This is a genomic window from Komagataeibacter oboediens (genome assembly GCF_018491655.1).
GTDB lineage: Bacteria > Pseudomonadota > Alphaproteobacteria > Acetobacterales > Acetobacteraceae > Komagataeibacter > Komagataeibacter oboediens.
Genome location: NZ_JABLUU010000001.1, coordinates 171,723 through 227,861, shown reverse-complemented (window position 1 = coordinate 227,861; position 56,139 = coordinate 171,723). Strand labels below are relative to the sequence as shown.

The following is a 56,139-nucleotide window of genomic DNA, read 5'->3' as shown; positions in this document are numbered from 1 at the left end:
GGACTTTTCACGGACTTCGATCACGTCACCGTCACGCACCAGATAGGACGGGATGTTGACCTTGCGGCCGTTGACCGTGATGTGGCCGTGGCTGATGAACTGACGCGCCGCGAACGGGGTGATCGCGAACTTCAGGCGGTACACGACCGCGTCCAGCCGGCGTTCCAGCAGGTCGATCAGGTTTTCGGAGGTATCGCCCTTGCGGCGGACGGCCTCGTCATAATACTTGCGGAACTGCTTTTCACCGATGTTGCCGTAGTAGCCCTTCAGCTTCTGCTTGGCCATCAGCTGCACGGAGAAGTCGGACGGCTTCTGCTTGCGGCGCTGACCATGCTGGCCGGGACCATATTCGCGCTTGTTGACCGGGGACTTTGCACGGCCCCACAGGTTCACGCCAAGGCGGCGATTGATTTTGTACTTGCTCTCAAGGCGCTTGCTCATCTGCGCGCTCTCTCTTCATTCGTCTGCATGGCACACGGCGGAAACCGCATGACCATGTTGTTGCACCGGTAGGTCCTGTTCCGCATGAACAGGACGGGCGCGCCACGTATTACCGGCACCGGGGAGCAATCACCCATGGGCACCAGCCGTATCGTCCACGTTCCCGGCAGTCGGGCGCGTATAGAAGTACCGTGCCCGTCCTGTCAATCATCATGCATGCCGCCTCACGGCAAAAGCCTGTATCGCACAGTGCTGCCGGCCTGTTATGAAACGGACACCGGAAGAAGACATGACGGAAACAAGGGGGTTTTGCGCATGGATACGCCATTTACACAGCGCTGGGGGCTGTTTGTCGGCCTCGGCGCCATATCGTTCGGGCTGGGCATCGTGGCATGGGTGGATGCGCTGGCGGTGTCGCTGGCCAGTACCATCCTGCTTGGCGTGCTGCTGTTCGTCGCGGGCGCGGTACAGCTTGTGCATGCCTTTGTCGTGCGCGACTGGAGCGGGCGTTTCATGTCCATTCTGGGCGGCGCGCTGTATATCCTTGCGGGCACGATGATGATGGAGGAACCGACAACGGGTTCGATGGTCATCACCATCTTCATTTCCGCCTGCCTGGTCGTATCGGGCATCGGGCGCATCATCATGGCGTTCCAGCAGCGTGGTCTGCAGGGATGGTGGCTGATCTTGCTTGGTGGGCTGATCAGCCTGCTGGTGGGGGTGTGCCTGTATGCAACGCTGCCGTGGTCGGGGCTGTGGCTGATCGGCACGTTCGTCGCCGTTGAACTGATTGCCGCGGGCATCGGCTGGATCCAGTTCGGCCTCGCCCTGCGGCAGGCCGCCTACATCCCGCCTGCAAACTGAGTGGCAAGGTTGCGGTCAATGGGATTGTTGGCCGTAACCCCCAGCAGGTTGCGCAGGTCGGTGGCGTTCATCCGTGCCTCGAAACCGGGGCCGCCGGGCTGGAACAGCTTTGCCGTCGACAGCGGTCCGACGGTGACGGGGTCGAATCCCGCGTCGTGGATCAGCCAGCCCGCCACATACAGTGCCTGCACCACATCGCCCGCCATGGGCAGCGCCAGACGGGGGGGCGTGCGGAAGGTTTCGGCCTCCAGCGTGGTCATGTCCTCGGAATTGAAGGCCCGCACGACCGAGGCCTGCGGGAACATTGCCTGCGTGGTTACGCCCGCCCCCTTGGCCAGTGCCAGCCGCCCGATCTTTCCATCCCGCCAGCCATAGGGGTTGGAGGGGTCGATCAGCGGCTTTGTCCCCACGATCGACCCGATGCTGTGCCGAAGCTGGGGCAGCGCGCCATAGGGGACCGCCAGCACAACGGCATCGCCAAACCTTGCTGCTTCCTGTGGTGTGCCTTCGCGGGCAAGGGGGTAGAGTTCCGATGCCAGTTTCTTCGCGGCACTTTTATGAATGTCGGAGAACATGACCTGGTGTCCCGCCCGGCACCATAAATGCCCCAGCGTGCTGCCGACATGGCCCGATCCGATCATGCCGATACGCAGGGGCCGTCGTGCATGGGCCACCCCGGGCAGGCTGGCAGGAACCAGCGCGCCCAATGCGGCGAACAGGCTCTGTCGGCGGGTCAGTTTCAGGGCGGTCATGCATTTCTCCTGTTCTGGCGGCATGTGGTAGTATGGCACGGGATGGCGTATCCATGGTTGGTTCTTTGCCGACCTGTCCGATATATGACACAGACTTGGCTGAAGCAGGAGTTGCAGCGTCAATGACCGATACCCCCGATCAGGACCGGAACGTGGTCGCGCAGTCCGCTGTCCCCGCTGGCGTGGAACATCCGGTGGAAGCCCTGCACGAGGCCGTGCAGCAAGACGAGGCGGCGCTTGCCGCAACCACCGTCCCCGATCCCGGCCCGGTGCCCGAGGCCCAGACACAGGTCGTACCCACCGACCATGATGCCGTGGCCACCAGCCAGGCAGCCGCCACGGCCGCCATGGCGCCCGAATTCATGCCCTACAGGGAACTGTTCCAGCTTATGGGCGCGATCGTGTTCGTGCTGGTCGTGCTGACGGTAGGGTGGAATGCCATGCATGCATCGGGTATCTGGCCGGAATGATCGCCTGATCCCGTCAGGGCGGCGACAGCCGGACCGAGACGGGACAGTGATCGGACAGGCGCATGGTGTCGTCGCGTCCGTTTTCGCGGTACAGCATGACCCGCAGGCTGTCCGGCTGCAGCCAGTCACGCGCGGGGCCGCCCGCCATGATATGGTCGATGAAATAACTGCCCTGCGCACAGGGGCTGGCGTGTCCTGCGGTTGCCAGCGTAAGCGGACCGTTTTCCGTCAGCGACCGCCAAGCAGGATCGTCGGGTGCGAGCAGGCGGTTGAAATCACCCATCACGACAAAGGCTTCCCCTTCATCCTGCCGTTCCATGATCCAGTCCTGCACGATCGCGATCTGCCGCAGCAATGTCCGGCAGACGGGCCTGTTCCGGGTCGTGGCTGACGAATCGCGGCATCCCGCCTTCAGATGCACCACCAGAATGCGCAGGCTGTCCGCGCCACTGCCAACCGTCAGGTCAAGCCCGGCCCGCAGGTGACGGGGCGCGGTGGAGGGATAGACATCCAGCGCCGTGACATCTGGATGCCGGATAACCGGCAGGTCCGCACGGACCGCAAGGGCGACTTTCTGCACGACCGTGTCGTCGGATAGGAGGATGCGGTAGCGTGGGGTGGGGAACAGCCTTGCGGCAAGCTGCGCGCTGTCGATTTCTTCCAGCGCCGCGATGTCGGGGGCAAGACGGTGGGCATAATATGCCAGCCGGTCCAGTTCTGCCGTGGTGCGCGGTGTGACATCCTCCGGCAGGTCGGGATCGCCCTGTGGACGGGTGGTCAGCCAGTCAAGGTTCCATGTGGACAGCTTGAGACTGCCACCAGCCTGTGCCCCGACGGGCAGGACCATGAGCGCAAGGGCCACGGTCAGGCGGAAGCCCGCCCGCCGTATCCCCTGCGCAGACCATGGGGCCGGGTTATGGCGTGGTGGTGTCGTCTGCCTTCTGTGCCTGCAGCTTGGCAATGGCTTCGTCCACATGAATGAACGTGCGCGACGTTTCATCCAGCACGACAACTTCCCCACTGGCGATGTCATAGAACCATCCCTGCAACGTCAAGGTGCCGCGGGCAACCCCTGCCGCGACGGCGGGATGGGTGCGCAGGTGGGCAATCTGCAACTGCACGTTCTGTTCGGACAGGCTGCGCACGGTGGCAGGCCCGGCGTCGGACGCTTCCAGCACGGCGCGTGCGGCTTCGGCATTGCGCAGCCAGCTTGCCACGGTGGGCATCCGGGCCAGTTTCGTGGGGTCGGGATCCAGCAGCGCCTTCATCGCCCCACAGTTGGAATGGCCGCATACGATGATATGCGACACCTTCAGCGCGCTGACCGCATATTCAATGGCGGAGGACACGCCGCCCAGCATTTCCCCATAGGCGGGTACGATATTGCCGATATTGCGCAGCACGAACAGGTCGCCCGGCTGGGTCTGCGTGATCATGCTGGGATTTACCCGGCTGTCGGCGCAGGCGATGAACAGCGTATCGGGGGACTGGCTTTCCGCCAGGCTGGCGAACAGTTCGCGGTTTTGCGGAAAGACTTCAGTATTGAAGCGCTCCACGCCATGCAGCAGATCGATAAGGGTATCCCGGGCAGTATGGGTATCGGCCATTGTAAAATCCTGTCACCTGAATGTCCGGATAAAGGGAAATGCGCCCACCGCACGGGCATTGCTGCGCAGTCCGGTAGCTGGGGTAGTATCCCATGCTATCTGTATCATGGAAACACCTGCATGTCACAATTGTTTCTTCATGCGGGGCAGAGGAAATACTATGTAACCACAATATAATTAAGAAACATTCACTTTTTGTATTGAATTGGTGATGGGTGAAGGCACGGGCGTACAGCACAACGGCGCACAGGGTGCGCCGTTGCATATCCGTTCCGTCCTGTGAGGGCGATGGGTCAGGCCGCGCTGCCAGCCTGCATGGCGGTGCGCACGGCATCGAGGGCCGCGTCCGCCCTGCTGGTATCCGGGCCACCGGCCTGCGCCATGTCGCGGCGGCCACCACCGCCCTTGCCACCCATGGCGGCGCTGGCGGCGCGTACCAGGGTTACGGCATCCACCTTTTCCGCAAGGTCGGGTGTTGCGGCGACCACAATGCTGCCCTTGCCATCCGCCGTGGAAATCAGGGCGATCACGCCCGACCCGATTTCCTTGCGCAGGGAATCGGCCAGTGGCTTGAGTTCCTTGGGCGGCAGTTCGCCCACGTTGCGGGCGTCAAGCCTGATGCCATTGACCTCTACAATGGATGCTGCCGACTGGTTGCCCGATGCCAGCTTGCGCTGCAGGTCGGAAATCTGGCGTTCCATCGCCTTACGTTCCTCCAGCAGCACGGCAAGGCGCTCGGGCGCTTCTGCGGGCGGCACGCGCATCATGGCGGCCATCTGGTTCAGGCGCTCTTCAGTGGCGACGGTGGCGTTCTGCGCGGCAAGCCCGGTCACGGCCTCGATACGCCGCACGCCCGACGATACGCCACTTTCGGATGTGATGCGGAACAGGCCGATGTCACCGGTGCGACGCACATGGGTGCCACCACACAGTTCGATCGACCAGCCCGCGCGCCCGTCCTCGGGGCCGCCCATGGAGACCACGCGGACCTCGTCACCATATTTTTCGCCAAACAGGGCCATGGCACCCTGTTCTATGGCTTCTTCCGGCGTCATGTGGCGCGTGGCGACTTCCGTGTTTTCACGGATGCGGGCATTCACCTCGGCCTCGATATCGGCCAGTTCCTCCGGCGTGATCGGGCGCGGCTGGCTGACGTCAAAGCGCAGGCGGTCGGGTGCGTTCAGGCTGCCCTTCTGCGTGACATGATCGCCCAGCCTGCGGCGCAGGGCTTCATGCAGCAGGTGCGTGGCGGAGTGGTGGGCGCGGATGGCGCTGCGGCGGTCGTGATCGACCTGTGCCGTCACCGCCATGCCTGGCTTGACCGTGCCTTCAATGACCGTGCCGTAATGCACCAGCAGGTCGCCCAGCTTTTTCTGCGTATCGGTAATGGCGATATGCAGGCCGGGGGCGGTAATGGTGCCGGTATCGCCCACCTGTCCGCCGCTTTCGCCATAGAACGGCGTCTGGTTCAGCAGCAGGGCGATTTTGGTACCGGGGACGGCGCTGTCCACCTGTGCATTGTCCACGACCACGGTCTGGACTTCGGCATCCGATGTTTCGGTGGTGTAGCCAAGGAATTCGGTGGCGCCAAACGTATCACGCGCCTCGAACCATACGGTTTCGGTTGCGCTGTCACCCGATCCGCTCCATGCCGCGCGGGCGCGCTTGCGCTGCACGTCCATGGCTTCGTTGAAGCCTGCCACGTCCACACTATGGCTGGTGCCACGCAGGGCGTCCTGCGTCAGGTCCAGCGGGAAGCCGAAGGTATCATATAGCTTGAATGCAACAGCGCCCGGCAGGGGCGCGCCATCGCCAAGGTGTTCCGTCTCGTCCGCCAGCAGCGACAGCCCACGGTCCAGCATCGCCTTGAAGCGTTCTTCCTCACCCTTCATCGTGCCTTCGATCAGGGCACGGGCGTGGATCAGTTCGGGATAGGCTTCGCCCATCTGCCGGATCAGCGCGGGAACAAGCTTGTAGAAGGTCGGTTCCGTCGTGCCCATCAGGTGCAGGTGGCGCATGGCCCGGCGCATGATGCGGCGCAGGACATAACCGCGCCCGTCCTTGGACGGCAGTACGCCGTCGGCGATCAGGAACGATGTGGAGCGCAGATGGTCGGCCACAACGCGGTGGCTGGCATTGAATGGACCGTCCGGGTCCTGACCCGTGACTTCGGCCGAGGCCAGGATCAGGGCGCGGAAGGTGTCCGTATCATAATTGTCACGCTTGCCCTGCAGGATGGCGGCAAAACGTTCCAGTCCCAGTCCGGTGTCGATGGACGGACGTGGCAGCGGTGAGCGCGTGCCGGGCGGATTTTCGAAATACTGCATGAACACGAGGTTCCAGATTTCGGTAAACCGGTCGCCATCCTCATCGGGGGAGCCGGGCGGGCCGCCCGCCACTTCTGGGCCGTGATCGTAGAAGATCTCGGAACACGGGCCACAGGGGCCGGTATCGCCCATGCGCCAGAAATTGTCGGAGGTGGGGATGCGGATGATCCGGTCATCCGGCAGTCCGGCGATCTTGCGCCACAGGGTGGCCGCTTCCTCATCATCGGCATAGACGGTGGTCAGCAGCTTTTCCTTGGGCAGGCCAAAGGTGCCGGTCACCAGATTCCACGCCAGTTCAATGGCTTCCGCCTTGAAATAATCCCCGAACGAGAAATTGCCCATCATCTCGAAAAAAGTGTGGTGGCGGGCGGTATAGCCAACGTTGTCCAGATCGTTGTGCTTGCCCCCTGCGCGCACGACCTTCTGCGCCGTGGTGGCGCGGGAATACGGACGCGTTTCCTGTCCGGTGAACACGTTCTTGAACTGCACCATACCAGCATTGGTAAACAGCAGCGTCGGATCGTTGTGCGGCACCAGGGACGAGGACGGCACGATCTGATGCCCGTTCCCCGCAAAATAGTCGAGGAAGGTGGCGCGAATGTCGTTTGTTGTGAACATGGCGGGAAACGGACGATCCTGTATTGAAGGTATGGATGTAAAACCGGTTTCATTCACCTAGCGCACGTAGCGCCGGACCGGAAGTATGAACATGCGTGTTGTGTCCACATGGCGTGGGCGTGATGCGCGGGATACGGCGGCAGGCAGTGTCGGGCACCAAACCGCGGACCGGTTGTGCCGGAATTGCATACCGCTCTGGCGGCCATGTCGGGCACTCGTGCAGCGAACGCGGGACGGTTGGCCCGCAGGACCTGGTTGACGATGCCCCGGCCAGTCAGGCACCAGGTGCGACACGGTCATGTGGCGGCCTGTACGTTTCCAGAATATTTTTTTGGTAAAGCTTCTTTAAAATGTCTTCAGGAATCGCCCTTGTTTTAGAAATAAGGCGATGCCTGATAATTTTATTATTTTTGATTAATTGAGTATTTATTTGATATGTCGGGGAAAGAATGCCAAATGGTTCTGACGCGTATTTTTATTACTTTCCCGCGTCCGTTTTATACATGACCATCCCAGAATGGTAGCATACGGATATATTGACACCATGCCTCGACCGTCCTGTCGGAGCAGGTCGATGTGCCAGTCCAGTGGATGCCACGTCAGGCAGTCCGGACGGATGATGGATCATTTTGTAAGGAAAAAGTCGGTCGATTGCGCAGGGCATGTAAGGCATCCCCTGGCAGGGAAGTCACCCGGCGGAGAGAGGCAGAATTGCCTTATCCGACCTTGCTGCGGGAGTTCGCAACTGCCGTATGGCTGGAAATCGTGTTCTTGACGACGGCGCGTTCAGGCTGGAAGGGAACAATTTCCGCCGTCGGGCGATTGGTCGTGGCAGACCTTGCGGATTCGGAATGGAATACGAGTTTGCGGCTGATATGAAAATTTGCCATCATTCCCGCAACAGCACCCGCCGCCAGCGCCAGGACCGGATAGGTCTTGAACACGGGGGAGACGTGAAACAGCGTGAACACGCATCCACGGTTAAGGAAGAATCCCAGCGAGTTGCCTGCAAGAAAGCGCATCCACTGGACAACAAAATGATGCTGATTGCCCACGTGGCGGAAGGTCCACAGGCGATTGATCAGCCAGTTGATCGATGCCGCAATGAAATATGCGGCTATGGTTGCAATCGTCAGACCCACAAATGGACGCAGGCTGTAAACCGTCCCCGTATCCCAACACAGCCCGAGCAGTCCAACAATTCCAAACTTCAGGAATTGTGTGATTTTCTGGGAAGAAAGATTGGGCAAGACATTATCCTTATGCCAACAGGCAAGGCGACGGGCACATGTGCAGGCCATCGTGTGGCGGGCAAACTGCATATGGCGAATATGTCATACAGTATAATGCGGGGCGGATGAAAGGGGAAAGGAGGCAGATCAAAGCCTCCTTTCTTTTCTTTACATTAATGCAGGATGATCTCGACGCGACGGTTCTGCGGCTCACGCGTGTCGGGGCCGGTCGGCACCAGCGGGTGGGCTTCACCGTAACCATGGACGTCGATGGCGTTGGCGGGCACACCATCACGGATCAGTTCAGCCTTCACGCTGTCAGCACGACGCATGGACAGGCCAAGGTTGTACTTCTCACCGCGCGGACCGGGGTGGGCCGAGGTGTTGTCGGTGTAGCCGTTGACTTCGATGCGGGTCGTCTGGACGTGGGTGGAGGCCTGGGCAGCTTCTGCCACGATCTCACGCGAGCGGCCGGTAAGGGCTGCGCCGTCCCAGTCGAAGAACACCAGATAGGTGCGGGCTGCGGTCGGTGCGGGCGGCACGACGGCAGGGGCCGGCGGCGGCGGCGGCGGCGCGCTGTTGAACGCGTAGCGGACACCGACGATGAACTGGTGGTTGAAGCGGTGATCGAAGCTGGCATGTCCCGAATCATACGGGCCGCTGGCGGTGTAATTGCCCATCGTGAAGGACGAGGGCTGGCCGATCATGCGGTATTCGGTGGTCATCTGCAGGCCAGGAATGCCGGGAATGTCATAGGCCGCACCAACAATGCCCTGATAGGCGAAGCCGCCCTTCGTGCCGCTCATGCTGCGACCGGGGGAGTTGCCCACCGTGACATCATGCGCGTTCTGCCACAGGTAGCCCGCACCAACACCGACGAACGGCGTGACAGGCACGTCAATGTTGAACAGGCGCTTCAGGTCGATGTCATACAGGACGTTGACAAAGCCGCCATAGGACCGGTCGCTGCCCTTGTCACCGCGGGTCTTGCTGTAGATCTCGGACCAGTTGTAGTCGCCTTCGACTTCCGCTCGCAGGCCGTTGCCGAAGCCCCAGCCAACCGCGCCAAAACCGGTCCAGCCGTGGCGGTGGCCCAGCTTTTCACGTCCCGGGCCGTCTTCCGTATCAGCGAAGTGACCGTGCTGGGTCTGTGTCAGGTTATAGCCGCCCCCGATATCAACATACGGGCCGGTAATGGTGGTGGCCTTGGCGGCCAGCGGTGTCGCGGCCAGCAGGCTAGTTGCCAGCAGGGCAGAGCGGAGACGCATATGTTCGTCCTTCCTCACATTATTACTTCTTTATAGGGCACATCATGTGCGGGATGCGTAAGCAATCAATCCATCCCCCTTAAACACAGTGTGTTGCCTGTGGTTGCGTCCAATTTATGGCCACACAGCAGCATAAAGGTAACACCGGTGCTGCACCGAACGGGACAGAAACTTTTTCTATTTATTAACAAGTAAGTATGTGGGGAGCGTCCCACTGGAAACAATACTCTAATAAAAGATTTAGAGTATTTTGTGGCAGAAGGAACACGGGGCGTCGCGACTTGGTCCTGACCTTAAAACCCGGGCAACAAAAAAAGGGAGCACAAAGTGCTCCCTTTCTTCTGAGACCGGTTGGTCGGGATCAGTGCAGGATGATCTCGACGCGACGGTTCTGCGGCTCACGCGTGTCGGGGCCGGTCGGCACCAGCGGGTGGGCTTCACCGTAACCATGGACGTCGATGGCGTTGGCGGGCACGCCGTCACGGATCAGTTCAGCCTTCACGCTGTCCGCACGACGCATGGACAGGCCAAGGTTGTACTTCTCACCGCGCGGACCCGGGTGGGCCGAGGTGTTGTCGGTGTAGCCGTTGACTTCGATGCGGGTCGTCTGGACGTGGGTGGAAGCCTGGGCAGCTTCTGCCACGATCTCACGCGAGCGGCCGGTAAGGGCTGCGCCGTCCCAGTCGAAGAATACCAGGTAGGTGCGGGCTGCGGTCGGTGCGGGCGGCACGACGGCAGGTGCCGGCGGCGGCGGCGGCGGCGCGTTGTTGAACGCGTAGCGGACACCGACGATGAACTGGTGGTTGAAGCGGTGATCGTAACGCATTGCACTACGCTCGCCGCCGCTGGCGAGACCACCGGTCACGTTGCCCATGCCGAAGTCTTCAACCTGACCAACCATGCGGTATTCGGTGGTCATCTGCAGGCCCGGAACGCCCGGGATGTCGTAGGCTGCACCGACGATACCCTGATAGGCGAAGCTGCCGTTCGTGCCCTTGCGGTTGACCGACATGCCATCCATGGTGCTTGCGCTGCTGACGTTCTGCCACAGGTAACCGGCACCAACACCGACGAACGGCGTGACAGGCACGTCAATGTTGAACAGACGCTTCAGGTCGATGTCATACAGCACGTTGACGAAACCGCCATAGGAGCGGTCATGGCCCTTGGTGCTGGTGGCGCTGCTGTAGCTGCTGATCGCGGACCAGTTGTAGGCACCTTCGACTTCGGCGCGCAGGCCGTTACCGAAGCCCCAGCCAACGTTGGCGAAGCCGGTCCAGCCATGGCTGTGGTGAACGTGATCGCCAAAGTCGTTATTGCCGTTCTGGCCGTTTTTGATGTCAGCACTATGCTCGTGCTGGGTCTGGGTCAGGTCATAACCACCGCCGATGCCAACATACGGGCCGGTGATGGTGGTTGCCTTGGCGGCGAAAGGTGCCGCTGCCAGCAGGCTGGTAGCCAGTAACGCTGCGCGTAGACGCATGTTTCAGTCCTTAACTCTGTTGTTGCAGGGCAAAGCCCCATCTTGTGGTTCGGGCAATGGATTTGCCCCGAGACAGGGCAGCCTGAGATTACCCGCAAGCTATGATGCGGGGATTAGCCTGTCTGGACCGACTTGAGAATGGGCAAAATGCCGCATGCCCATGAGGTGTGGCGAAAAACACACATATCTTTCAGGGCTGTTTGGCAAGTTCCGTGAAAAGTCCCGATTTTATAAGGTTTTTTTGGAAGTCCGATATTAGACCCATTTATTTTGCATAGGACAGTACCGGAAACCGAAGGGCTGGTTTTTACGCCTGACGCGTCCCAAAACGATTCGATATGGAAAGAGGGAGCCGTGTGCTCCCCCTCGTGAATGTCCGTATTTATCAATTTATTACAGAACACGCCGTCAGTGCAGGATGATCTCGACACGGCGGTTCTGGGGTTCGCGTGTGTCAGGCCCGGTGGGCACCAGCGGGTGGGCTTCGCCATAGCCGTGAATGTCGATGCCGCTGGCCGGGACACCATCACGGATCAGTTCGGCCTTCACGCTGTCCGCGCGGCGCATGGACAGGCCCATGTTGTAATGTTCGCCACGGGGGCCGGGATGGGCGGCGGAATTGTCGGTGTAGCCATTGACCTCGATACGGGTTGTCTGGACGTGGGTGGACGCCTGGGCTGCCTGCGCCACGATCTCACGCGAGCGACCGGTCAGGGCGGCACCGTCCCAGTCAAAGAACACCAGATAGGTGCGCGCCGCAGTCGGCGCTGGCGGCACGACGGTGGGTGCGGGCGGCGGCGGCGGCGGGGCATGGTTGAACGCGTACCGTACGCCGACAATGAACTGGTGGTTGAACCGGTGGTCATAGCGCAGGTTGTTATGGTCGGACGCGGGGTCGTTCACGCGCTGGTTGATATTGCCCATCGCGAAGGATTCCACCTGCCCGATCATGCGGTATTCGGTGGTCATCTGCAGGCCCTGCACGCCGGGAATGTCATAGGCTGCGCCAACAATGCCCTGATAGGCGAAGCTGCCATTCGTGCCGTCCTGGCTGACGGTTGCCGTGCCGCCGGGCCTGATGCCACCGGGAACGACGGTGCTGGCGTTCACGTTCTGCCACAGGTAACCGGCACCGACACCGACAAACGGCGTGACGGGCACATCGATGCCGAACAGGCGCTTGAGGTCGATGTCATACAGCACGTTGACGAATCCGCCATATGACCGGTCGCTGCCGTTGGTCCGGCCGCTGACGTGGCTGCCGGTGCCGTAGGCCGCGCTGTACCCGGTCAGCGCCGACCAGTTATAGACCCCTTCGATTTCCGCACGCAGGCCGTTGCCGAATCCCCAGCCGAAGTTGGCGAACCCGGTCCAGCCATCGCCATGCTGCATGCGTTCGCGCGAATGGGCGTCGTACAGGTTCCGTGCATTCACCGCCGGATCATTTCTGATCTTCCCGCTCTCGCTCTCATACGTGTCACGGTCAAAGCCATGGGCATGCTGGGTCTGGGTCAGGTCATAGCCGCCGCCAATGCCGACATACGGCCCTGTTATCGTTGTGGCCATGGCGGTGCCCAAGGGTGCCGCGCCAAGTGTAGTCGCCAGTAATGCCGCGCGAAGACGCATATTCCCGTCCTTAAGATACTTGATCAGACGCCTTCTTTTTTGTGGAGATGGGGGCATGTTCCACACTGGCCTGATGCATGTTGATACAATTGGCCCATGGGCCGTTGTCGCAATGCCAGCGGAAGGGTGCGGAAGCGGGAATGCCGGGCAACCTGCCCGCACCCGATCCATGGCTGGATCGTTGTGCGGGGCAAAGGTTGAGATAAGATTAAATGCCCCTTTGCCGCCGGATGGCAGGGCAGGGACGTTGTAAAAATATCACACGGACGTGTTGGGGTCAGGGCGTGCAGCCATCCGCGCGCAGCATCTCCAGCACGACGTCGTCGGGCACGTCACGGCAGGTAAAGGCCCGGCCAATGCCGCGGACCAGTACGAAAGACAGGCGGCCATCGCGCATCTTCTTGTCGCGCTGCATGTTGCGAACCAGCTGGGCGGCAGAGAAATTCCGACCCGTATCGCTGATCCGTGCGGGCATGGACAGGCGTTCGAGGTGACGGGTCACGCGCTCAAGGTCTTCCGCCGGGCAGTAACCCAGCCGGACCGACAGCATGAACGCCAGCCGCAGCCCGATGGACACGGCCTCCCCATGCAGCAGGCTGCCATTATAGCCCATTTCCGCCTCCAGCGCGTGGCCGAAGGTATGGCCGAGGTTGAGCAGCGCACGGCCATCGGCCTTGCGTTCCTCGCGCTCATCGGCAACCACCACGCGCGCCTTGAACGCGCAGGCCATGCGGATGGCTTCGGCCTGCATGGCCGGATCGCCCGCCAGCACCGCTGCCCCGTGGCGTTCGCACCAGTCGAACAGCGCGGCATCGCCCAGCAGCCCCGACTTGACGATTTCGGCATAGCCCGCGCGCAGTTCGCGCACCGGCAGGGTGGCCAGGGTCGATGTATCGGCCAGCACCGCGATGGGCTGGTGGAACGCCCCCAGCAGGTTCTTGCCAAACGGTGTGTTGATGCCGGTCTTGCCCCCCACGGACGAATCCACCTGCGACAGCAGCGTTGTCGGGATCTGCACGAAGGGCAGGCCACGCAGCGTGGTGGCGGCACAGAATCCGGCCAGGTCCCCTACCACGCCACCGCCCAGCGCCACGACCGTGGTGCCGCGTTCGACATGCGCTTCCAGCAGGGCGTTGGTCACGCGTTCGTACATGCCGATGGTCTTTGACCCTTCCCCGGGGGGAATGGTGATGACCTCCGCACGGATTCCGGTTTCCTCCAGCCCTTCCAGCAGCCGGGGCAGGTGCAGGGGGGAAACCGTTTCGTCCGTCAGGATCATCACGCGTTTCTGCGGCAGGACGGGGGCCAGCAGCGCGCCGGCGCGACGGATCACGTCGGGACCGATCACGACATCATAGCTGGCGCGGTCCAGCCGCACGGGTACCCGCAGCGGCTGCCGGTTATGCTTCAGGGCCTGAATGACATGGTCGGCGCTGTGTTCCACGTTATCGTCTCCACAATCCACGATGATATCGGCCTCGGCATAGACCGGATGGCGCAGGCGCATAAGGTCCGCCAGCACCGCATGCGGCGGGGCGGCATTCAGCAGGGGGCGGTGCGTGCGGTCCGCCACGCGCTGCACCAGCACCGGCAGCGGGCAGCGCAGCCAGATGGAAACGGCATGCTCGCGCACGCTCGCCCGCGTGCGGGAGTCCATGAATGCGCCCCCGCCCGTCGCCAGCACCACGGGTGGCCCGGACAGCAGGCGGCGGATGACCAGCCGTTCCCCCCGGCGGAATTCGGGTTCGCCGTATTTGTGGAACAGGTCAGCGATGGTGCAGCCGGCGGCGCGTTCGATTTCCTCATCCGAATCGACAAACGGCACCCCCAGCCGCGCGGCGAGGATGCGGCCGATCGTTGTTTTCCCCGCGCCCATAAGCCCGACCAGCACGATGGTGCGCCCGCTGCCCGCCTGTCGTGGCCTGGCGGGGCCGACGGCATTGAGGTCAAGCGGGATGGCGCGCGATGGCGTGGCCGGACCGGGCCGGTCGGGGGGAATCTGGCGTGACATGGCGCGCAACCTAACATACAGCAGGACGGAACCGGTAGAGTCCGCACGAACGCCCGGCCATGCGCGCAAAAGCGTGTATCCGGTCCGGATTGTGGATGGCCGGGGTGTGCAGGATATGGGAAGCGGTTGGATGATCCGTATTGTTATTGCCGTGATGGGCGTTCTGGTCGTGTGTGGGGTAGGGGGATTCTTCTCGCTGGGTGCCTTTCCGCCTGCGTTGGTGCAGCAGGATGTGCACAAGGATATCGCCTTTGCCGCCCCCGTGGCGCCGGCCCCCGCGCCGCTGGGCATGCCTGCGGCCCTGCCCGTGGCACCGCTGGCCCCGGTCGCAGCCCCAACCGCTGCGCAGTAAGCGGCAGGCCCCATGGTCGGGAACGCGGTTGACGCCTTTCTGGAGATGCAGGCGGCCGAGCGCGGGGCGGCGCTGAATACCATCCAGGCCTACGCCCGTGACCTGGAGGACATGACCGGAGCGCTGCATGCGCGCGGTGTCTCCGCGCTGGATGCGGGGGAGGCGGACCTGCGCGACTACCTGTCCGGTCTGGCGCGGCAGGGGCTGGCCCCCCGAACGCAGGCCCGCAGGCTGTCCTGCATCAAGCAGTATTTCCTGTTCCTAGCCCGTGAGGAACTGCGGCCCGACAACCCCGCGGCCCTGCTGGACGCCCCGCGTCTGGACATGACCCTGCCGCGTTTCCTGTCGGAAGCGGAGGTCACGGCGCTTCTGGCGGCGTGTGAGGCTGAAAATGATGCGACACCCGCCCGCAGGCGCAGGCTGCTTGTGGCGCGGGCCGCGCTGGAAATGCTGTATGCATCGGGGCTGCGCATATCCGAACTGCTGTCGCTGCCGCGCCGCGCGCTGGATGCGGCGCCGGGCATGATGCTGGTGCGTGGCAAGGGCGGGCGCGAACGCATGGTGCCCATGTCCGCCCGCGCTCGCGCCGCCGCCCGTGCGTTGATGGACATGGATTCCGCGCGGAAAAGTCCCTACCTGTTTCCCGGTCGCGGCCCCGCCCGGCCCATGACGCGGCAGGGCTTTGACCGGATCCTGCATGATGTGGCGCTGCGGGCGGGGCTGGACCCGCAGCGGCTGTCGCCCCATGTGCTGCGGCATTCCTTCGCCACGCACCTGCTGGCCCATGGGGCGGACCTGCGGGCGCTGCAGGTGCTGCTGGGCCATGCCGACATCGCCACCACCCAGATCTATACCCATGTGATGCTTGACCGCCTGCGCGACGCGGTGGCGCAGCATCATCCGCTGTCCGGCGCGGACGGGCGTGGATAAAAATGCATGGCAGGGCGGATTCCCTGCGTGAAAATGTTTGGCTGGCGTGCAGGCTGTGCTATCGGCAGCGCATGCGCCAGTTTCTAGATTTCGAAAAGTCGGTCGCCGAACTTGAGAACAAGATCGACGAGCTTCGCAGGATGTCCGGTCCGGACGGGATCAACATCGCCGAAGAGATCACCCGGTTGAGTGAAAAAGCCGACCGGCAGTTGCGTGCGGCCTATGCCAAGCTGACGCCGTGGCAGAAGGTGCAGGTGGCCCGCCATGCCCAGCGCCCGCATACGATTGATTACATCAATGCGCTGATAACCGAATTCGCCCCGCTGGCCGGTGACCGGCTGTTTGGCGATGACAAGGCCATCATTGGCGGTATCGGCCGGTTCAAGGGCACGCCGGTAGTGGTGATCGGAACCGAACGCGGGGCCGAGATCGAAACGCGGCTCAAGCATAATTTCGGCATGGCCCGGCCCGAAGGCTATCGCAAGGCGCAGCGGCTGATGAAGCTGGCCGGGCGATTCGGCCTGCCGGTCCTGACCTTCATCGACACGTCCGGCGCATGGCCGGGGATCGATGCGGAAGCGCGCGGGCAGGCGGAAGCCATCGCGCGCTCCATTGAAACCTGCCTGAACGTGCCGGTGCCGGTGATTGCCACCGTCATTGGCGAAGGTGGGTCAGGCGGTGCCGTGGCGCTGGGTGCGGGCGACCGGGTGATGATGCTGGAACATGCCATCTATTCCGTGATCTCGCCCGAGGCCTGTGCTTCCATCCTGTGGCGTGATCCCAAGCAGGCCTCCACGGCGGCGGATGCACTCAAGCTGACGGCGCAGGATCTGCTGCAGTTGCGTCTGATTGACCGCATCATTCCCGAACCGCTGGGTGGCGCGCAGCGCGAACCTGCCGCCGCGATTCGCGCGGTGGGCGACGCCATTGCGGCGGAACTGCCGGGCCTGCAGGCCAAGGACCCTGTTCTGCTCAAGGCGCAGCGGCGTGAAAAATTCCTCGCCATGGGGCGTGAAGCCGTCGCCTGACCTGCGCCGTTATGATGCTGTGAGCCGCGCTGGTAAAAGTTTTCGGGTGTCGCCTTTTTCAAAAAAGGCGACACCCAAACTTTTTATGGTCTCCTGAAACGCCTGCCGGGCAGGCGTTTCAGGCGGCCCTTCAGCCTTTTACCGGTTCCCCCGCCTGTGGTGTGAAGCCCAGGCGTTCGATCAGGTCGCGCACGGCGTCGGACGCGGCCTTCACGCCCTCCACATCCGTTCCCTTGCATAACAGGCACACGCCCCGGCAGCTTTCATCAAGGCGGTAGGGGTAGGACCCGATATCAACGTCGGGATGGCGCTGCTGTATTGTTTCCAGCCCTGCGGCCAGCGTGCCTTCATACAGGCCATTGGCATGCCATGCCCGGGATGTGACCGGGGTGCCATGGGGCAGGGTGGGCAGGACTTCCTCGAACATCGCGCGCATGATGCGTGGCACGCCCGCCATGACATGCACGTTGCCCATGGTGAAGCCGGGTGCGACCGAAACGGAATTGCGGATGGGCACGGCCCCCTGCGGCATCGTGGCCATGCGCTGGCGCGCGGGATTGAATTCGTTCGGGGGGAAGTGCGCTTCCAGCAGGCGGAAGGTTTCGGGGTGGTGGACCCATGGCACGCCAAACGATTCCGCGACGCAGGCTGAGGTGATGTCGTCATGCGTCGGCCCGATGCCGCCCGTGGTAAAGACATTGTCATACGCCGCGCGGGCTTCGGTCACGTTGCGTACGATCACGGCGCGGATGTCCGGAATGATCCGGACCTCGCTTAACGTAATGCCGGTTTCAGACAGGCGGCGGGCGATATACTGCACGTTTACGTCCTGTGTGCGGCCGGACAGGATTTCATTACCTATGACCAGCAGGCAGGCGGTGGGGTTCATGATGCATGTTTCCACTAGGTTGCGGGCGGGAGCATTTCCCCCCACCCTATAACGACAGCAAGCCTACCGGAAGGAGAAGCTATGAACACCGCAGCAATGCCGCAACCGCACTGTGTCTGGGACATCCGGGCGGAACTGGGCGAAGGACCCGTATGGTCCGTGCGGGAACAGGCGCTCTATTTCGTCGATATCGTAGGTCTGGCCATCCACCGTTTCCATCCCGCCAGTGGTGCGCGCGCGTCATGGCCCGCGCCGCAGCGCCCCGGTTTCGTGGCGCCGGTCAGTGACGGCACGCTCATGTGCGGGCTGAAGGACGGGCTGTACAGTCTGGACCCGGCAACCGGCGTGTTTTGCAGGGACGTTGCGGTAGAACCCGACCTGCCTGGCAACCGGATCAATGACGGAAGTGTCGATTCGAAGGGGCGGCTGTGGTTCGGCACCATGGACGATGGTGAAAGCACGCCCAGCGGTGCGCTGTATTCCGTCACCCGCGAGGGGACGGGCCTGAATGTCCTGCGCCATGATGAGGGATATATCGTCACCAATGGTCCCGGCGTTTCCCCCGACGGGCGGCGGCTGTACCACAATCATTCCCCTGCCGGGATCATTTACGTGTTCGATCTGGCCGAAGATGGCAGCCTGTCGAACCGGCAGGTGTTCGCGCGGATCAGTGATGGCTACCCCGACGGCGTGGTGGTCGATAGCGAGGGTAATCTCTGGGTTGGCGTATGGAACGGGGGACGGATCGTGCGTTTCCGGCCCGATGGTACGCCCCTGCCGTCCATTCCCGTGCCGGGGGCGCTGAACGTGACCAAGGTGGCCTTTGGCGGGCCGGATCTGCGCACGGCGTATATTACGACGGCGCGGAAGAATACACCGCCCGACCGTCTGGCGCAGATGCCGCAGGCGGGCAGCCTGTTCAGTTTTCAGGTGGACGTGCCGGGACAGCAGCCTGTTCCGTTCCCCGCTGCCGAACTGGCGGCCCTGCGGGATATTCCGCTGGGTTAAAGCAGGTCCTGCAGCAGCGGGATCAGGGGACGGTCGGCATCGGGCATGGGGTAATCGCGCAGCCTGTCGGCCGCCACCCATTCCAGTGTCTGTCCTTCCCGGGGGGTGGGGGTGTTTTTCCACCGGTGACAGACATAGACGGGCATGAGCAGGTGAAAATGTCCGTAATCGTGGGAAACGAACGTAAACGGCGCAAGGCAGGAACGGGCGACATCCAGTCCCAGTTCCTCATCCAGTTCGCGGATCAGGGCCTGTTCGGGCGTTTCTCCCGTTTCGACCTTGCCGCCGGGGAATTCCCACAGCCCCGCCATCGACTTGCCTTCGGGCCGCCGGGCCAGCAGCACGCGGGCATCCGAATCCACCAGTGCCACGGCCGCGACCAGCACGACCTTGCGGGTGCTGTCCGCCACCTGGGCCATTTCCTCGGCCATTGCTTCCCCCGACAGGTCGGCGTGGCGCGCCTCGAACAGGCGGACAGGGTATTCCCCCCCGCGTGAGACGAATTCCTGCGACCCCGTTCCATTTTCCCGGAAACCGATCCGGCGCAGCACGGCGATGGAGGCATGGTTGTCATGTGCCGCGGATGCGGTGAGGCGTTCAACCGGCAGGTTGGCCAGTGCCCAGCGCGCCAGACGGCCCGCCGTGGTGGTGGCGACCTTGCGGTTCCAGTGCGCACGCCCCACCCAGTACCCCAGCGAGCAGGACCGGTCGGTGGCATTGATGCGCAGCCCGATGCACCCGATCAGCGAATCCGGCGCATCGGATGAAGGGCACGTAATGGCGAAATGATAGGCTTCCCCGCGCCGCGACTGTTCAATGGTCGCGGCGATCCATTCCTCGGTCAGCGCGAGCGAGTAGGGGAATGGAACGCGGCTGAGCATCCGCACCACGCTCCAGTCATTTATCAGCCTGTGCATGGTGCCCGCATCAGATGTGCGGACTTCACGCAGGCGGTATTCACCGGCCTCCAGTAAGGTGCCGGAACCATGTATTCCCTGCACGCTCATGCGCTTGAGGCGCCCCTTGCGACGGGTGCGGGCGCGTCCTGTCCGGCTGGCAGTCCGCATTCCACCAGCAGTTCGCGCAGGTTGCATATGACCGGGAAGATTTCCTGGTTGCGGTCGCCCCCCTGTTCGTACCAGGCGTTCTGCTCCAGTTCCACGATCTCGCGGTCTTCACGGAAAATCCGTTCGGTAAACGCGGTCAGGAACGGCCATGCCAGATCCAGCAGCCCCGGAACGCCCGGCCGCTTGATCGACAGCAGCCCGAACACCCGGTTGGTCAGTTCCGCTTCGTCCTGCGGCACATATGCAATCCACAGGTCCATGACCGGGGCGCTGTCGCCCGTCTGGATATGAAGCGTCTGGTAAGGATAGACCGTGCGGATGGTCATGACGTCGCGATGAGCGAACTTTTCGCTGTTATCACGCTTCTGGCCAAAGATCAGCGCCTCGCCAATCGGCTGCTTGCCGCTGGTGCGGGCAAAGCTGTAGCGGGCTTCCACCAGCCCGGGGCCACGTTCCTGCCCCAGGAAACGGGGCTTCATCTGCCCCATCTGCTTCATGTGCATGAACTGATGGTTCATGTCCATCAGGTTCTCGTGCATGAAGCTGTAGTGGCAGTGCACAAGCTGGCCGAAGCGGCGGGTCTTGTAGGCAGGGTTGGCCACTTCCGCCAGACGGGGGAAGGGTGTTGTCTCTGCCTTGGCCGGGTCTCCGGGGAAAACGAAGATCAGGCCGTCAACCTCCCGCACGGGGTAGGTACGCACGCCGTTGGGCAGCTTGCCCTTGCCAAGATAGGGTACGTCAATGCAGCGGCCCGACCGGCCATAGGCCCAGCCGTGGTAGCAGCACTGGACTGACTCACCCTTGACGGTGCCCTTGCTCAGCGGGACCTGACGGTGGGCGCAGCGGTCTTCCAGCGCAAACACGCTGCCGCCTTCCTTGGGGCGCACCAGGGCAATGGGCTGCCCGGCATAGCGGGTACCTATGGTCTTGCCCGGCTTCAGTTCCCGTGACCACGCGACGGGGTACCAGAAATCGGGGTTGGCACGAATGCGGCGCAGATCCCGCCCGGTAACCGGGGCGGAGGACTGCATGCTGTCGGGCGATAACGACTGATCCATTGTCTCTCTTGACTGTTAACAGGGCATGGCAGCCGGATGTGCCACGGGACAGGATGCCGGTCACATGCCGGGGATAGGGCATGTGCAACCGTATCGCGCCGCCATGGCGATATTAAGGATGTTTTTTACCCCCAGGGCAAATGGTTCAGCGCCATAATGTTTTGTAATATATTGCTGGACCATTTCCCCGGCTGCCTCCTTGTTCCATCTGCTGCCGCCATGGGCGCGGGCAATGGCATCAGCATGACAGGCAGGGCGGGGGTCAATCCATGTTATGGATCATGTTCACGCAGAAAGTTCCGCGCTGAGGTCTTCAATGAACTGGAACGCGACACGCCCTGACCGGCCGCCGCGCGATAGCGACCACGCATTGGCGCGCCGGGTCAGGTCCGCATCCGTGATCGGCAGGCTGCGTTCCTTCGCATAGGCGCGCACCATGTCCATGAACGTGTCCTGCGCGCAGTTGTGGAATCCGATCCACAGGCCGAAGCGGTCGGACAGCGAGACCTTTTCCTCCGTCGCTTCGGACGTGTTGATGGCGGTCGAACTTTCGTTCTCGATCATCTCGCGCGGCATCAGGTGGCGGCGGTTGGACGTGGCGTAGAACAGCACGTTCTGCGGCCGTCCGGCGATGCCGCCGTCCAGCACCGATTTCAGGGCCTTGTAATCCGCATCCTCGCGCTCGAACGACAGGTCGTCGCAGAAGACGATGAAGCGGCGCGGGCTTTCACGCAGCAGCGCCAGCAGGTCGGGCAGCGTGGACAGGTCCTCGCGCTGGATTTCAACCAGCACCAGCCGCCCCTTGCCCGGGGGGGCGGGTTTACCATCCACCAGATTCGCCTGCGCGTGGGCGGCCTTGACCAGCGATGACTTGCCCATGCCGCGCGCGCCCCACAGCATGGCGTTGTTGGCGGGCAGGCCACGGGCGAAATGCAGCGTATTGTCCAGCAGCATCTTGCGCTGCAGGTTGATGCCCTGCAGCAGGTCCATGTCCACGTGGGCGACGTGGGATACGGCGGTCAGGCGGCCAAGACCGGGATGCCAGATGAAGGCGTCCGCCTGCTCCAGCCCGGCAAGCGAGGGCGCGGGCGGGGACAGCCGTTCAAGGGCCGCGGCAATGCGTTCGAGAAGGGGAAGGGCGGTACTGTCCATCGTCGTTCCTGATTCCAGCATGACTGAGTGCGGTGGCGCATGCCACCAGGCGATCCGGAGCGCGTTGGCCGGGTAGGGCAGGCGAACGCCTTGACGGGAAACAGGCGAAAACTATGGTCCGCATGTCAAACCCGCAACCCGTTCAATCCTTCATTATGCCGGAAAGATCGTAATGCCTTCTATTATCAATGATTTTTTAACAACGCCCGCGCATGCCCAGTCGGCTGGCGGTGGGCTGCTCAGTGGTGACGGCATCATGGCCGTGCTGCCGTACGTGGCCATGTTCGCCATTTTCTATTTCCTGCTGATTCGCCCGCAGCAGGTCAAGCAGAAGCAGCTACGCAACCAGATTGCCGCCCTGCGCCGTGGCGACCGGGTGCTGACGGCGGGTGGCATCATCGGCGTGGTGCAGAAGGTGCAGGCGGAATCGAACGAGGTCGAGGTCGAAATCGCGCCGGGCGTGCGGGTGACCGTGATACGCGACACCCTGGGTTCGGTCATTACCAGCGCGTCCACGCCCGCCAATGATTCCACGCCTGACAAGCCGGCGAAGTAAGTCCTGCCCCCTAATCCCCGCGCGACCGTGGATGAGGGGTGAACTTCACCCGTGTTCTGCCGTTGCATCCTGTAACATCAGGAGCAGGCAGGATGCACAGGCAGCGCGACGATGCAGAGACAGGTCCCACCATCCGGCATGGGCCGGTCCTGCGCGGACGCGCGGGGTTGATTGGTGGCCTGGCGGCATTGTCCGGCATCCTGTTCGGGCTTGATACGGGGGTCATGTCCGGTGCGCTGGACCTGATCACGCAGGAATTCGTCCTGTCGGATTTCCAGCGCGAATCCATGGTTGGCGTCATGCTGCTGGGGGCGGCAATGGGCGTGCTGGGGGCGGCGTGGCTGTCGCATCGCTGCGGGCGCAAGCGCACGCTGGTGCTGACAGCGGCCCTGTTCGTGGTGGGGCCGCTGTTATGCGCCGAAGCCACGTCGTACCGCTCACTCATGCTGGCGCGGCTGCTGCTGGGGCTGGCGACCGGGGCGACCACGTTCGCCACGCCACTTTATATTGCCGAAATTGCTGATTCCGGGCGTCGGGGCGCGATGATACTGGGCTACCAGCTCATGATTTCATGCGGGCTGCTGGCGGCATTCGTATCCGACGGGCTGTTTTCCTATTTTGGCGGATGGCGGTGGATGCTGGGCGTGGTGGGTTTTCCTGGCCTTGTGTTCATGATGGGGGTGCTGTTCCTGCCGCCCAGCCCGCGCTGGCTGCTGGCGCAGGGGCGTGAGCGCGACGCGCGCCGCGTGCTGATCGAACTACGTGGCCTGCCCCGGCTGGTCATGGCCGAACGCAATGCCATCATGGCCCGTCTGGCCGCCCGCCGCGACGGGATCGGCAGTTTCATGAAGGACCCAAACTGCCGCCGGGCCATGTGGCTGGCGGTGGGGCTGCAGGTGGCGCAGCAGTTTTCCGGCATCAATGCAGTGCTGTACTACGCACCCTACATCATCGGGCTGGCGGGGTATGGCCATTACGTGCAGGTCTGGGGACCGGTGGGAATCGGGATCATCAACCTGCTGTCCACCTGTATCGCCACGACCTGCGTTGACCGGATCGGGCGCAGGCCCATGCTGATCGGCGGGTTTGCCGTCATGGCGCTGGCCATGGGCGCGCAGGCGGCCATGGTGGCGGGGGGCATGCCGCCCATGCCGGGTATGCGGCTGCTTATGGGGGTGTTCATGCTGGTGTTCGTCGCGGCGTTCGCGTTCGCGGCGGGACCGCTGACCTGGCTGCTCTGTGCCGAGATCCTGCCGCTGCGCGGGCGTGAGTTCGGTATGGCATGCTCCACCTGTGCCAACTGGGTGGCCAACATGCTGGTCAGCGCCACGTTCCTGACCGGTCTGGAAATACTGGGGGCGGACCGGGTGCTGTGGGGATATGCCGGGCTGAATGCGGTGTTCATGGTTATGGTGCTGCTGCGTGTGCCTGAAACGCGCGGCATGACGCTGGAACAGATCGAGGTGGAACTGATGCGCGGCACCCCGCTGCGGGCGCTGGGCACGCGGGCCCATTCGCGGGTATGAGAAAATCGCCCGCAACGACCCATTGATCAGGACCGGGGTGTGTGGCGCTGCCCTGTTTCAAAAAGGCAGCCTGTCCTGAAACATTCCTATGATCGTCCGATATGTCCGTGGCAGGCTGTTCCACACAGCCCTGTACGCAAAAAACCCGGCGCAAGGCCGGGTTTTTCGGTCTGTTACCTGAAAACAGGCAATCAGGCGGACTGGAGCTGCGCTTCGGCGAACTCGTAGTTGGCCAGCTTGTCCAGGTAGTTGGTGATGTAGTCGGGACGACGGTTGCGGAAGTCGAGGTAGTAGGAGTGTTCCCACACGTCCAGACCCAGCAGCACCTTGCCCTGGCCTTCGGCCAGCGGGTTGGAGCCGTTGCCGGTCTTGGTCACCTTCAGCTTGCCGTCGGAAGCCAGAACCAGCCATGCCCAGCCCGAGCCGAACTGCGATGCGGCGGCTGCCTTGAAGTCGGCCTTGAACTTTTCGATGCTGCCGAAATCCTCGACCAGCTTCTTGGACAGGGCGTGAGGGATCTCGCCGCCCTTGGGGGCAAGGTTCTGCCAGAACAGGATGTGGTTCCAGTGCTGTCCCGCATTGTTGAACACGGGCGCCTGGTCAGGCTTGCCCTTGACCATGAGGATGATTTCCTCAAGCGACTTGCCCTGCAGTTCCGGCTTGGATTCGACAAATCCGTTCAGCGCCGTCACATAGGCCTGATGATGCTTGTCATGATGCAGTTCCAGCGTTTCCTGGCACATGCCACGGTTGGCAAGGGCATTGTAGGCGAAGGGAAGGGACGGCAATTCGAAAGCCATGAACATTCTCCTGGGAATTGCAAGGAGCGGCATGAAGCCGCCATACCAAGATTGCTATGGGTGCGGAGCGGGTGCGTCAAGTGACGGACGTATGAACACCCCAGCGCCACGCCTTCCGGACCAAACGCCATGACGGGCCAGATGGATGCATGCCCGCCGGTGGCAGGGGGGGCGTCGTTCCTGCATGACGCGCGTCGTGCCGACCCGGACCGCTTCTTCTGCGCGCTGTTCGTACCACCGGCCGCCCGTATGGCGGCGATGGTGCTGATCGCCTTCAACCATGAATGCACGCGGGCGGTTGCGACCCCTGCGTCATGGGCGGTGGCAGGGCCGATGGCGGGTCTGATCCGGTTGCAGTGGTGGCGCGATGTGCTGGAAAGCGGCAATGCGCAGCGCCATGACACGGCGGTGGCCCTGCTGGACCTGCTGGGTCGTGGCGTGGTGCGGCGTGAAACGCTGGAGGGCATCATCACGGCACGCGAATGTGAACTCGATGGCCTGCCCGACCGGGCAGCGTGGCAGGCGTCCATGCTGGATGGCGCGGGGGGCGTGCAGGTCGCCATGGCGCAGGCCGCGGGGTTTGCCGAATCCACGCTGCTGGCGCGCATACGTCTCATGGGCGGGATTTATGGCGTGGGGGCGCTGGTGCGCTACCTGCCTGCCGTACTGCGCGCGGGTCGCTGCCCGTTACCCGAAGATGCGCTGGCGCATGTCGGCCTGACGCGCGACGGCCTGCGGACCGGGCAGGCCACATCCGCCCAGATCGCCACCCTGCGCGATGGATTGCGCCAGCAGGGACGCGAATGGCTGGACATGGTGCGTGAAGGGCCACGCCTGCCGCGTGCCGCCCTTGCCACGGGGCTGCCCGCCGTCCTTGGCCTGCGGGACATGCGCGGGCGGGTGGATGGCGATGGGAGTGCGTCCCCCCGTGGCGTGGGCGACAGGCTGGCGGTCATGGGCGCGCTATTGCGCGGGTGGGTCTAGGGATTGTTCCACAACAGCCCGCTGGCGGAAATGACGGACGTTTCCGGGCGCCCCCTTAGCAGCTTCACCAGAAAATTTCCTGGCTGGTGGGGTTCAGGGCGTGTTGGCCACCATGCTTTCCATGACGGCGAACAGGGCGGAATAATCCTCGTCAGGGTGGCGGCGGCGGGTCAGTGACAGGCTCTGGGTTGCTGCCGCCATGGCGGGCAGGGGCGCGGTCTGGCGCGCCGCGTCGGTCATGAGCAGGCGCATGTCCTTCTGCATGAGGCGGGCAGGGAACTGCGGGCTGAAATCCCCCGCCTTCGCCGCCTTAAGCTTGCGCTTGTGGTGCGGTGAAATCACCGGCACTTCATCCAGCGCGTCAAACAGCATGCCGCGATCCAGCCCGGAGGCGAGGCCGTAGGTGACGCCTTCCGCCACGACCGCCAGGGTTGCGCCCATGATGCCGTTGATGACCAGCTTCAGCTTCGATCCGCTGCCCACCGGTCCGGCATGGATGGTCAGGCGGCCGATGGCGTCGAACACGCCCTGCGCACGGCTGATGTCGGCCGCCGCGCCACCGGCCAGCACGATCAGGTTGCCCGATTCCGCTTCCGGCGTGCTGCCGGCCACGGGGGCGTCGATGATGGTGATGCCATGCGCCTGACCCGACTGCGCCAGCGCGACGGAGGTTTCGGGCGCCACCGTGCTGGTGTTGATCAGTAGGCCGCCCGACTTCATGCCTGCCAGCACGCCATCGGGGCCGTTCATGGATTTGTCCAGTGCCTCGTCATCCGGCACGCAGGCCAGGACAATATCGGCTTCCTGTGCCAGCGCGCGCGGCGTGGGCATGAACCGGGTGCTGCCATCGCCGCCTTTGCCTGACGGGGTATAGGCCACGATCCGGTAGCCGGCCCTGGCCAGATTGGCCCCCATGCGGGACGCCATGGCCCCAAATCCGACAAAACCGATCAGCGGAGCGGTGGACATGCGGGTTCTCCTTAAACCTGTTGCGTGATGGCCCGGTGGCCAGTGCCTGAATGTGGGCAATAGCGGGCATGACGTCACGCCCCGATGACGCGCGGCGGGTATGCCTCGCATAAAGATGATGCCGGGGGATCGGGGGGAATTGTGGCAATCAGGTGCCCGCACTCGGTCCGTCACGGGAAGGAGACATGATGCGCAGCCTGCATTTTTTTGACGATCTTGCACGGACCCTTTCCGGCCATCCGCCCATGGCGCTTGGCGTGGTCTATCCCTGTAGCGTGCCGGCGTTGCAGGCGGCATCCGACATTGCGCAGGCGGCCCTGGCCACGCCCGTGCTGATCGGCCCCGCTGCCCGGATCGGTCAGATGGCGAAGGACGCGGGCATTACCCTGTCGGGCTGCCGTATCGTTGACGTGTCCACCGATGGCGACGCCGCGCGAGAGGGTGTGCGCATGGCGCGGGAGGGAACGGTTGCGGCCCTGATGAAGGGGTCGCTGCATTCGCGCATTTTCCTGCACGAACTGGGCCACCATGACGGCGGCCTGCGCACGACCCGGCGCATGAGCCACGTCTACGTTCTGGATGCGCCGCAGGCCCCGCGCGTGCTGCTGGTGACCGACGGGGCGGTGAACATCGCTCCCGACCTGGATGCCCGGCGCGACATTGTCCAGAACAGCATCGACCTTGGTCACATGCTGGGTATCGGGCTGCCAAAGGTGGCGGTCCTGTCGGCAGTGGAAATGGTCAATCCCGACCTGCCTTCCACGCTGGATGCGGCCATCCTGTGCAAGATGGCCGAGCGCGGACAGATTACCGGCGCGGTACTGGATGGCCCGCTGGCGCTTGATAACGCCGTCAGCCCCGAGGCCGCGCGGTGCAAGGGCGTGGTTTCCCCCGTGGCGGGGCAGGCGGACATACTGGTGGTGCCCGACCTTGAAGCGGGGAACATCCTTGCCAAGCAGATGACCTTTATCGGTCAGGCGCGGGCGGCGGGCATCGTCATGGGCATGCGCGTGCCCGTCATCCTGACCAGCCGCGCGGACCCCGTGCCGGTGCGCGTGCTGTCATGCATGGTGGCGGCAGTCATGATCCGGCAGGGATATGGCGGGAATCCGGCGGCCTGCATGGATCAATGCGGATGACGGTCATACGTGATGCGTGTAAGGAGGGGCGGCCCGCTCGCGCGATGTTGTCCTTGCGGGCGGGGACGTTTTCCGGGCGGCGGGCGCGGTATGAACCGTGGCGTCCGGCCCCCCGTGCGGCGGGGCAGGTTGCCGTCCTCGCGCAGAGATGATGCCCCGCCCTGGCGAACATGGTGGCAAGGAAAGGGCTGACGACTGTCCGGTGGTGTGAGGGTCATGCCCCCATGCGCCGGGTGCCGGTCACCATGCCGGTAACTGACATGAACGTGCAATCAGGCCGGGTTCCCCGCGCCGCCGGGTGGCTGCCCGGTCCAGCCGATGAACAGCCACGCAGCGGGTTTCCGATGCCGATCCGGAGAATGCCATGACCTCGAATCCCTCCTCTGCCGCTTCCACGTACGACGTGGTCCTGATTGGCGGCGGAATCATGAGTGCAACGCTGGGCGCGCTCCTGCGCCAGCTTGAACCGGGCCTGTCCATTGGCCTGTTCGGGCGGCTGGATGACGTGGCGCTGGAAAGTTCCAATGGCTGGAACAATGCCGGCACCGGCCATTCCGCCCTGTGCGAACTGAATTACACGCCGCTCCGTCCCGACGGGGTGGTGGATATTTCCAAGGCCGTGAACGTCAACGAGGCCTTTCAGGTTTCACGCCAGTTCTGGTCCTATCTGGTGGAAACGGGACAGATCGCTTCGCCGCGCGATTTCCTGAACCCCATTCCGCACATGAGCTTCGTCTGGGGCCCCGAAAACGTTGACTTCCTGCGCCGCCGCCATGCGGCGCTGCAGGAGCACCCACTGTTTGCGGGCATGTCGCTGTCCACCGATGAAGGGCAGCTGCGCCAGTGGATGCCGCTGGTCATGCAGGACCGCAAGCCGGGACAGCCGCTGGCCGCCACATGGCATCCGGCGGGCACGGATGTGAACTTCGGCGCGCTGACCCATCGCCTGATCAGCCTGCTGCAGGGCAAGCCGGGTTTTGACCTCAACCTTGCGCACGAGGTGGAAGACCTCAAGCCCGCAGGCAATAATGAATGGGATGTGTCCGTCCGCGCCGTGCATGGCGGGGGCGAACGCCGGGTGCGCGCCAAATTCGTGTTCATTGGCGCGGGCGGCGGCGCGCTGCACCTGCTGCAGAAAAGCGGCATACCCGAAGCCCGGGGTATTGGCGGTTTCCCGGTCAGCGGCCAGTTCCTGCGCTGCACCAACCCCGAGGTCGTGCAACAGCACCATGCCAAGGTGTATGGCAAGGCATCCGTGGGTGCGCCGCCAATGTCGGTGCCGCATCTGGACACGCGCGTGATTGACGGGCAGCGCGGGCTGCTGTTCGGGCCGTATGCCGGGTTCTCGACCAAGTTCCTCAAGCAGGGGTCATGGCTGGACCTGCCGCGCTCTATCCGCATGGACAATATCGGGGCGATGCTGGCGGTGGCGCGCGACAACATGCCGCTGACGAAATACCTGATCCAGCAGGTCATGCAGTCCAGCGAGGACCGGCTGAAGGCGCTGCGTGACTTTGTCCCCACTGCGCGCAAGGAAGACTGGGAACTGATTACCGCGGGCCAGCGCGTTCAGGTGATCAAGAAGGACGCAAAGCGTGGTGGCGTGCTGCAGTTCGGGACCGAGGTCGTGACGGGTGCGGGTGGCTCCATCGCCGGGCTGCTGGGGGCATCCCCCGGGGCGTCCACGGCGGCGCCGATCATGCTGACGGTGCTGCAGCGCTGCTTTGGCGGCCGTCTGCCACAATGGGAATCCCGCCTGCGCGAAATGATCCCCTCCTACGGCGTCAAGCTGGGGCAGGATGCGGCCCTGTGCGCGCAGGTGCGTGACCGCACGCGCGCGGCACTGCAGCTGGACGGCTGAACCCGACGAAAAACCCCGCCCGGCCACTGTGTGGCGGGCGGGGTGCGGTGTGTGTCAGTCCTCGTCGTGTTCGCTCATCTGGTCGGCGGGGTGGCGTACGGGCGGGGTAGCGTTGCGGGGCGGCCGGTTTTCGATATGGCGGCGCATGAAATGGGTTGCGATATCCGCCAGTTCAATGAACTGGTCCGCCTGGCGGCGCAGTTCATCGCCAATCAGGGGGGGCGAGGTCTTGATCGATCCGACCACGGTGGTGCGCACGCCCTGACGCTGCATGGATTCCAGCAGGCGGCGGAAATCCGAATCCCCGCTGAACAGCACGGCATGGTCGATATGCGGGGCCATTTCCATCATGTCCACCGCCAGTTCCACATCCATGTTGCCGCGCACGCGGCGGCGGCCATTATGGTCGATGAACTCCCGCGCGTTTTTTGTGACAAGGGTATAGCCGTTGTAGACAAGCCAGTCGGTCAGCGGCTTGAGGGGGGAATACTCCTCGGTGTCCAGGACGGCGGAATAATAATAGGCGCGCAGTACATTCGACTTGGAACGGAAAAAATGCAGTAACTTGCGGTAATCGACTTCAAATCCAAGGTTGCGGGATGCGGAATACAGGCTGGTGCCGTCTATAAACAGACATAGCCGCTCCTGAGGTTGAAAAAACATTTATGGTCAGTCCCTGAAAAAGAAAAGTGAATACGTCACGGCCGTGTTAAATTTCGCGCTGCATGTATTCTGCATCGCGGTGAAAGTTGTCTGGCAGCAATGGCACTTGCATGTATATGAAGCCACATCCTTTTTGAAAGTTCCCTACGCGGGGATTACTAACTGACGGTAACCGTCTGGAACACTGTTTTCACATGACAATGCTGCAATCTGCGCCGGCCCTGAATGATATAACAATTGCGGTGGGTGCGAACCTGCCTCGTGAAAGTGGTGAAACTGCGGCCGAGACCTGCCTGTGGGCGGTTGACCGGCTTGCGCGCCTGCCCGGCCTGTCGGTGGTGGCGGTATCGCGCTGGTATGAAAGCGCGCCGGTCCCCCCTTCGGGCCAGCCCCCCTATGTAAACGGAGTCGTGCGGCTGTCGGGACAGGTGGACCCGGCATGGCTGCTGGCGCGGCTGCATGATATCGAGGCCGAGGCCGGACGCAGGCGCACGGTGGTGAACGCCGCCCGCCCGCTGGACCTGGACATCATCACCATGGGCGACCTTGTGCGTGCTGCTCCCGACCCCGTTCTGCCGCACCCGCGCGCGACCGGACGCGCCTTCGTGCTGCTGCCGCTGCGTGATGTCATGCCCGACTGGCGCGACCCCGTGACGGGGCGGGGAATCGATGCTTTCCTGCCCGCCGTCGCGGGGCAGGAGATCACGCCCATGCCCGCGCGGGCTGACTGAACGCTTGCATCGGGACAGGCGCACGGGTAGTAAGGTAAATTCTGATCAACACAACCAATTAATAACCGGAGTTCAGGCCTGATGGCACGCGTCACTGTCGAGGACTGCGTTGAGCGGGTTCCCAATCGTTTTGAACTGGTGCTGCTGGCAGCGCAGCGCGCACGCGCCCTGTCCCGTGGCGAGGAAATGACGATTGACCGTGACAACGACAAGAACCCCGTTGTTGCCCTGCGTGAGATCGCTGACCAGACCGTAAGTCTGGACCAGATCCGCAGCGACCTCGTCCGCTCGCTGGCCCGCGCGCCGGAGCCGGAGCCCGCCGATGAGGAAGTGGTCGACCTGATCCCGACCGAACAGAACATCTTTGGCCTGCAGGATGTCTCGGCCGAGGAAGAGGCACGCAATTCCAGCGGCGGCATGTCGGCTGAAGAACTTGAGGCTTCGGTTGAGGCGGCCCTGAGTGGACGGGGCCGGTAACATCTTCTGACGAAAGGGTGGAAGGTGACTGACCCGGTCAGATCGGAAACGACATCTTCCTCCATGCCCGTGCCTGTCACGGGTGGAGTGACGACAGGCGCTGCCGCCCTTCCCGCCACGCGGGGGGAAGGGGAGCGCGTGGTTTCATGTGACGGCCTGATCCGTCGCATCCTGGCGTATGATCCCGGCGCCGATACGGATCTGATCCGCCGCGCTTTTGAGGTGGCGAAGGCCGCTCATGCGGGGCAGGCCCGCGACAACGGCGATCCCTACATTACCCATCCGCTTGCCGTCGCCAACATACTGGCGGGTTTCCATCTGGACTCCGCCTCGATCATTACGGCCCTGCTGCACGATACGATCGAGGATACGGGTGTAACGCAGCAGCAGCTGCGCGCGGAATTCGGCAATACCGTTGCCGAACTGGTGGATGGCGTCACCAAGCTGACGCGGCTGGAACTGCAGTCCGACCGGACCAAGCAGGCGGAAAACTTCCGCAAGCTGGTGCTGGCCATGTCGCGCGACATCCGCGTGCTGCTGGTCAAGCTGGCCGACCGCCTGCATAACATGCGCACGCTGCATTATGTGCAGCGCCTGGACCGCAGGCAGCGCATCGCGCGCGAAACCATGGAAATCTACGCCCCCCTTGCCGGCCGTATCGGCATGGACAAGGTGAAGGTGGAACTGCAGAACCTGTCGTTCGCGGCGCTTGAGCCCGAAGCGATGGCGACCATCCGTGCGCGCCTGAACTATCTGCGCGGGCAGGGCGCGGACGTGATCGAGGAAATCCGCCGCGAGCTTCAGGTCCTGTGCGCGGAAGCCGGGCTGGAAGGCGTGGAGGTCACCGGGCGGGAAAAGACGCCCTATTCCATCTGGGAAAAGATGCAGCGGCGCAACGTCGCCTTTGAACAGCTGTCCGATATCATGGCGTTCCGCATCATGGTGCCAACGCGTGAGGCCTGTTACGTGGCGCTTGGCGCGGTGCATGCCGCCTATCCGGTGATTGCGGGGCGGTTCAAGGACTATATCTCCACCCCCAAGGCCAATGGTTACCAGAGCCTGCATACCGGCGTGACCCTGCGCCACCCGCGTAACCAGAAGATCGAGGTCCAGATCCGCACGCCGGAAATGCACGATGTGGCCGAAAATGGTGTCGCGTCGCACTGGCTGTATAAACAGGTGCCCGATGCCGCCGGCAGCAGGGAAGCAAAGGGCGTCGTGTCCGGGCTGCGCTGGGTGCAGGACCTGCTGGATATTCTCGAGGACTCGGCTGCGCCCGATGAGTTCCTTGAGAATACCAAGCTCGAGCTCTATCAGGATCAGGTGTTCTGCTTCACGCCCAAGGGACAGCTGATTTCGCTGCCGCGTGGGGCGACGCCGGTTGATTTTGCCTATGCCGTGCATAGCCAGGTGGGCGACAGCTGTGTTGGCGCGCGCATCAATGGCCGCCTCATGCCGCTGCGCCATGAACTGCAGAACGGCGATCAGGTCGAGATCATGACCGCGCGCGGGGGCACGCCCTCGCCATCGTGGGAACGTTTTGTCGTCACTGGCAAGGCGCGTGCGCGCATCCGCCGCCATGTGGCGCTGCAGCAGCGCGAGGCCCATCTGGAAAGCGGCCGCGTGGCGCTGGCCAAGGCCTTCCGGCAGGAAGGGGTGGACGGGTCGGAAAAGGTGCTGGACAGCCTGCTCAAGGACCTGCGCCTGCAATCGGTGCCCGACCTGTATGTCGCGGTGGGCAATGGCAACCAGTCCGCGCGGGAAGTCGTGCAACTGGCCTATCCCGAGCTGCGTCGTGCGCCGCGTGCGCCGCGCATGGTGCCGGGCCTGTCCATGCGCGCGCCCTCGGCGTCCCCCGGCGGAGCGGCCGGGCGGCGCAAGCCTGCGGCGGGCATGGCGCTGGCGGGCGTGGGTGCCGGCATGGCGGTGCATTTCGCCGGGTGCTGCCATCCGCTGCCTGGCGACAGGATCGTGGGCATCGTGTCCACCGGCAAGGGGATCACGGTCCATACGCTGGGGTGCCAGACGCTGGAGACTTTTGCTGCCACCCCCGAACGGTTCATGGATCTGGACTGGGATTATGACCTGATCGCGCGCAACGCCACCGGCCTTTATACCGGGCGGCTGAGCGTGGTGACGGCCAATGAACCGGCCATGCTGGCGACGCTGACCAATATCGCCGCCAAGCATGAAGGTGTGCTGGTCAACCTGCGCATCGTCAACCGACAGCTTGAATTCATGGAAATCCTTGCGGATATCGAGGTGCGGGACCTGCGCCACCTGACAACCATCATGGTGGCGCTGCGCGCGGCCCGTGGCGTGGTGCAGGTTGAACGGGCCAGGGGATAGGCCATGCTGATCGGCATTGGCTCCGACCTGTGTGACGCACGGCGGATTGAAACCGTCTTCGTCCGGCACGGCACACGGTTCGAGGAACGCGTTTTCACCGCGTCCGAACGTGCCGCCGCCGCCCGCAGGTACGGGCCCGCGCGGCTGGGGACCTTTGCCAAGCGGTGGGCGGCGAAAGAAGCCTGCGCCAAGGCGCTGGGAACCGGCTTTTCGCAGGGCGTGTTCCATCGTGACATGGGGGTCGAGAACCTGCCGACGGGCCAGCCGGTCATGCGGCTGACGGGTGGGGCGCTGGTGCGGCTGCACGCACTGGTGCCCGACGGGCTTGTGGCGCAGGTGTTCCTGACCATGACCGATGAGCACCCCTATGCCTTCGCGCAGGTCATGATCATGGCGGAAAAGGCCAGCGCAGCCTGACCACCTGTCGTGCCCGCATGGGCAATGCTTGACAGGCGGGGGGTGCGTGGGCTTGATCCGCACGTTATTCGTCCGGCGCCCCGTGTCCGGTCGATGCCAGATCCGGATTGAAGAACAATTATGCCAATGGACGATAACAAGACGATTTCCTCCCCATCGGGGCCTGATGCCACGCGTCGGGACGGGGGGCTGCTGGAACTGGTGCGTACCGTCGTGATTGCCGGGGTTCTGGCCGTTACCGTGCGCACGGTGCTGTTCGAACCGTTCAATATTCCGTCCGGTTCCATGATCCCGACGCTGCAGGTGGGGGATTACGTGTGGGTGGCAAAATACAGCTACGGCTATTCGCATTATGCGCTGCCCGGTTCGCCCAACCTGTTCCAGGGACGGATCTTCAACAGTACCCCGCACCGCGGTGATGTGGCCGTGTTCCGTTTCACCAAGGACACGTCGATCGATTACATCAAGAGGATCGTTGGTCTGCCGGGCGATACGGTGCAGATGCGCGCGGGAAAGCTGATTCTGAACGGGCAGGAAGTCCCGCGTGAGCCCGAAGGCGAATACACCACGATAGACGAACACCGCACCCGCATGGAAGGTGACCGCTACCGCGAGATCCTGCCCGGCAGCGGTGGCCACGGCCCGGTCGCCCACGATATCCTGAAGCTGACGGATGAAGGGGGAAAGAACGACACCCCGGAATACGTCGTGCCGCCGGGTTATTTCTTTGCCATGGGCGACAACCGCGATGACAGCGCCGACAGCCGCTTCATGGGTGACGAACCGCAGGACCTCGGCTTCGTTCCGATGGAAAACCTGGTGGGACAGGCCAAGTGGATATTCATGTCGGTCGATAACGCCCATCCCTTCTGGCAGGTCTGGTACTGGCCGGTCGAGATCCGCTGGAACCGTCTGTTCATGGGGGTTCACTGATCATGGACGCCGAACGCGTGCCTGCGGCGGAAATCGCCCGGCTGGAGGCGTGTCTGGACTATCATTTCACGCGGGCCGACCTGCTTTTGCGCGCGCTTACGCACCGCTCGGCCGCGCATGAACGCAATGGCGGACGCCGCACGCGGCAGAGCACGGCAAAACGCGGGGCCGGGTCCAACGAGCGGCTGGAGTTCATTGGCGACCGGGTACTTGGCCTGCTTATGGCCGAATGGCTGCTGGAACGCTTCCCCGATGAGCAGGAAGGTGCGCTTGGCCCGCGTCATGCGCATCTTGTCTCCCGCACGGTGCTGGCGCAGGTGGCGCATGCCATGGGGCTGCAGTCGGCGCTGGACGTGGCCGAACACGAAGCCCGCGCGGGCGTGCGGCAGATGGCCAATGTGCTGGCTGATGCGGTCGAGGCCATACTGGGGGCCATGTACCTGGATGGTGGTCTGGACCCCGCCCGCGCCTTCGTGCGGCGGATGTGGAATGACTCCATCGTGGCCCAGGCCCGCCCGCCCAAGGACCCCAAGACCGCATTGCAGGAATGGGTGCTGGGGCGTGGCCTGCCGCTGCCACAGTACCGTGTCGTGTCCTCTGACGGGCCATCGCACGCGCCGCGTTTCGTCATTGCGGTGGATGCGCAGGGCAGGACCGGGCAGGGGATCGCGGGCAGCAAGCGCGCGGCTGAAAGTGATGCCGCATCGGACCTGCTGCGCCAGCTTGGCGCGGATGGACAGGCCGCTTCTTCTACCGACCGCAAGGGACAATGACCATGCAGGATCACGACAACACGACGCGCTGTGGCTTCGTGGCCATTGTGGGCGCGCCCAATGCGGGCAAGTCCACGCTGCTGAACCGCATGGCGGGAACCAAGCTTTCCATCGTCAGCCCCAAGGCGCAGACCACGCGTTTCCGGGTGCTGGGCATCCTCATGCGCAATCATACGCAGATCCTGCTGGTGGACACGCCGGGCATTTTCCAGCCACGGCGCAAGCTGGACCGCGCCATGGTCGCCGCCGCATGGACGGGATCGGACGATGCCGACATCACGCTGCTGATCGTTGATGCGCGTGCGGGCATGACCGATGCCCTGCGCGCGATAGCGACCCGGCTTGCGGAACAGAAGCGCAGGCTGTGGCTGGTACTGAACAAGACCGACCTTGTCCGACGTGACGCGCTGCTGCCGCTGACGGCGGAACTGTCGTCCATCCTGCCGGTCGAACATGTGTTCATGGTCAGCGCGCGTTCGGGCGAAGGCGTGGATGACCTGCTGGACCGTCTGGCAGCCGACCTGCCGGCAGGCCCCTATCTTTATCCCGAGGATGACCTGACCGACCTGCCGGACCGCCTGCTGGCCGCCGAACTGGTGCGCGAGCAGATCTTCCTGCAGACGCATGAGGAAGTGCCCTATGCCGCGACGGCAGAGACGGAGGGATTCCAGGAACGGCCCGACGGGTCGGTGCGCATTGAGGTGACGATCTACGTGGCGCGGGCCTCGCACAAGGCCATCCTGATCGGGGAAGGGGGCAGGCGGATTCGGACCATCGGCGAAAAGGCGCGACATGAACTGACCCGCCTTCTGGGGCGTAAATGCCATCTTTTCCTGAACGTGAAGGAACGCGCGGGATGGGATGAGGAGCGTGCCCGCCTGCGCGCTATCGGCCTGGATGATGCGTCCTGAATCCTCAAAAGAGGGGTACATCGGCTTGTGGGGGGGGGCATCCCTCTATATGACAGGGCATGGCCGGGCGGCCTGCCCGTCCCTAGCCCTGTTTGCCTGACCTGCGCCGAGGACCAATGACCCAGTCCGACAAACCCCAAGCTCCCACCTCCTACAAGCGTGTCCTGCTGAAGGTATCGGGGGAAGCCCTGATGGGCAGCGGATCATACGGGGTCGATCCCGCCACCGTCGATGCCATTGCAGCCGATGTGGCAGCCGTGGCCCGGACCGGAATTGAAGTCTGCCTGGTTATCGGTGGTGGCAACATTTTCCGTGGCGTGGCCGCCGCCGCCCGCGGCATGGACCGTGCGCAGGGTGACTACGCAGGCATGCTGGCCACCGTCATCAATGCGCTGCTCATGCAGAACTCGCTCGAACGCCATGGCGTGCCGACGCGGGTTATGACCGCCATTCACATGTCCTCCATTGCCGAGCCCTATATCCGCCGCCGCGCCGTGCGGCATATGGAAAAGGGACGCGTCGTGATCTTTGCCGCGGGGACCGGCAACCCCTTCTTCACGACCGATACGGGCGCCGCGCTGCGTGCCGCGGAAATGGAATGCAACGCCCTGTTCAAGGGCACGCAGGTTGACGGCGTCTATTCCGCTGATCCACGCAAGGTGCCCGATGCGAAGCGCTTTGACACGCTGACCTACCGTGACGTGCTGGCCAATGACCTGAATGTCATGGATGCAGCGGCAATCAGCCTTGCGCGTGAAAACCGGTTGCCTATCGTGGTATTCAATATTCATGGAAAAGACCCCTTTACCCGTGTCATGCGGGGCGAGGGGCGTTTCACCACCATCGTGGCGGCTGACTGAAACCGGGGCATTCCCGTCGCCCGTATATGGGGACGGCCATGCCTGACGGATCAAGAACTGAAAAAGGAGGGCCACAGTGTCTGTCGATCAGAAAACCTTGCTGGCGGATCTGACCCGCCGTATGGACGGCGCCATTGAAAGCCTGCGTCGTGACTTTGCCGGCCTGCGTTCGGGCCGCGCCAGCCCGGCGCTGCTGGAGCCCGTGCGCGTGGAAGCCTATGGTGGTGAAGTGCCGCTGACACAGGTTGGCTCCATCGCCGTGCCCGAGGCGCGCATGCTGACGGTACAGGTCTGGGACCGTACCCTGGTGGGCGCGGTTGAACGCGGGATCCGGGATGCGGGTCTTGGCCTGAACCCGGCGGCGGACGGGCAGACCGTGCGCGTGCCCATTCCGCAGCTGACCGAAGAACGCCGTAACGAACTGGCCCGTGCCGCGGGCAAGTACGCCGAAAATGGCAAGATTGCCGTGCGCGGCGTGCGCCGTGATGGCATGGACCAGACCAAGAAGCTGGAAAAAAGCAGCGAGATCAGCGAGGACGATGTCAAGACATGGTCGGACGCGATCCAGAAGCTGACCGATCAGTACGTCAAGCGCATTGATGAACTGCTGGTTGAAAAAGAACGCGAGATCAAGCAGGTCTGATAGCCCGTGAACACCGTAACCATTGTGCTCCATCGTGTGCGTGACTGAAGGGGCAATCAGGTCTTGTCCGGGTTAGATCAACCAGCTTCGCCCCAACCATGCCTGCCGGAACACGTCGCCATCATCATGGATGGAAACGGTCGATGGGCCGGCATGCACAACCTGCCGCTGCTGGCAGGGCACCGGGCAGGGGCGGAGGCCGTGCAGCGGACCGTCCGCGCCGCCACGAAACGGGGTGTGCGGTGGCTGACCCTGTATGCCTTTTCATCCGAAAACTGGCGTCGCGCCCCGGGTGAGGTGGCTGACCTGACCAGCCTGCTGCGCTATTACCTGCGGCACAAGGTGGCCGAACTGTCGCGCGAAGGGGTGCGGCTGCGGGTGATTGGCGACCTTGCCCGCTTTCCCGTCGATATTCAGGAAGAAGCCCGCCGCGCCGAGGACACGACACGTGACAACACCCGTCTGGTGCTGGTGCTGGCGCTGTCCTACGGCGGGCGGGCGGATATCGTGCAGGCCGCCAGTCGCATGGCGCAGGCCGTGGCGCGTGGGGAACTGCAGCCCGGCGATATTGACGAAACCCTTTTTGCCAGCGCCCTGCTGACGGCGGGCATGCCCGACCCTGACCTTGTGGTGCGGACCAGCGGGGAATGTCGCCTGTCCAATTTCCTTTTATGGCAGTCGGCTTATGCCGAACTGGTTTTTCTTGATATTCCGTGGCCGGATTTTGACGCCACGCATTTCGATACCGTGCTGGATATCTATTCACGGCGTGAAAGGCGATTCGGTGCGCGACCGGCCTGAAGCTGCGCCGGGGGCGGCGCCCGCTGGCGTGGCGGGGAAAAAATCAGGAAACTGGAAAGACCTGCGTGCACGTGTCCTGTCGGCCGCCGTGCTGGTGCCGTGCGTGGCGTTGTGCGTGTGGGCGGGTGGCCTGCTGTATGGCGCGCTGATCGTGCTGGCCATGGCGGGCATGGCCATGGAATGGGCGCGGCTGTTCGGTTTCGGGCTGGAGACGCGGCGTGGACAGCTCTGTCTGGCATGGGCGGCGTGTGTCGGGGGTACGGCGCTGGCCGGCCACTGGGGCGGGGCACTGCTGGTCATGGTGGCGGCTGTCGTGCTGGGACCGGCGCTATGGGCGGGACAGGTGGCGATCGGCTGCGCCGGACTGTCGCTGCTGTGGCTGCGGTACATGAGCGAACCGGGGGCTGGGGTTGTCCTGTTTCTGGTCGCGTGCGTGGCGCTGAGCGATACCGGGGCCTACATGACGGGACGGGTGTTTGGCGGTCCGAAGCTGGCACCGCGCATTTCCCCGGCCAAGACATGGTCGGGTTCCATCGGCGGAATGTGCTGTGCTGTGCTGGGTGGCATGCTGATTGCAGTGATGTTGCCCGGTGCGCTGCCTGGGGCCGTGTGGCGCGGGGCGCTGTTCGGTGGCCTGGTGGCGATTGCGGCCCAGATAGGGGATCTGGGGGAAAGTGCCCTCAAGCGGGCCTGTAATGTTAAGGATTCGGGCACGATCCTGCCCGGACACGGGGGGCTGCTGGATCGTTTTGACGGCCTGCTGGTTGCTGCCCCCATGGCGGCCCTGCTGTCGCTGGGCGCTGCTGGCGGCATTGCTTTCTGGTATGTGGGTCTGCACTGAAGCGATGGCCGGGGCCACGAAAAGTTTTGGGGAATGACGTTACAATGAAAACAGTTTCCGTTCTGGGCAGTACGGGCAGCATCGGCTGTTCCACGGTGGACCTGCTGCTGCAGGCGCCTGACCAGTTCCGCACCGGCGCGCTGGTTGGTGGCCGCAATGTCGCCAAGCTGGCGGAACAGGCCCGTGCACTGGGCGCGCGGCGCGCGGTGATCGCCGATGAAAGCCTGCTGCCGGAACTGGAACGCCTGCTGGCCGGAAGCGGGGTTGAAACCGCTGGTGGCCGCGCCGCGGTGATCGAGGCGGCGGCCCTGCCGGTGGACTGGACCATGGCGGCAATCACGGGGGCAACCGGGCTGGAGCCGACGCTGGCGGCCGTGCGTAACGGCAGGTCCGTGGCACTGGCCAACAAGGAAGCGCTGGTCTGCGCTGGTGACGTCATGCTCAGGGCCGTGGCGGATGCCGGGGCGACGCTGCTGCCGGTCGATTCCGAGCATAATGCCGTATTCCAGTCCATGGCTGACAAGCAGGCGGATGAGGTCGAGCAGATCATCCTGACCGCATCGGGCGGCCCGTTCCGTCGTGCCAGCCTTGAGGAAATGGAAAAAGCCCCGCTGGAGGCCGCGCTGAAGCACCCCACATGGACCATGGGGGCCAAGATCACCATCGATTCCGCCACCATGTTCAACAAGGGGCTGGAACTGATCGAGGCGGCGCGTCTGTTCAACGTGACCGAGGACAAGCTGGGCGTGGTCGTGCATCCGCAGTCAGTGGTGCATGGTATGGTACAGTACACCGATGGGTCCATCGTGGCGCAGCTTGGTTCGGCTGACATGCGCATTCCCATCGCCCATACGCTGGCGTGGCCTGCGCGCATGCCCACCAATTCCCCCCGGCTGGACCTTGCAGCCCTGGCGCGCCTTGATTTCGAGGCCCCGGATGAGGTCCGCTTCCCCGCCCTGCGCCTTGCGCGCGAATCCCTGCGGGTAGGTGGCGCGATGCCCGCGATCCTGTCCGGGGCGAATGAAATTGCGGTCGAGGCGTTTCTGAAGCGCGAAATCGGTTTTCTGGATATTGCACGGATCGTCGAGGATGTGATGCAATCAATCGGGCCGCAGCGCGCAGATACGCTGGAGGAGGTGCTGCACTGGGATAACGAATCCCGACGTGTGGCCCGCCAGCGTACGGTTGCCCGCGCGGCCTGATATGATTCTGGATGGCCTTTCGGGCCATCGGGAGATAGCGTAGCGTTCATGCATGATCTGATCCGGACTGTTCTGGCTTTCTCCCTCGTGCTGGGGGTGCTGGTTTTTATTCACGAACTTGGTCACTACCTTGCCGCGCGCTGGCGCGGGGTACATGTCGAGGTCTTTTCGATCGGTTTCGGCCGTCCGCTCCTGCGCTGGCATGACAGCGTGGGCACGGAATGGCGGCTGTGCCCGGTGCCGTTGGGCGGATATGTCCGTCCCCACGGATTCGAAGGGCCGGAAGACGCGACCGAAGAACAGAAAGCCGCCTGGCAGCCCGGACGGACATTTCATGACAAGCCGGTCCTGTCCCGGGCCATCGTGATCATGGCCGGGCCGGTCTTCAATTTCCTTCTGGCCATCGTGCTGTTTACCGGCCTGTTCGCAACGTCAGGGCAGCCGCACATCCTCAATCAGGTCGCACAGGTCATGCCCGGCAGTGCTGCCGCCAGCGCCGGGGTGGAAAAGGGTGACGTGATCGTGCGCGTGGGCGACCATACGGTGCGCGACGTGACCGACCTGCAATCCTTCGTCAGCGGTCAGGCGGATGCCCGGACCACGCTGACCGTCCGGCGCAATGGCGCAGATCAGACGCTGCCGGTCCATATCGGCGTGGCACAGGAACAGGGTGGCGACCGCCACGGGCAGATCGGCGTGTCCTTCGCTGCCGAGATGGGCAAGCCGCAATCCCTGCCGCATGCGTTTGTTTCCGCCATCAAGGAAACATGGCACGTGTCCGTCCAGACGCTGGAAGGGCTGTGGCAGATGATTACGGGCCGGCACAGCACCAAGGACCTGGGCGGTCCGCTGCGCATTGCCCAGATGTCGGGACAGGTGGCGCAGTACGGGTTGCCCAGCCTTGTGTCGTTCATGGCGCTGCTGTCGATCAACCTCGGGCTGATCAACCTGTTTCCGGTGCCGATTCTTGATGGGGGACGGCTGGTATTTTACGTATTTGAGGCTATTCTGGGGCGGCCGGTTTCACGCCGGGTTCAGGAAATCAGCTTTCAGGCCGGCTTCGCACTGATTGCCGGACTATTTTTATTTTCAACCTTTAACGATCTGTCACATTTCGGCCTGTTCCAATGGCTCGCCTCGCGCGCCGGACAGGGCTAAGGTGCAGCGGGTGACACAAGTGCTTGCACAGTGTGGCGTATATCGGATAGGTCCGCCACGAAGACTGATACATGACAGGAAGGGAGCCGGCCCTCCATCCGGTCATAATGCATGGCTGATCCGCATGCCGAATGGTGAGGAATAGCGATTTTGTCGAGTAAACGTTCAGCGCTGCTTGCGTCTGCCTGCGTTATGCCGCTGTTCTGGACAGCGGGCGCGCATGCACAGGATGAAGCAGCACAGAACACGCCATTCGGCGGAGATATGGCACCTGCAGGCGGCATGGAGCAGCAGCCCCAGGAACCGCAGGTGGAGGCGATCAAGCCCCCCCCGCTTGAAGATCCGATCGAAGCCGTGGACATCAAGGGCAACAGCCGGATCGAGACGAGCACCATCCTGTCATACATGGTTGTCCAGCCCGGCGACCGGTTCAATCAGGATCTGCTCGACCGTTCGCTCAAGACCCTGTACGCCACGGGCCTGTTCCATGACGTCACGCTCAAGCGCGTGGGCAACGTGCTGGAAGTGCACGTGGTCGAGAACCCGATCGTCAACCGCATCGTGTTCGAAGGTAACCATTCGGCCAAGGACGAGGATCTGACCAAGGTCATCTCGCTTCGTCCGCGCGCGGTCTATTCCCCGCAGGGTATTTCCGCCGACCGGCAGAAGATCCTTGGCGTCTATGCGGAAAAGGCCCGTTACGCGGCCACCGTCACGCCACAGATCATCCGTCTTGCGCATAATCGCGTCGATGTCATCTTCCATATCAACGAAGCGCAGAAGACGCTGATCAAGAAGGTGACGTTCGTAGGGAACCGTGCCTTCAGCAGCGCGCGGCTGGCCGGGGTCGTGTCATCCAAGGAAACGGCGTGGTACCGGTTCTTTGCCTCCAGCGACCAGTATAATCCCGAACGCATCAAGTATGATGCCGAACTGCTGCATCGTTTTTACCTGAAAAACGGCTTTGTCGATTTCCAGATCAAGAATGCCACGGGTGAACTGTCGGCTGACCGCAAGAGCTTCTACATCACCTATACGATGGAAGAAGGCCCGCGTTACCGCCTGAACAAGATGGATGTGCGCTCGTCCCTGCGTCATGTCAGCGCGGAGTCCATGCGCAAGTACATCTCGCTGTTCCATGGCCAGTGGTATGACGGCAGCGCCATCCAGCATAACGCGACGGATATGCAGGAAATGCTGCAGGGCAAGGGCTATCCCTTCGCCATGGTCCACCCCGAAATTGCCCGTAACCCGGAAAAGCGCACCGTCAACCTGCTGTTTGACATAAGCGAAGGCCCGCGGATGTATGTCGAGCGGATCGACATCAACGGCAACACCATTACCGAGGACAAGGTCATCCGGCGGCAGCTGCCCATGGCCGAAGGCGACCCGTACACGCCGCTGGACCGCAAGTATTCCAAGCTGATCCTGGAAGATCTTGGCTTCTTCAAGACCGTCTCGATCGACCAGACCCCGGGGTCCGCGCCGGACAAGGTCAACATTTCGGCCGACGTGGTGGAAAAGCCGACGGGCGAATTCTCGCTGGGTGGCGGGTACTCGACCGATGCCGGCGTGCTGGGCAATCTCGGGCTGAAGCAGCATAACCTGCTGGGTACCGGCATCGACGCCGGCTTCACCGGCACGGCCGCGTATTACGAAGATCAGGCCGACATTTCACTGACCGACCCGTATTTCCTGAACCGCAACCTGGTGGCTGGTATCGACATTTTCGGTATCCAGAACCGCTACATGACCTACCAGAGCTATTCGGAAGGGCGGTACGGCATCACGCTGCGCATGGGGTATTCGTACAACAACCATCTGTCGCAGTCGTGGAGCTATACGCTGACCGACCGTCAGATCGGGGATACGTGGTCCGATTCGTCCTATTATGTGCAGGATCAGAACGGCTGGTCGCTGCTGTCGCAGCTGAGCACCACACTGACATACGATACACGTGATCGCAGGCAGCAGCCGCATAAAGGTTTCGTGGTACGTGTGGGCGGTGACTTCGCCGGTATCGGCGGGAATGAACGTTACCTGCGTGGCAAGGTGGATGCCGCCTATTACATCCCGCTTGACAGTATCATGGGCAACCATGACTGGACCGTCAGCTTCCGCGCGGGTGCGGGCGACATCATGAACTGGGGTGGCGGGCGCAGCGACATCATCGATAACTTCTATCTTGGTGGTAATTCGCTACGCGGCTTCATGGATGGTGGCGTCGGTCCGCGAAGCTACGCCATCCCCGCGCGTGACGGGAACCCGATGCATTCGCAGCAGGACTTCCTGGGTGGCCGGTTCATGTACACGGCCTCCGCGCAGGTGGATTTCCCCATTCCGTTCGCATCGGCCATGGGGATCAAGGGACGGTATTTCGTGGATATGGGCGGGCTGGACGGGCTGCGTGTCCGCCGGCGCTATACCTCCATGAAGGACTGGCCCAAATATACGCCGGTCTATGATGATACGCTGACGCCCGTTGTCTCGACGGGTGTGGGTATTGCGTGGAAGAGTCCGTTCGGGCTTGTGAATATTGATCTGGGTGTTCCCCTGCACAAGGGAACAAACGACAGGACCCAGCTGCTCCGCTTCGGCTTCGGCCAACAATTCTGAGGTGATAATGTTGCGTAAATCCGGCATTCGTCTGCTTGCCGCAACCGCTCTGCTCGGGTGGGGATATCAGGCCGTATCGGGCGCGCATGCGCAGGGCTCCGGCGGGAATGCGGGCTGGTTCGTGCCCAAGGCGGCCCAGCCTGCGGCCCGTCCCGCACAACATGAGGCGCCCGCCCCCGTGCAGCTGCCCGCGCCGTCATCCGATAGCGAGGAAGCACAGTCACAGACCCCGCCCATCCTGCCGCAGCCGCCCGTGCCCAAGGCGCCGGACGTGCCCAAGAGTGCACCGCCGCCCGCTCCCGTCATTGGCGTGATCAGCGTGCCGGATGTCATGCGCATGTCATCGGCGGCACAGCAGGCCGAACGCGTGCTGGGCGCGCGCCGTGATGATCTGGCCCGCGATGCCCAGAAGGAACAGGCCAGCTGGCGTGACGAGCAGCAGAAGCTGCAGGGGCAGGCCAAGACCATGTCATCCGACCAGATCCAGAGCAGCGAGCGCAAGCTGCAGGAACGCGTGCTGGCGGCGCAGAAGAACTTCCGCAACCGTAACCGCGTGATCCAGGAAGCCGCCCAGGTGGCGCTGGGGCAGATCGAACGCGAACTGGTCCAGATCATCCGTGCGGTTGCCAGCAGCCGCGGCATGAACCTGGTGCTGCATCGTGAACAGGTCGCCCTCAGTCAGGAAGGCCTGGATATCACCCAGCAGGTGGCGACACAGCTGAATGGCGTGCTGCCGACGGTCTTTATCCCTGCGGCGGATGTGGACCCCGAAGTACTGGCCAAGTCTGGCACGATGCCGACCACGGCGGATGCCGACCGCGCGGCGTCCACCCCGCCTGCCAAGCATTAAGGCCGGTTTCATGACAGTGACGCCGGATAACGTGCCGGGCGACCCGCGGTTTTTCGTAACGCAGGGGCCGTTCGGGCTGGACCAGCTGGCGCAGTGCAGTGGCGCCGAGCTGCGCGGCGCGGCCGATGGCGCGGGGGACGGGCATGCGTTCACCGGCATCGCGCCGTTGCAGTCCGCAACCCGCGATCAGGTCAGCTTTCTGGATAACCGGCGCTACCTGCCCCTGCTTGAGGGAACGGGCGCGGGTGCCGTGATCGTGGCCCCGGCCTTCGCTGACAAGGTGCCCCCCCATGCGGCAGTGCTGGTATCCAAGGCACCGTATCAGGCATGGGCGCGCATTGCGTCCCTGTTCTACCCACCGCCGCCGGTCCGTCCGGGCATTCACCCGTCCGCCATCATCGGGGTCGGATGCGAAATCGACCCGAGCGCCGCGATCGGTGCCTTCACCGTGGTGGGGGACGGGGCGCGGATTGGCGCGGGTACCGATATCGGCAGCCATGTCAGTATCGGCAGTGGGGTGGAAATCGGCGCGCGCTGCCGGATTGGCGCGCATGTCGCCATTTCCCATGCCCTGCTGGGCGAACGTGTCACGCTGCTGCCCGGCGCGCGCATCGGGCAGGACGGGTTCGGCTTTGCCGTGACACCTGAAGGATTCGAAAGCGTGCCCCAGCTTGGCCGGGTCATTCTGGAAGACGGGGTGGAGATCGGGGCCAATTCCACTGTGGATCGCGGGTCCATTCGTGATACGGTGATCGGGGCTGGCTCACGCCTCGACAATCTGGTGCAGATTGGCCATAATGCACGGCTGGGACGGTGCTGTATCGTCGTCTCGCAGGCTGGCATTTCGGGTTCGACCGAACTTGGTGATTTCGTGACGGTTGCGGCCCAGGCAGGGCTGATCGGGCATATCAAGATCGGGACCAAGGCCCGGATCGGCGCGCAGTGTGGTGTCATGTCCGATGTGGAGGCCGGGGCCGATGTGATCGGCAGTCCGGCCATGCCATTCCGGGAGTTTTTCCGGAACGTGGCCTTTCTGCGTCGGATGGCCAAAAAAACGACGCAGGATGGAGGCGGGGAAAAGGCGGATAAGGCCTGATCGCCCGGTGCCATCGCATATTCAACCGGCAGGAGGCCGCTGTTCCGTCTGGTGCGGGGGCTTTCCAGGCCGAACAAGTGGTTGGACGACGTGGATAAAGAAGTAGAGGCACTCCCGGCAGACGCGGCACCCGCGACGCTGGAATCGATAGACATCATGCGGATCATGGAAGCGATTCCCCATCGCTATCCCTTCCTGCTGATTGATCGCATGGTTGATATCGTGCTGGGGCAGTCGGCGGTCGGCATCAAGAATGTCACGGTCAACGAGCCGCATTTCCAGGGGCATTTCCCTGCACGCCCCGTTATGCCCGGCGTGCTGATCATCGAGGCGATGGCCCAGACGGCCGCGACCCTGGTGGTCATGACGCTTGGCCCGGCATTCGAGGGCAAGCTGGTTTACTTCATGACGATCGATGGTGCGAAATTCCGCCGTCCCGTCGGTCCCGGTGACCAGCTGCGCATTCATGTCGAAAAAGAACGTAGCCGTGCGAATGTCTGGAAGTTCAAGGGCATTGCGCGGGTTGATGGTGTTTCCGTTGCGGAAGCAACGTTCAGCGCCATGATAATGGGGTAATCCCGCGGGAAACGGGTGGCGGCACTGGTCCTGTTCCGGTGGGACGGCCGGCATCCGCTTCCGGGTCTTTTGGCCACAGTTACTTGCGGGGATGGAGGCTATTCTGGCAGGAAGTTCATCTAACGGTACCCAAATGGATGAACGGCGTGGAAAAGCGCCTGAAATCCATCCGTCATCCATTGTATCCAGCCGTGCGCGTATCGGGAGCGGCGTGCGTATCGGGCCCTGGTGTTCGATCGGACCGGATGTCGAAATCGGGGATAATGCCGAACTGATTTCCCATGTGGTGGTTGATGGACGCACCACTCTGGGCGAAGGGGTGGTGTGCTATCCCTTCACTACTGTCGGCATGGCGCCACAGGACCTGAAATACAGGGGTGAACCCACCTCCTGCATTGTGGGTGCCCGCACCATTATCCGTGAAAACGTGACCATCCACCGGGGCACCGCCACCGGGACAGGTGTGACCCGTATCGGTCCGGACTGCCTGATCATGGCCAATTCACATGTGGCGCATGACTGCACGCTGGGACGTGGGGTCATTATCGTCAATAACGTGGTCATGGGTGGCCATGTGGTGATTGGCGATGATGCCCGCATTATGGGGGCGGCTGCGCTGCATCAGTTCGTGCGCATTGGCCATGCGGCACTGGTCGGTGGTGTGTGTGGCGTGGAAGCGGATGTGATCCCGTATGGCAGCGTTCTGGGTAACCGGGCGCGGCTGGTGGGGCTGCACTGGATCTGGCTCCGCCGCAATGGCGTGCAGCCAGACGAGATCCGGCGCATGCGTCAGGCGTTCCGTGCGCTGTACCCCAAGGCCGCCCACGCGACCAGCGCGGTATTCCAGGACCGGCTGGAACATGTGCGCCAGACCTATGCCGATGATGCCCGGGTGGTTGAAATTCTCGATTTCATTGCTGCCCCCAGCCATCGTGGCCTTGTGCGTGTCCAGAGCGGGGACATGATCGAGAGCGATGGCGCCTGAACAGGCACCCGACCGGCAGGGGCCGTGCGTCGGTATCCTTGCCGGTGGTGGCCCGCTGCCCGGTCAGGTAGCCCGCGCGGTGGAGCAGGCGGGTGGCCGGGTCTTCATTGTCGGCTTTCAGGGGTTTGCCCAGCCCGAGGTGATCGACCACTGGCCGCACCGCATGATCCGGCTGGCGGCGGCGGGTGAAATCCTGTCCGCGTTACATGAACATCACTGTCGTGACCTTGTGCTGATTGGCCCGGTGCGGCGGCCCTCCCTTGTCAACCTGCGGCCCGATGCGACGGGCGCGCGGATTCTGGCCCGTATCGGCAAGGCGCTGTTTGCTGGTGATGACGGCCTGCTTGGCGCGATCGTGCGCGTACTGGGCGAAGAAGGGTTCACTATCCGTGGCGCCCATGAATACCTGTCCGGTTCGCTGGCGCGCCGGGGTGTGATGGGGGCGGTCGGTCCTGATGACGCGGCGCGGGCCGATATCGTGCTCGGCCGCCGCGTGGTGCGTGAACTGGGCCGGCTGGATATCGGGCAGGGATGCGTGGTGCAGGGCGGGCTCGTGCTGGCGGTCGAGGCGCTTGAGGGCACGGACCGCATGCTGGAACGCGTGGGTGGGTTGCGGCAACCCGACCGTCCCGGGGGCGTTCTGGTCAAAATGGCCAAGCCGGAACAGGAACGCCGTGCCGACCTGCCAACAATCGGCCCGCGGACGGTTACGGGCGCCCTGGCCGCGGGCCTGCGTGGAATTGCGATTGAAGCGGGCGCGACGCTGATAACCGATCCCGCCGCCTGCATTGCCATGGCGGATGAGGCCGGGCTGTTCCTGACCGGGATTGGTGGCGAAGATAAAAAAACGGACTGAAGGGAAATGTCAGATGGGAACCTACCTGCATACAATGGTGCGCGTGCGCAATCTGGAAGCCAGCCTTGATTTCTACCAGTTGCTGGGCATGCGTGAACTGCGTCGCAGGGACGTGCCGGAAGGGAAGTACACCCTTGTCTTCATCGGGTATGCCGATAATGCGGCAGGGCAGGCGGAAATCGAACTGACCTATAACTGGGGTCAGGATGATGGATATGATGTCGGCACCGGATTCGGTCACTTCGCCCTTGGTGTGCCCGATGTGACCGCCCTGGTGGAAAAGGTACGCGCGGGTGGCGGCAAGGTTACGCGCGAACCGGGGCCGGTCAAGTTCGGCACCACCTTCATCGCCTTTGTCGAAGATCCGGACGGCTACAAGATCGAACTGATCCAGAAACCGTAAGGCCGGGCGCGACGTCTCCCTATGGCGTGCGTGTGGAAAGCAGGCGGCGCATGGCGCTGAGTTCCCTGGTCGCCGCGTCCAGCGCCGCCAGGATGTCCTGTGCCGCCTGTCGTGTATGCGCATCTTTGCTGAGGGCCAGCGAATCCGCCCGTAGCATGGCGGGGGACAGGTGGCCACGGATGTCGTGAATGTGCTGTCGTAGCGTTTCATCGGTCGTGGCGGCAGAGTCGCGTGCAGGGCTGGTCATGAAAATCATCCGGTTATGGTGCAGGAGGGGAGCAGCATTGACGTTGCCCGAAAGCATCAGTATAAGGCGCGGCTCAGGGTTTCCGTAGCGTACGGGGCCTGTTGGAATTTATTCCGTAACCTGTCTGTCATTGTCAATCTGGGAGTGCCGTTGTGAAGCGCACGTATCAACCCTCGAAGCTGGTCCGCAAGCGTCGCCACGGCTTCCGTTCGCGTATGGAAACCGTTGGTGGCCGCAAGGTTGTTGCAAACCGTCGCACCAAGGGCCGCAAGCGTCTTTCTGCCTGAGGCAGGTGACGTCTGTACGTTCCGGGTACCTGTGTGTCCGGAACCATGAATGTCTCTACACAAGGGGCGGCTGAAAGTGGCCGATAAGTCCACGCGCCTTAAGAAACGCGCTGAGTTCCTGCGGGTTGCGGCCAAGGGCCGCAAGGCCCCCGTTCCGGGACTGGTGCTGCAGGCGCTTGAACGCGGTGACACGCAGGCTGCCCGGTACGGTTTTACCGTAACCAAGAAAGTAGGCAATTCCGTCGTGCGCAACAGGGCGCGGCGGCGCCTGCGTGAGGTGGTCCGGCTGCTGGACCGCGAACAGGCGCTTACGGGCGTCGATATCGTGGTGATTGGCCGGTCTGGTACATGCGGGCGGCGGTTTGATGCCCTGATGGGCGATTACCGCAAGGCCCTGCGCAAGGCGGGAGTGAAGGAAGAATCGTGAGTACGTCTTCCAACAGCCTGCCTGCCCATATGCTGCGCGCGGTCATTCGCGCGTATCAGCTGGTGGTCCGTCCCGTATGGGGCGCGCATTGCCGTTTCACTCCTTCATGCAGTCATTACGCACGTGACGCGATCGCCCACCATGGGGCCCTGCGCGGCAGTGTGCTGGCGGGTTGGCGCATCCTGCGCTGCAACCCCTGGAATGCGGGTGGCCATGACCCCGTTCCCGCCACGGCCTGCGGCTGTGACATGCATGACTCCATGAAAAACACGAAAAGTCTGGCGGGTCGCTGATGGATATCAAGCGTTTTATGGTGGCAACAGCACTGTCTGCCGTGGTGCTGGTTGGTTTTGAGTATTTCCTGCCACAGCAGAACCATAAAACGGTCGAGCAGCAGGCCCCCACGCCCGCACCGGCCCCCGCACCAGCGGCGGGGGATGGCACGGCGGCAGCCCCGGTGGATACGGGGCAGCCCGACCCGCGTGTCACGATCGATGCCGACCGCGTGCATGGTTCGCTTGACCTGCGTGGTGCGCGCCTCGATGACCTCGTGCTCAAGAACTATCATGAGACCGTAAAGGACGGCAGCCCGCTGGTGCGCGTGCTGGAACCGCGCGGGCAGGCGGAACCCAACCTGGTCGAGGTGGGCTGGACCAATGTCAGTGGCGGCCATGTCAGCGTGCCGGATGCCAACACCGTCTGGACTGCCGACCACGATACCCTGACCCGGACGCAGCCCGTTACCCTGTCGTGGGATAACGGACAGGGGCAGGTATTCCAGATCAGCATCGCGATTGACCAGAACTACATGTTCTCGGTCACGCAGAAGGTGATCAACCATGGGGGGGAAGCGGTCTCGCTGTATCCGTTCTCCCGTGTGGAGCGGGCCTATACCCCGGTCGAGACCGGCGGCTACCTTGTGCATGAAGGGCCGATTTCCGTCATTGACCACAAACTGGATGAAAGTTCGTATAAATCCCTGCGCAAGGGTGCAGTGCCGCCGGGCAATATTGCCTGGACCAAGGCAGGTCAGGGCGGCTGGGCCGGTATTACTGACAAATACTGGCTGTCTGCCGTCATTCCGCAGCAGGATAGCGATGTAGCGGGCACCTATGCCTACCAGCCTACGGGCGGGGACAGGGGCATTTATGATGTCGGCTTTACCGCGCGCGCGCCGCTGGTTGTTGCGGCCGGGGGCGATGCGACAACCGCCAGCCACGTCTTTGCCGGGGCGAAGGAAGTGCCGCTGCTGGAAAAATATGAATCCAGCCTGCATATCCCCGATTTCTGGAAAGCCGTCGATTTCGGCTGGTTTGCCTTCCTGACCCGTCCGATCTTTACGGTGCTGGACTGGCTGAACACCATGCTGGGCAATTTCGGTCTGGCCCTGATGGCGTTCACCCTGCTGGTCAAGGCGCTGTTCTTCCCGCTGGCGACCAAGCAGTTCCATTCCATGGGCAAGATGCGGCAGCTCCAGCCCAAGATCAAAGCCCTGCGTGAGCGTTACAAAGACGACCAGATGGCGCTGAACCAGCAGATGATCGCGCTGTACAAGCAGGAAGGCGTGAATCCGGCCAGCGGCTGCCTGCCCATGCTGCTGCAGATCCCGGTGTTCTGGTGCCTGTACAAGGACCTGTATGTCACCATCGAGATGCGGCACGCGCCTTTCTTTGGCTGGATCCATGACCTGTCGTCCTTTGACCCGACAAACCTGTTCACCCTGTTCGGGCTGATCCCGTGGAATCCGTCGGTCATCTCCCCCATGCTCCAGCTTGGCCTGTGGCCGATCGCATTCGGACTGACCATGTTCGCCCAGATGCGGCTGAACCCGGCGCCGGCGGCTGATCCCGCGCAGCAGAAGATGTTCCAGTTCATGCCGATCATCTTCACGTTCTTCATGGCGCGCCAGCCATCGGGACTGGTGATCTACTATTGCTGGAACAACCTGCTGACCATGGCGCAGCAGACGCTGATCCAGCGCCGGATGAACAGGGGCACGCCCGCCGCCAAGGCACCCGCGAAGCCGAAGCTTCCGGCCGGGAAGAAATAACTTACGGGGACCATGATGGTGGAATTTGCCTCCTCCGCGCCGACACCGGAAGAAATGGAACGCGACCGTGAAATCGGTCGCGTGCTGTTCGCTGGTGAATTCAATTTCGTGTTCGGCGCGCAGAAGCTTGGTCAGCTACCCGATCCCGTACTGCCGGAAATCGCATTCGCCGGGCGGTCCAATGTCGGCAAGTCCAGCCTGATCAACGCCCTGACCGGGCGGCGGGCACTGGCGCGGGCATCGTCCGAGCCGGGACGGACCAAGCAGCTCAATTTCTTTGAACTGGCTGATCGGCTGACGCTGGTGGACATGCCCGGCTATGGTTTTGCCAAGGCAGCCAAGGCGGTCAAGGAAGACTGGCAGGGCATGATGTTTTCTTACCTGCGCGGCAGGCCGACGCTGCGCCGCGTGGTGCTGCTGCTGGATAGCCGGGTAGAGGTCAAGGCGACCGACCAGGAAATCATGAAGATGCTGGACCGGGCCGCCGTGACCTTTCAGGTCGTACTGACCAAGTGCGACGTGCCCAAGCCTGCCGTGCTGAAGGCCAAGCTGCGTGAAGTCACGGGGATCGTGGCCACACATGCGGCGGCATATCCGCACGTACTGGCAACCAGCAGTGAAACCGGAATGGGGATCGAGGACCTGCGAGCGGAACTCGCACGGCTGGCCAATCCGGTATAAGGCGGCCATACGTCTGGTCCCACCCGTGGGCCATGGTATTCAGCAGTCAGGAGCGAAGGGAACGTTCGGATGACAGGAACGCAATCGGGCGACCAGGAAGCACAGGTACGGGCCGAGGTTCTGGCCAGGGCGCTGCCTTACCTGCGTCGGTATGCCGGGGATACGGTTGTCGTCAAATATGGCGGCAGCGCGATGGTCGATACATCGCTGTCCACTGCGTTTGGCCATGATATCGCGCTGCTCAAGCAGGTGGGCGTCAACCCGGTCGTGGTGCATGGCGGCGGTCCGCAGATCAGCGCGATGCTCAAGCGGCTGCAGATTGAGTCGACCTTCATCGACGGCCTGCGCGTCACCGATGCCGCCATGATCGACGTGATCGAGATGGTGCTGGGTGGCAAGGTGAACAAGCAGGTCGCGGGCCTGATCAACCGGGCCGGTGCGCTGGCGGTCGGCATTTCGGGGCTGGATGGCGGCCTGATTTCCGCCCGCAGGCTCCAGCGCCGCGCGCGTGAGGCCGGTGTCGAGACTGACCGCCTGCTGGACCTTGGTTTCGTGGGGGAACCCACCCGTATCGATCCGCGCGTGATCTATGCGCTGTCCGGTTCGGGACTGATCCCGGTGATCGCCCCCATTGGGGCGGGCGAGCAGGGCGAAACCTACAACATCAATGCCGATACGGCAGCTGGCGCCATTGCGGGCGCGGTCAATGCCAGCCGGCTGCTCATGCTGACGGATGTGCCCGGCGTGCTGGATGGCGATGGCAGGCTGATCCCGGAACTGACGGCGGAAGATGCCCGTCGCGGTATTGCCAGTGGCATGATTTCGGGCGGCATGATCCCCAAGGTCGAAACCTGCCTCGAGGCCGTGCGCGCCGGTGCGAAGGCCGCCGTCATCCTTGATGGCCGCGTGCGGCATTCCTGCCTGCTGGAACTGTTTACGGAAGCCGGGCCGGGCACACTGATCCGGGGTGGGTAAACCGCGCTGGATCGGGTAATGTGGGCAGGGGCGTTGCGTTGACATTGCCCCTGATCCTCCGCATGGTCCGCAGGCAATTCAATACCGAAGGCCCCCGGCATGACCCGCCGGGGCAGCCGGCCCAAGACAGGATTTTGCAAATATGACCGATACATCTCTCCAGAGCCAGATCGAGGCCCTGTGGGAGCGTCGCGAGACGCTGTCCACCGCGACAACCGGCGCGGATCGTGATGCCGTTGAGGCGGCGCTGCTGGCGCTGGATTCAGGCAAGCTGCGCGTCGCGACCCCGGGCGCGGGTGGCTGGGTTGTCAATGAATGGCTGAAGAAGGCCGTGCTTCTGTCCTTTCGCCTCAATGACAACCGGATTGTCGAAGGCGGCGGCGCGGGCGCGCCCAGCTATGACAAGGTGCCGCTGAAATTCGCGGGCTGGGATCAGGCCGCGTTTGCCGCCGCGGGCTTCCGCGCGGTGCCGGGTTCCATCGTACGCCGTTCCGCGTTCATCGCGCCGGGTGTCGTGCTGATGCCCAGCTTCGTCAATGCCGGTGCGTATGTCGATAGCGGCACGATGGTCGATACGTGGGTCACGATCGGCAGCTGCGCGCAGATCGGCAAGAACTGCCACATCAGCGGCGGCGTGGGCATTGGTGGCGTGCTGGAGCCGCTGCAGGCGGCCCCTGTCATCATTGAGGACGGCTGCTTCATCGGCGCGCGTTCGGAAGTGGCCGAAGGTGTCGTGGTCGAACGCGGCAGCGTGCTGTCCATGGGCGTGTTCCTTGGCGCATCCACCAAGATTGTCGACCGCAACACGGGTGAGGTCTTCATGGGCCGCGTTCCGGCCTATTCCGTTGTCGTGCCCGGCACGCTGCCGCCGCGTCAGGCCACCAGCACCGATGGCAAGCCGCTGCCGTCGCTGGACTGCGCGGTGATCGTCAAGCGCGTGGATGAACGTACGCGCTCCAAGACTTCGATCAACGACCTGCTGCGCGGCTGAGCGGCATCATGGGGAATGGCGGAATGGCGGATACGGAACAGGACCCCGGCGGCGTTGTCGCCCTTGCGCGTGACCTGATCCGCTGCCCTTCCGTTACACCCGATGATGGCTGCGGCATTACCGCGCTGGCCCGCGTGCTGGAACAGATCGGTTTCAGCGTAAAGCTGCTGCCGTTTGGTGACGGGGCGGCGCGGACCCCCAACCTGTTTGCCCGCCTTGGCACCGGGCACCCGCACCTGTGTTTTGCCGGGCATACGGACGTCGTGCCGGTGGGGGATGTGGCGTCATGGGCGCATGATCCCTTTGGCGGGGATATCCATGA

57 protein-coding genes (2 of these 57 running past the window's edge) are annotated in these 56,139 nt (G+C 63.2%); 39 read left to right on the top strand and 18 right to left on the bottom strand.

Going from position 1 to position 56,139, the window contains the following annotated elements:
• A protein-coding gene (rpsD, locus tag HNO79_RS01020) for a 30S ribosomal protein S4 (RefSeq protein WP_010506989.1) crosses the window boundary here: on the bottom strand, nt 1-441 show its 5' portion. Its footprint begins 177 nt before the window's first position; the window shows 441 of its 618 coding nt (coding positions 1-441); it begins with the start codon at nt 439-441; its stop codon lies beyond the left edge, outside the window.
• 315 nt (nt 442-756) lie between these two features.
• Between rpsD and HNO79_RS01015 the strand changes: the two genes are divergently transcribed.
• Nucleotides 757-1,305 carry an HdeD family acid-resistance protein gene (locus tag HNO79_RS01015; RefSeq protein WP_010515626.1) on the top strand — a complete coding sequence of 183 codons (549 nt, stop codon included), beginning with the start codon at nt 757-759 and terminating at the stop codon, nt 1,303-1,305.
• On the opposite strand, the gene HNO79_RS01010 is transcribed toward HNO79_RS01015, so the two are convergent.
• Entirely contained in the window at nt 1,284-2,057 is a 774-nt protein-coding gene (locus tag HNO79_RS01010) for an NADPH-dependent F420 reductase (RefSeq protein ID WP_010515627.1), read from the bottom strand. The two genes, HNO79_RS01015 and HNO79_RS01010, sit on opposite strands and share 22 nt — an antisense overlap.
• Before the next feature lie 122 nt (nt 2,058-2,179).
• Here HNO79_RS01010 and HNO79_RS01005 point away from each other — a divergent pair, with 122 nt between their 5' ends.
• A complete protein-coding gene (locus HNO79_RS01005; RefSeq protein ID WP_214164313.1) occupies nt 2,180-2,527 on the top strand; it encodes a hypothetical protein in 348 nt (115 codons plus the stop codon).
• A gap of 13 nt (nt 2,528-2,540) precedes the next feature.
• On the opposite strand, the gene HNO79_RS01000 is transcribed toward HNO79_RS01005, so the two are convergent.
• The 8 genes from HNO79_RS01000 to aroB all read right to left on the bottom strand — a co-directional run bounded on the left by HNO79_RS01000 (nt 2,541) and on the right by aroB (nt 14,699).
• Nucleotides 2,541-3,389 (bottom strand): endonuclease/exonuclease/phosphatase family protein, encoded by an 849-nt coding sequence (locus tag HNO79_RS01000; protein WP_214164314.1) that lies wholly within the window; start codon nt 3,387-3,389, stop codon nt 2,541-2,543.
• 52 nt (nt 3,390-3,441) lie between these two features.
• Nucleotides 3,442-4,134, bottom strand: a complete 693-nt coding sequence (locus HNO79_RS00995) for a carbonic anhydrase (protein ID WP_200410449.1) — start codon at nt 4,132-4,134, stop codon at nt 3,442-3,444.
• A gap of 293 nt (nt 4,135-4,427) precedes the next feature.
• A complete protein-coding gene (gene alaS / locus HNO79_RS00990) occupies nt 4,428-7,079 on the bottom strand; it encodes an alanine--tRNA ligase (protein WP_214164315.1) in 2,652 nt (883 codons plus the stop codon).
• A gap of 716 nt (nt 7,080-7,795) precedes the next feature.
• On the bottom strand, nt 7,796-8,329 hold the full coding sequence (locus HNO79_RS00985) for a GtrA family protein (RefSeq protein ID WP_214164316.1): 534 nt from the start codon (nt 8,327-8,329) through the stop codon (nt 7,796-7,798).
• Nucleotides 8,330-8,484: 155 nt separating this feature from the next.
• Nucleotides 8,485-9,579 (bottom strand): OmpA family protein, encoded by a 1,095-nt coding sequence (locus HNO79_RS00980; RefSeq protein WP_048856925.1) that lies wholly within the window; start codon nt 9,577-9,579, stop codon nt 8,485-8,487.
• Between the two features lie 361 nt (nt 9,580-9,940).
• On the bottom strand, nt 9,941-11,062 hold the full coding sequence (locus tag HNO79_RS00975; protein WP_214164317.1) for an OmpA family protein: 1,122 nt from the start codon (nt 11,060-11,062) through the stop codon (nt 9,941-9,943).
• A gap of 408 nt (nt 11,063-11,470) precedes the next feature.
• Nucleotides 11,471-12,688, bottom strand: coding sequence for an OmpA family protein (locus HNO79_RS00970; RefSeq protein ID WP_214164318.1), 1,218 nt, complete (start codon nt 12,686-12,688; stop codon nt 11,471-11,473).
• Nucleotides 12,689-12,965: 277 nt separating this feature from the next.
• Entirely contained in the window at nt 12,966-14,699 is a 1,734-nt protein-coding gene (gene aroB, locus HNO79_RS00965) for a 3-dehydroquinate synthase (RefSeq protein ID WP_214164319.1), read from the bottom strand.
• A 130-nt stretch (nt 14,700-14,829) separates the two neighbouring features.
• Here aroB and HNO79_RS00960 point away from each other — a divergent pair, with 130 nt between their 5' ends.
• The 3 genes from HNO79_RS00960 to HNO79_RS00950 all read left to right on the top strand — a co-directional run bounded on the left by HNO79_RS00960 (nt 14,830) and on the right by HNO79_RS00950 (nt 17,009).
• Nucleotides 14,830-15,051 (top strand): hypothetical protein, encoded by a 222-nt coding sequence (locus tag HNO79_RS00960; protein ID WP_029329373.1) that lies wholly within the window; start codon nt 14,830-14,832, stop codon nt 15,049-15,051.
• 12 nt (nt 15,052-15,063) lie between these two features.
• Nucleotides 15,064-15,981, top strand: a complete 918-nt coding sequence (locus HNO79_RS00955; protein ID WP_200410452.1) for a tyrosine recombinase — start codon at nt 15,064-15,066, stop codon at nt 15,979-15,981.
• A gap of 71 nt (nt 15,982-16,052) precedes the next feature.
• Nucleotides 16,053-17,009, top strand: coding sequence for an acetyl-CoA carboxylase carboxyltransferase subunit alpha (locus HNO79_RS00950; RefSeq protein WP_029329372.1), 957 nt, complete (start codon nt 16,053-16,055; stop codon nt 17,007-17,009).
• A gap of 130 nt (nt 17,010-17,139) precedes the next feature.
• Here the strand turns inward: HNO79_RS00950 and HNO79_RS00945 are convergent, their stop codons facing one another.
• Nucleotides 17,140-17,898, bottom strand: a complete 759-nt coding sequence (locus HNO79_RS00945; RefSeq protein WP_214164320.1) for a competence/damage-inducible protein A — start codon at nt 17,896-17,898, stop codon at nt 17,140-17,142.
• Nucleotides 17,899-17,979: 81 nt separating this feature from the next.
• Between HNO79_RS00945 and HNO79_RS00940 the strand changes: the two genes are divergently transcribed.
• Nucleotides 17,980-18,906, top strand: coding sequence for an SMP-30/gluconolactonase/LRE family protein (locus tag HNO79_RS00940; RefSeq protein WP_244987386.1), 927 nt, complete (start codon nt 17,980-17,982; stop codon nt 18,904-18,906).
• Here HNO79_RS00940 and mutT read toward each other — a convergent pair.
• The 3 genes from mutT to HNO79_RS00925 form a co-directional block, all read right to left on the bottom strand.
• The gene (gene mutT, locus HNO79_RS00935) at nt 18,903-19,913 is read right to left on the bottom strand and encodes an 8-oxo-dGTP diphosphatase MutT (RefSeq protein WP_010513856.1); all 1,011 of its coding nucleotides are present in this window, start codon (nt 19,911-19,913) and stop codon (nt 18,903-18,905) included. The genes HNO79_RS00940 and mutT overlap by 4 nt on opposite strands.
• A complete protein-coding gene (locus HNO79_RS00930) occupies nt 19,910-21,031 on the bottom strand; it encodes an aromatic ring-hydroxylating oxygenase subunit alpha (protein WP_048857065.1) in 1,122 nt (373 codons plus the stop codon). The genes mutT and HNO79_RS00930 overlap by 4 nt, the downstream gene beginning before the upstream one ends.
• Before the next feature lie 285 nt (nt 21,032-21,316).
• Nucleotides 21,317-22,183 (bottom strand): ATP-binding protein, encoded by an 867-nt coding sequence (locus tag HNO79_RS00925; protein ID WP_214164321.1) that lies wholly within the window; start codon nt 22,181-22,183, stop codon nt 21,317-21,319.
• 172 nt (nt 22,184-22,355) lie between these two features.
• Here HNO79_RS00925 and yajC point away from each other — a divergent pair, with 172 nt between their 5' ends.
• Entirely contained in the window at nt 22,356-22,739 is a 384-nt protein-coding gene (yajC, locus tag HNO79_RS00920; RefSeq protein ID WP_010513852.1) for a preprotein translocase subunit YajC, read from the top strand.
• 92 nt (nt 22,740-22,831) lie between these two features.
• The gene (locus HNO79_RS00915; RefSeq protein ID WP_010513851.1) at nt 22,832-24,265 is read left to right on the top strand and encodes a sugar porter family MFS transporter; all 1,434 of its coding nucleotides are present in this window, start codon (nt 22,832-22,834) and stop codon (nt 24,263-24,265) included.
• A gap of 191 nt (nt 24,266-24,456) precedes the next feature.
• On the opposite strand, the gene HNO79_RS00910 is transcribed toward HNO79_RS00915, so the two are convergent.
• The gene (locus HNO79_RS00910) at nt 24,457-25,065 is read right to left on the bottom strand and encodes a superoxide dismutase (protein WP_010513850.1); all 609 of its coding nucleotides are present in this window, start codon (nt 25,063-25,065) and stop codon (nt 24,457-24,459) included.
• Nucleotides 25,066-25,194: 129 nt separating this feature from the next.
• On the opposite strand from HNO79_RS00910, the gene HNO79_RS00905 reads away from it, so the two are divergent.
• On the top strand, nt 25,195-26,049 hold the full coding sequence (locus tag HNO79_RS00905; protein ID WP_048857068.1) for a squalene/phytoene synthase family protein: 855 nt from the start codon (nt 25,195-25,197) through the stop codon (nt 26,047-26,049).
• A gap of 93 nt (nt 26,050-26,142) precedes the next feature.
• Here the strand turns inward: HNO79_RS00905 and HNO79_RS00900 are convergent, their stop codons facing one another.
• Nucleotides 26,143-27,018: an NAD(P)-dependent oxidoreductase gene (locus HNO79_RS00900; RefSeq protein WP_214164322.1), complete on the bottom strand. Its 876-nt coding sequence runs from the start codon at nt 27,016-27,018 to the stop codon at nt 26,143-26,145.
• 185 nt (nt 27,019-27,203) lie between these two features.
• On the opposite strand from HNO79_RS00900, the gene HNO79_RS00895 reads away from it, so the two are divergent.
• Together HNO79_RS00895 and HNO79_RS00890 are read left to right on the top strand one after the other, a co-directional pair.
• On the top strand, nt 27,204-28,157 hold the full coding sequence (locus HNO79_RS00895) for a bifunctional enoyl-CoA hydratase/phosphate acetyltransferase (RefSeq protein ID WP_010513847.1): 954 nt from the start codon (nt 27,204-27,206) through the stop codon (nt 28,155-28,157).
• 364 nt (nt 28,158-28,521) lie between these two features.
• Nucleotides 28,522-30,018, top strand: coding sequence for a malate:quinone oxidoreductase (locus HNO79_RS00890; RefSeq protein ID WP_048857071.1), 1,497 nt, complete (start codon nt 28,522-28,524; stop codon nt 30,016-30,018).
• Nucleotides 30,019-30,072: 54 nt separating this feature from the next.
• Here the strand turns inward: HNO79_RS00890 and HNO79_RS00885 are convergent, their stop codons facing one another.
• A complete protein-coding gene (locus tag HNO79_RS00885; protein WP_010513844.1) occupies nt 30,073-30,681 on the bottom strand; it encodes a LabA-like NYN domain-containing protein in 609 nt (202 codons plus the stop codon).
• A 194-nt stretch (nt 30,682-30,875) separates the two neighbouring features.
• Between HNO79_RS00885 and folK the strand changes: the two genes are divergently transcribed.
• The 20 genes from folK (at nt 30,876) to gloA (ending at nt 50,159) form a co-directional block, all read left to right on the top strand.
• The gene (folK, locus tag HNO79_RS00880; protein WP_214164323.1) at nt 30,876-31,412 is read left to right on the top strand and encodes a 2-amino-4-hydroxy-6-hydroxymethyldihydropteridine diphosphokinase; all 537 of its coding nucleotides are present in this window, start codon (nt 30,876-30,878) and stop codon (nt 31,410-31,412) included.
• A gap of 81 nt (nt 31,413-31,493) precedes the next feature.
• Entirely contained in the window at nt 31,494-31,889 is a 396-nt protein-coding gene (rpoZ, locus tag HNO79_RS00875; protein WP_010513841.1) for a DNA-directed RNA polymerase subunit omega, read from the top strand.
• A 63-nt stretch (nt 31,890-31,952) separates the two neighbouring features.
• Complete coding sequence (locus HNO79_RS00870) at nt 31,953-34,238, top strand: RelA/SpoT family protein (RefSeq protein WP_214164324.1); 2,286 nt, start codon at nt 31,953-31,955, stop codon at nt 34,236-34,238.
• A gap of 3 nt (nt 34,239-34,241) precedes the next feature.
• Nucleotides 34,242-34,655: a holo-ACP synthase gene (acpS, locus tag HNO79_RS00865; protein WP_214164325.1), complete on the top strand. Its 414-nt coding sequence runs from the start codon at nt 34,242-34,244 to the stop codon at nt 34,653-34,655.
• A gap of 126 nt (nt 34,656-34,781) precedes the next feature.
• On the top strand, nt 34,782-35,588 hold the full coding sequence (gene lepB, locus HNO79_RS00860; RefSeq protein ID WP_214164326.1) for a signal peptidase I: 807 nt from the start codon (nt 34,782-34,784) through the stop codon (nt 35,586-35,588).
• A gap of 2 nt (nt 35,589-35,590) precedes the next feature.
• Nucleotides 35,591-36,361 (top strand): ribonuclease III, encoded by a 771-nt coding sequence (rnc, locus tag HNO79_RS00855; protein WP_048855331.1) that lies wholly within the window; start codon nt 35,591-35,593, stop codon nt 36,359-36,361.
• On the top strand, nt 36,358-37,272 hold the full coding sequence (gene era, locus HNO79_RS00850) for a GTPase Era (protein ID WP_010513835.1): 915 nt from the start codon (nt 36,358-36,360) through the stop codon (nt 37,270-37,272). Before rnc ends, era begins: the two co-directional genes overlap by 4 nt.
• Nucleotides 37,273-37,388: 116 nt before the next feature.
• Nucleotides 37,389-38,132, top strand: a complete 744-nt coding sequence (gene pyrH / locus HNO79_RS00845; protein WP_010513834.1) for a UMP kinase — start codon at nt 37,389-37,391, stop codon at nt 38,130-38,132.
• 76 nt (nt 38,133-38,208) lie between these two features.
• Nucleotides 38,209-38,775, top strand: coding sequence for a ribosome recycling factor (frr, locus tag HNO79_RS00840; RefSeq protein ID WP_010513833.1), 567 nt, complete (start codon nt 38,209-38,211; stop codon nt 38,773-38,775).
• Nucleotides 38,776-38,901: 126 nt separating this feature from the next.
• Entirely contained in the window at nt 38,902-39,576 is a 675-nt protein-coding gene (gene uppS / locus HNO79_RS00835; protein WP_244987385.1) for a polyprenyl diphosphate synthase, read from the top strand.
• Nucleotides 39,545-40,417 (top strand): phosphatidate cytidylyltransferase, encoded by an 873-nt coding sequence (locus tag HNO79_RS00830; protein ID WP_408885701.1) that lies wholly within the window; start codon nt 39,545-39,547, stop codon nt 40,415-40,417. Before uppS ends, HNO79_RS00830 begins: the two co-directional genes overlap by 32 nt.
• 44 nt (nt 40,418-40,461) lie before the next feature.
• Nucleotides 40,462-41,619, top strand: a complete 1,158-nt coding sequence (dxr, locus tag HNO79_RS00825; RefSeq protein ID WP_214164328.1) for a 1-deoxy-D-xylulose-5-phosphate reductoisomerase — start codon at nt 40,462-40,464, stop codon at nt 41,617-41,619.
• Between the two features lie 48 nt (nt 41,620-41,667).
• Entirely contained in the window at nt 41,668-42,777 is a 1,110-nt protein-coding gene (rseP, locus tag HNO79_RS00820) for an RIP metalloprotease RseP (protein WP_214164329.1), read from the top strand.
• A gap of 192 nt (nt 42,778-42,969) precedes the next feature.
• Nucleotides 42,970-45,393, top strand: a complete 2,424-nt coding sequence (gene bamA, locus HNO79_RS00815; RefSeq protein ID WP_039732741.1) for an outer membrane protein assembly factor BamA — start codon at nt 42,970-42,972, stop codon at nt 45,391-45,393.
• Between the two features lie 7 nt (nt 45,394-45,400).
• Nucleotides 45,401-46,243 (top strand): OmpH family outer membrane protein, encoded by an 843-nt coding sequence (locus HNO79_RS00810; RefSeq protein ID WP_010513825.1) that lies wholly within the window; start codon nt 45,401-45,403, stop codon nt 46,241-46,243.
• The gene (lpxD, locus tag HNO79_RS00805) at nt 46,203-47,339 is read left to right on the top strand and encodes a UDP-3-O-(3-hydroxymyristoyl)glucosamine N-acyltransferase (protein ID WP_214164330.1); all 1,137 of its coding nucleotides are present in this window, start codon (nt 46,203-46,205) and stop codon (nt 47,337-47,339) included. The genes HNO79_RS00810 and lpxD overlap by 41 nt, the downstream gene beginning before the upstream one ends.
• A 90-nt stretch (nt 47,340-47,429) precedes the next feature.
• Entirely contained in the window at nt 47,430-47,915 is a 486-nt protein-coding gene (gene fabZ, locus HNO79_RS00800; RefSeq protein WP_029329365.1) for a 3-hydroxyacyl-ACP dehydratase FabZ, read from the top strand.
• Nucleotides 47,916-48,048: 133 nt separating this feature from the next.
• A complete protein-coding gene (lpxA, locus tag HNO79_RS00795; protein WP_010513821.1) occupies nt 48,049-48,900 on the top strand; it encodes an acyl-ACP--UDP-N-acetylglucosamine O-acyltransferase in 852 nt (283 codons plus the stop codon).
• Nucleotides 48,890-49,756, top strand: a complete 867-nt coding sequence (locus HNO79_RS00790) for an LpxI family protein (protein WP_214164331.1) — start codon at nt 48,890-48,892, stop codon at nt 49,754-49,756. Before lpxA ends, HNO79_RS00790 begins: the two co-directional genes overlap by 11 nt.
• Nucleotides 49,757-49,769: 13 nt before the next feature.
• Entirely contained in the window at nt 49,770-50,159 is a 390-nt protein-coding gene (gene gloA, locus HNO79_RS00785) for a lactoylglutathione lyase (protein ID WP_010513819.1), read from the top strand.
• A 19-nt stretch (nt 50,160-50,178) separates the two neighbouring features.
• Here the strand turns inward: gloA and HNO79_RS00780 are convergent, their stop codons facing one another.
• Nucleotides 50,179-50,406, bottom strand: a complete 228-nt coding sequence (locus HNO79_RS00780; RefSeq protein ID WP_234448385.1) for a hypothetical protein — start codon at nt 50,404-50,406, stop codon at nt 50,179-50,181.
• A 152-nt stretch (nt 50,407-50,558) separates the two neighbouring features.
• On the opposite strand from HNO79_RS00780, the gene rpmH reads away from it, so the two are divergent.
• The 8 genes from rpmH to dapE all read left to right on the top strand — a co-directional run.
• Entirely contained in the window at nt 50,559-50,693 is a 135-nt protein-coding gene (gene rpmH / locus HNO79_RS00775; RefSeq protein ID WP_010507731.1) for a 50S ribosomal protein L34, read from the top strand.
• 76 nt (nt 50,694-50,769) lie between these two features.
• The gene (gene rnpA, locus HNO79_RS00770) at nt 50,770-51,120 is read left to right on the top strand and encodes a ribonuclease P protein component (protein ID WP_048855337.1); all 351 of its coding nucleotides are present in this window, start codon (nt 50,770-50,772) and stop codon (nt 51,118-51,120) included.
• Entirely contained in the window at nt 51,117-51,413 is a 297-nt protein-coding gene (gene yidD / locus HNO79_RS00765) for a membrane protein insertion efficiency factor YidD (protein WP_214164332.1), read from the top strand. Before rnpA ends, yidD begins: the two co-directional genes overlap by 4 nt.
• The gene (gene yidC, locus HNO79_RS00760; RefSeq protein WP_214164333.1) at nt 51,413-53,170 is read left to right on the top strand and encodes a membrane protein insertase YidC; all 1,758 of its coding nucleotides are present in this window, start codon (nt 51,413-51,415) and stop codon (nt 53,168-53,170) included. The genes yidD and yidC overlap by 1 nt, the downstream gene beginning before the upstream one ends.
• Before the next feature lie 12 nt (nt 53,171-53,182).
• On the top strand, nt 53,183-53,851 hold the full coding sequence (gene yihA, locus HNO79_RS00755) for a ribosome biogenesis GTP-binding protein YihA/YsxC (protein WP_408885691.1): 669 nt from the start codon (nt 53,183-53,185) through the stop codon (nt 53,849-53,851).
• 69 nt (nt 53,852-53,920) lie between these two features.
• Complete coding sequence (gene argB / locus HNO79_RS00750) at nt 53,921-54,826, top strand: acetylglutamate kinase (RefSeq protein ID WP_010513813.1); 906 nt, start codon at nt 53,921-53,923, stop codon at nt 54,824-54,826.
• A gap of 142 nt (nt 54,827-54,968) precedes the next feature.
• A complete protein-coding gene (gene dapD, locus HNO79_RS00745) occupies nt 54,969-55,817 on the top strand; it encodes a 2,3,4,5-tetrahydropyridine-2,6-dicarboxylate N-succinyltransferase (RefSeq protein WP_048855340.1) in 849 nt (282 codons plus the stop codon).
• Nucleotides 55,818-55,840: 23 nt separating this feature from the next.
• Nucleotides 55,841-56,139, top strand: partial view of a succinyl-diaminopimelate desuccinylase gene (gene dapE, locus HNO79_RS00740; protein WP_214164334.1) — the beginning only. It continues 859 nt past the right edge of the window; the window shows 299 of its 1,158 coding nt (coding positions 1-299); its start codon is at nt 55,841-55,843; its stop codon lies off the right edge, out of view.

Coding starts and splice junctions, on each gene's coding strand:
- HNO79_RS01015 (WP_010515626.1), top strand. CDS start 757: ATGGATACGCCATTTACACAGCGCTGGGGGCTGTTTGTCGGCCTCGGC.
- HNO79_RS01010 (WP_010515627.1), bottom strand. CDS start 2,057: ATGACCGCCCTGAAACTGACCCGCCGACAGAGCCTGTTCGCCGCATTG.
- HNO79_RS01005 (WP_214164313.1), top strand. CDS start 2,180: ATGACCGATACCCCCGATCAGGACCGGAACGTGGTCGCGCAGTCCGCT.
- HNO79_RS00995 (WP_200410449.1), bottom strand. CDS start 4,134: ATGGCCGATACCCATACTGCCCGGGATACCCTTATCGATCTGCTGCAT.
- alaS (WP_214164315.1), bottom strand. CDS start 7,079: ATGTTCACAACAAACGACATTCGCGCCACCTTCCTCGACTATTTTGCG.
- HNO79_RS00980 (WP_048856925.1), bottom strand. CDS start 9,579: ATGCGTCTCCGCTCTGCCCTGCTGGCAACTAGCCTGCTGGCCGCGACA.
- HNO79_RS00975 (WP_214164317.1), bottom strand. CDS start 11,062: ATGCGTCTACGCGCAGCGTTACTGGCTACCAGCCTGCTGGCAGCGGCA.
- HNO79_RS00970 (WP_214164318.1), bottom strand. CDS start 12,688: ATGCGTCTTCGCGCGGCATTACTGGCGACTACACTTGGCGCGGCACCC.
- aroB (WP_214164319.1), bottom strand. CDS start 14,699: ATGTCACGCCAGATTCCCCCCGACCGGCCCGGTCCGGCCACGCCATCG.
- HNO79_RS00960 (WP_029329373.1), top strand. CDS start 14,830: ATGATCCGTATTGTTATTGCCGTGATGGGCGTTCTGGTCGTGTGTGGG.
- HNO79_RS00955 (WP_200410452.1), top strand. CDS start 15,064: ATGGTCGGGAACGCGGTTGACGCCTTTCTGGAGATGCAGGCGGCCGAG.
- HNO79_RS00950 (WP_029329372.1), top strand. CDS start 16,053: ATGCGCCAGTTTCTAGATTTCGAAAAGTCGGTCGCCGAACTTGAGAAC.
- HNO79_RS00945 (WP_214164320.1), bottom strand. CDS start 17,898: ATGAACCCCACCGCCTGCCTGCTGGTCATAGGTAATGAAATCCTGTCC.
- HNO79_RS00940 (WP_244987386.1), top strand. CDS start 17,980: ATGAACACCGCAGCAATGCCGCAACCGCACTGTGTCTGGGACATCCGG.
- mutT (WP_010513856.1), bottom strand. CDS start 19,913: ATGAGCGTGCAGGGAATACATGGTTCCGGCACCTTACTGGAGGCCGGT.
- HNO79_RS00930 (WP_048857065.1), bottom strand. CDS start 21,031: ATGGATCAGTCGTTATCGCCCGACAGCATGCAGTCCTCCGCCCCGGTT.
- HNO79_RS00925 (WP_214164321.1), bottom strand. CDS start 22,183: ATGGACAGTACCGCCCTTCCCCTTCTCGAACGCATTGCCGCGGCCCTT.
- yajC (WP_010513852.1), top strand. CDS start 22,356: ATGCCTTCTATTATCAATGATTTTTTAACAACGCCCGCGCATGCCCAG.
- HNO79_RS00915 (WP_010513851.1), top strand. CDS start 22,832: ATGCACAGGCAGCGCGACGATGCAGAGACAGGTCCCACCATCCGGCAT.
- HNO79_RS00910 (WP_010513850.1), bottom strand. CDS start 25,065: ATGGCTTTCGAATTGCCGTCCCTTCCCTTCGCCTACAATGCCCTTGCC.
- HNO79_RS00905 (WP_048857068.1), top strand. CDS start 25,195: ATGACGGGCCAGATGGATGCATGCCCGCCGGTGGCAGGGGGGGCGTCG.
- HNO79_RS00900 (WP_214164322.1), bottom strand. CDS start 27,018: ATGTCCACCGCTCCGCTGATCGGTTTTGTCGGATTTGGGGCCATGGCG.
- HNO79_RS00895 (WP_010513847.1), top strand. CDS start 27,204: ATGATGCGCAGCCTGCATTTTTTTGACGATCTTGCACGGACCCTTTCC.
- HNO79_RS00890 (WP_048857071.1), top strand. CDS start 28,522: ATGACCTCGAATCCCTCCTCTGCCGCTTCCACGTACGACGTGGTCCTG.
- HNO79_RS00885 (WP_010513844.1), bottom strand. CDS start 30,681: ATGTTTTTTCAACCTCAGGAGCGGCTATGTCTGTTTATAGACGGCACC.
- folK (WP_214164323.1), top strand. CDS start 30,876: ATGACAATGCTGCAATCTGCGCCGGCCCTGAATGATATAACAATTGCG.
- rpoZ (WP_010513841.1), top strand. CDS start 31,494: ATGGCACGCGTCACTGTCGAGGACTGCGTTGAGCGGGTTCCCAATCGT.
- HNO79_RS00870 (WP_214164324.1), top strand. CDS start 31,953: ATGCCCGTGCCTGTCACGGGTGGAGTGACGACAGGCGCTGCCGCCCTT.
- acpS (WP_214164325.1), top strand. CDS start 34,242: ATGCTGATCGGCATTGGCTCCGACCTGTGTGACGCACGGCGGATTGAA.
- lepB (WP_214164326.1), top strand. CDS start 34,782: ATGGACGATAACAAGACGATTTCCTCCCCATCGGGGCCTGATGCCACG.
- rnc (WP_048855331.1), top strand. CDS start 35,591: ATGGACGCCGAACGCGTGCCTGCGGCGGAAATCGCCCGGCTGGAGGCG.
- era (WP_010513835.1), top strand. CDS start 36,358: ATGACCATGCAGGATCACGACAACACGACGCGCTGTGGCTTCGTGGCC.
- pyrH (WP_010513834.1), top strand. CDS start 37,389: ATGACCCAGTCCGACAAACCCCAAGCTCCCACCTCCTACAAGCGTGTC.
- uppS (WP_244987385.1), top strand. CDS start 38,902: ATGGATGGAAACGGTCGATGGGCCGGCATGCACAACCTGCCGCTGCTG.
- dxr (WP_214164328.1), top strand. CDS start 40,462: ATGAAAACAGTTTCCGTTCTGGGCAGTACGGGCAGCATCGGCTGTTCC.
- rseP (WP_214164329.1), top strand. CDS start 41,668: ATGCATGATCTGATCCGGACTGTTCTGGCTTTCTCCCTCGTGCTGGGG.
- bamA (WP_039732741.1), top strand. CDS start 42,970: ATGCCGCTGTTCTGGACAGCGGGCGCGCATGCACAGGATGAAGCAGCA.
- HNO79_RS00810 (WP_010513825.1), top strand. CDS start 45,401: ATGTTGCGTAAATCCGGCATTCGTCTGCTTGCCGCAACCGCTCTGCTC.
- lpxD (WP_214164330.1), top strand. CDS start 46,203: ATGCCGACCGCGCGGCGTCCACCCCGCCTGCCAAGCATTAAGGCCGGT.
- lpxA (WP_010513821.1), top strand. CDS start 48,049: ATGGATGAACGGCGTGGAAAAGCGCCTGAAATCCATCCGTCATCCATT.
- HNO79_RS00790 (WP_214164331.1), top strand. CDS start 48,890: ATGGCGCCTGAACAGGCACCCGACCGGCAGGGGCCGTGCGTCGGTATC.
- gloA (WP_010513819.1), top strand. CDS start 49,770: ATGGGAACCTACCTGCATACAATGGTGCGCGTGCGCAATCTGGAAGCC.
- HNO79_RS00780 (WP_234448385.1), bottom strand. CDS start 50,406: ATGACCAGCCCTGCACGCGACTCTGCCGCCACGACCGATGAAACGCTA.
- yidC (WP_214164333.1), top strand. CDS start 51,413: ATGGATATCAAGCGTTTTATGGTGGCAACAGCACTGTCTGCCGTGGTG.
- yihA (WP_408885691.1), top strand. CDS start 53,183: ATGATGGTGGAATTTGCCTCCTCCGCGCCGACACCGGAAGAAATGGAA.
- argB (WP_010513813.1), top strand. CDS start 53,921: ATGACAGGAACGCAATCGGGCGACCAGGAAGCACAGGTACGGGCCGAG.
- dapD (WP_048855340.1), top strand. CDS start 54,969: ATGACCGATACATCTCTCCAGAGCCAGATCGAGGCCCTGTGGGAGCGT.